Origin of the sequence: Vulcanisaeta distributa JCM 11216 (assembly GCF_001315985.1) — an archaeon.
GTDB lineage: Archaea > Thermoproteota > Thermoprotei > Thermoproteales > Thermocladiaceae > Vulcanisaeta > Vulcanisaeta distributa_E.
On the sequence record NZ_BBBI01000016.1, the window covers coordinates 1 to 48,545 of the forward strand.

Here is a 48,545-nt window from a genome sequence, read left to right on the forward strand (position 1 = left end):
AAGGATTTCATAGAGGCCGCCAATGAGGCGAAGAGGATTGTCGAGACTGTGACCAAGGAGGAGATCGAGCAGACAAAACAAAGAATAAAGCAATTAAGGTGATGAGGATGGCCGTGGCTAACCCCCCCACACTTAAGGAGGAATTACTTAAGTTTGAACCCACGGCATCGTTGTGCTACCAATGTGGTACATGCACCACGGTTTGCCCTATGACCGAGTTCGGGTTAAATACTAGGCTTGTTATGAAATTGGCGAACCTGGGTATCATAGATGATTGGTTGCGTAAGGTCGTGTGGCTCTGCACCGGCTGCGGCCTATGCCAGGAGAGTTGCCCAAATGAAATTAGGATACCAAACGTAATTAGGTTCGTCAGGCTGAAAATACTTGAGGGCAGGAAAGGTAAATAGTGTTTGGCTATATATTGAATAATTGTGTGGTTTATAATTAATTTCTTTTAAAAGTTGGCGTGCCAATTTATGTAGCCTGGGCCAGTATCGATTAAGTTTTATTGACTTCATGGTATTAATGATCATGCGTGATAGCCCGTTGCACATGAGGTTTTCTACAGCGGACTAATTTTGTTGTTATAAATCCCTAAAAATCTATAAAATTGTTTATAACCATGAGTAAAATGATAGTAATCACATGAATGGTGGGAATTACGAAATAGTATTCTTCGGTAGAGGAGGCCAGGGTGCAGTAACCGCCGCGCAGGTAATGGCATTAGCAGCTGTTAGTAGGGGTCTGTATGCGTTGGCTTACCCTGAATTTGGGCCAGAAAGGAGGGGGGCACCCGTCAGGTCCTACCTAGTCATATCTACGGAGCCCATTGAAGTTCGAGAGCCCATCGAGGAGCCGAACATATCCGTGGTCTTTGGCCCAGACTTACTAAGGGTTAACCCGGATATACCGGAGAGGACTAGGGATTACATAGTAATTAATTCAAGACGCTTCGAAACCATTGAACCCTACCTAAGGGGCTTTAGGGGCGGTGTTGTGCATATAGATGCATATGACTTATCAACTAAGCACTTGGGCAAGGCCATTGTGAACACGGCAATGCTTGGTGCCCTGTTGAAGGTCTTTGATGCCTTAACCGTGGACGACATTACCAATGCAGTATTGAAGACATTCGGTGGTAGATTGGGTAAGGTGAACGCTGAGTTGGTTAGGGTTGCCTATAACGAGGCACGGGTGATCAAATGAGCACGGGCGCCTGGACCCCCCCAAAGACTACTAAGTTAATGGGCTGGAGAGAACTACCGGCAATTGGAGGATACATAATGGAGCCAATGAGCACAACTAAAAACACCACTGGTTCTTGGAGGACTGAGAGGCCTGTTATTGATCAGGATGCGTGCATTAGGTGCAGGACCTGCTGGATGTATTGTCCAGAGCCGGCAATACTTGAGCTTGATAAGCCGTATGTCACGAAAGATGGTCGGAGGTATGACTTGACCTACGAGATTGATTATGACCACTGCAAGGGCTGCGGAATATGCGCCCACGAATGCCCAACCAAGGCAATAAAGATGGTACCCGAGGGTGCTGAGGAATGAGCCTAATAACCATTGAACCAAGGATTAAGAGGGGGGGTATCATTAGGGATAGGGTCGCCATCACGTCAAATTACGCCGCCGCATACGCCGCTAAGGATGTGGAGGTCGACGTCGTGGCTGCATACCCAATAACGCCTCAAACCCCAGCCGTTGAGAAGGTGGCCGAGTTCATAGCAAATGGCGAGTTAAGCGCTGAGTACATACCGGTGGAGTCTGAGCACAGTGCCTTATCGGCATTAATAGGTGCCTCGGCGGCCGGCGCTAGGACGTTCACGGCTACCTCAAGCCAAGGACTCTTCTACATGTTCGAACTACTCTACATAGCGTCTGGCTTAAGGCTTCCAATAGTCATGGCTTTGGCCACGAGGGCCGCCTCAGCACCCATATGCATACACGGCGATTACCAGGACTTGGCCGCGGTTAGGGATTCGGGGGGGTGGATAGTCATGATTGCTTCTTCGGCTCAGGAGGTTTATGATTCGATAATCATGGCGTATAGGATCGCGGAAGATAGCAGGGTTCTCCTGCCAGTCATGGTGTCCTACGACGGATTCCTAATGAGCCACACCACAGAACCAGTGGAGTTGTATGACCTGGATGCCATAAGGAGATTCGCACCAAAGAAGATAGATAGGCCAATACTGGATAGCAGGAGACCAATAACGATGGGCGTGATGGCAGTGCCTGATTGGTACTACGAAATTAAGTACCAAGTAATTGATGCAATGCATAACTCGATGGGTGTTATCAAGGAGGTTCACGATGAATTCAATAAGACCTTTGGTAGGAATTATAGGTTAATTGAGGAGTATAGAATCGATGATGCGGACTACGTGGTGATAACCTACGGCGGCATCTGGGGTAATACTAAGAGGGCTGTCGATATTGCTAGGAAGAATGGCATTAAGGCTGGTGCCCTGAAACTCAGGTTATTTAGGCCGTTTCCAACCGATGACCTGGTGAGGATTGTCGAGGGGGTTAGGGCAATAGCCGTTATTGATAGGGCGGTTAGCCAGGAGCACCAATAGAGGGGCCAGTGGCTACTGAGGTGGCCACTGCATTGAAGTCCAGGGGTGTGGATACGCCTGTTATCTCAGTAGTCCATGGACTTGGGCAGAGGACCGTGTTTTCGAGGGATATTAACGAGTTAATAAGGATATTAAGCACGGGTGAATTAACAAACTTAGCAAGGAACACGATATACATGGGGGGGGTGAGGGAGTACGGCAACCAAGGTTAAGCTTGCCAAGTCCTTCTTTGACATACCCAGGGAGGAGTACTTCGCTCCAGGGCATACCGCATGCCCAGCCTGTGGCGCCACCTTAGCCGCCAGGTTAATACTCAAGGCGTCGGGGGGGCCCGACGTGATCATAGTGAACCCAACGGGTTGCCTTGAGGTCACAACAACCATATACCCATACACGTCATGGGGAGTACCGTACATACACGTGGCCTTTGAGAACGCAGGTGCCGTTGCATCGGGTATAGAGGCCGCCATAAAGGCCCTTAATAAGAATGGCTTATTGAAGAGGAATACCAGGGTTATAGCCATTGCTGGTGATGGTGGTACTTATGATATTGGTTTGCAGGCCTTGAGTGGTATGCTTGAGCGTGGTCACGGCGTCCTATACGTACTCTACGATAATGAGGCGTACATGAACACAGGAATACAAAGAAGCGGAGGAACGCCTAAATTCGCGAAGACAACCACAATGCCCGCTGGAACGGTCATTAGAGGTAAGATTCAGAAGAAGAAGGATATAATGAGTATTGTGATGGCTCATCATATACCATACGCAGCCACAGCGAATGTTGCTTACCCCCCCATTGATTTAGTTAATAAAGTTAGGAAGGCGCTGTCGTATCTCGAGGAGGGGCCTGCCTTCATACACGTACTGGCACCATGCCCACCAGGCTGGGGGGGATTCCCTGACGAGAAAATGATTGAGATTGCGAGACTAGCCACAGAAACAGGGTACTTCCCACTGTACGAGTGGGACCGTGATAGATTAATCATAAATCCACCAAGCGATATGTACATGGATAAGAGATTACGTAAGCCATTGAGGGAGTTCGTTAAGGCTCAGTCCAGGTGGTCCCACGTGACTGATGAAGAGATTAAGGAACTTGAGAAGGATATCGAGGACTTCCTCAACTACCTATGGCGTTTATCAATAGGCTCTGGAGTACCCACGCCATATGCCTAACCATATCTACAGCGAGCTTGACCTTAGGTAAATGCGGGATCGCCCTTCCGCATTAAATCCTCTACGTGGTTCGGCATCCTTAGGTAATCTTATGTTCACCTTTATCCTAGCTAGGTTCTTAGCCATATCTTCCGCAAGCTGGAAGTCATGCAGCGCAGCCTTGCCATGTATATATCCTCCGGCTTCAGGTGAACCGGCGCCGTGGATCGACTCTACTAAGTAACCAGCACTTATGCCTGCGTTCTCGAGAAATTTAAGCATCTTGAGCCAGCCCTCAGCTGTAAACCTGGGCACGCCCTACAGGTACTTCTCTTAATACTCAGCATTTAGTAATTGATTGAGGAACCAATTAATGGTGAGCAGAGTCGTTATAAAAACACAGTAAGTAATTAATCGCCCTCTACTTTGCGAACCTAAGTAATACTGCCCATAGTCAAGTTGCGGCTGAGGTCGCGCCATAATATAAAACCTAGGTGTGAAATGATTGTGATTATTCATAACCTCTGTATTATGAGGTAAACCATATAAATACTATATATTGAAGAAAAACAATGGGCCTAACACTCACTGAGAAAATACTCAATAGAGCATCAGGCAAATCCGTAAGCCCTGGTGATGTAGTTGAGATTAACGTTGACCTGGCGGCATTTCATGACCTAACTGGTTATCACGTGGTTGAGGTAATGGAAAAAATGGGCACAATTAGGGTTTGGGATGTTAATAAATTCGTACTAGCCTTCGACCACCTATCTCCACCACCCACGGAGAGAGCTGCCGAGATACAGGTTGGACTTAGGAAGTTTGCAAAAATGGCAGGTGTTAAGTTCTTCCATGATGTTGGCGATGGCATATTACATCAATTACTCCTCGATCATTATGCACTCCCTGGGCAGGTTGTCATGGCTGCCGACAGCCACACGACGACGGTCGGCGCCGTGGGTGCCTTCGCACAGGGGGGGCTTGGAGCCAGTGATGTGGCTGCGATAGTGATTACTGGTAAGACGTGGCTTATGGTCCCTGAACCATTTAGGATTAGGATACTCGGTAAACCGGGCCCCCCCGGGGTTTATGGCAAGGACGTTGCATTGCACCTACTCAGCGTATTTAGGGCCGAGGGACTTAATGGAAAGTCCGCTGAGTTTGTCGTTGAGGAACCAGGGGGGGCATTCCCAATGGATTATAGGGCCACCGTGTCCAACATGGGCATAGAACTCGGCCTCGACGCAGCCATGTTCGCACCAGACAGCGAGACTGTAAGGCACATTAAGGAGAAGAGAGGCATTGAGATTAAGCCAGTAACACCGGATCCAAATGCCAAGTATGTCGATAGTTATGACGTGGAACTGAACAAACTCGAGCCCCCCCTCGTAGCCGCGCCACATAGTGTTGATAATGTTAAGTCAATTAGTGAGGTTGAGGGCTTAGACGTGGATTACGTGTTCATAGGCTCATGCACAAATGGTAGGCTTAGCGATATTGAGGTTGCGGCTAAGATACTGAGGAATGGCAAGGTGAGGAGCAGGTGCGTGGCAATACCCGCCTCGCGCGAGATCTACATAAGGGCTATGGAGCTAGGTTACATAGATACACTTGTGAGAGCTGGCTGCGTGGTGACGTATGGCACCTGCGGCCCATGCCTTGGCGGGCACTTCGGCCTAGTCGGCCCTGGGGGGGAGGTGGCCGTGTCCACGGGCAGTAGGAACTTTAGGGGGGGCAGGATGGGTTCGCCTGAGGGCAAAGTTTACCTGGCAAATGCGGCTGTAGCCGCTGCGGCTGCATTGAATGGTAAGTTCGTTGATCCTAGGAAGTACCTTACGTAAATTAGGATTTATTAACTATAAAATTTTAATAAGATAATGTGGGCAGCACTAGGGTTAGGGGGGGTAGGATTGGGCATATTTACATTATTAGGCGTAGAATTGGGCATATATGGGTGATTAACCGTGGCGATAAGAGTGAGGGTAAGGCTGAGGGTGAAGGAGCGAGAGGTGATCACAACAGCGCTCGTTAATACAGGCTTTGAGACTGAGAGACCTCAGGTACTGGTACCGCTTAATTTAGCTATGCGATATAACGGCATCACAGACAACATCGCGGGTCTCCTTATCGTCGGTTACCACGGTTATTTGCACTGAATTCGGTACAACGTACTCCCTGATAGGCCCACCGGCCGTGTCCAGTTCAATTAGGTACGCATTATCTGGTGGTGGCCATAATGATAAGGCCCTATTGAGGAGGAGGTGATAATTAACGATAAGTTATCGGAGGAGTTAGGTATTGTTATTCTAGCTGCGGGTAGTGGTAAGTGGAGGTTCGCGGATGATGATGCCGGTAAGGTTAGGTATTCAGAACCTCCTCAGTATTGGTGATTAATTAGGAATAATGGTAAAGTCGTAATCACAATCATCCTCATTCAACTCTTACACCCCCCCATTTTCCTCATTATCCTCATACCCATTAATAATCCCAACTCCATTACAACTCGTTATCGGTGGTCCCACTTAAGGTTTTATGGACCACTCAATTGATGTGATGCGCTTTACGGATTTAAACCCCCCCCTTGATGTACTACGTGACTTTATGTACTCAAGCAAGCCACCACTAATTAGTATTTCAAGGGCCATGCCCGTTATTGGCCTAGCCCTCAGCAACTTCTGCCCATTATTAATAATAACCTCGCCTGTACTCACGTTAACCCTCACGAAATCACCCTCATTCACCTCCTTACTGGCCCCCCCCGGCACCACTAGTACAGGTAGGCCATTGTTAATTGCGTTTCTGTAAAATATCCTGGCGAAGGACTCAGCCAATACAGCCTTAACGCCAGCCGCCTTTAAAGCAATTGCCGCCTGCTCACGGCTTGAACCCATACCAAAGCCTCTACCAGCGACGAGAATAACCCCCTTGCTAGCCTTCTCGAAGAAGTTCGGTATTAATGGCTCCATCGCGTGCCTGGCTAGTACTGATGGGTCGGTATATACGAGGTACTTGGCAGGTATTATCACGTCAGTATCGATATTATCACCAACCTTAATTACCGGGCCCTCAACAATAAATTCTCTGGACCCCCCCACAATTTAACTGTGCTTTAACGGGCCTATTTAAGCTTTATATCCCATGAATATTTATAATTAGAGCATTGTTAGGTAGACCGAAAAATAGATAATAAAATACTAATAATATGACTAGGGGGGGATGGGGCCTCGCATTATTAATGGCCCTGGCAGTAATAACCGCATCATCGCTGTTCCTCGGGGATAAATACATTAAAATAATAATAAATAACAAGTAAGTGGCTTACGCCTTAACCAGGTTTATCTAATAACCTAGCCATGTATGTGGTTCATCATGTAGTTAATGGAATAAATAATAATGGTATGCAATTAATGTTTATGCGAACTCACTGCGGTTTGGGCAAATAAACCCGCACTCTGCATTATGTACCTTTTATTTTCTTAATTAATTTCTATTTCTAATAATTAATCAATTAATGCGGTCTTAATATATTATTGTTATTGAGGTAATGCTTATATATACTTGATATAACCTGTGCTTAGTATGGGTGGTGAACAAATCCGCGAGGGTTGAGGTCCTGGATACAACGCTTAGGGATGGGGGGGCTCAAATGACGGGTATATCGTTCACCCTAAACGATAAGGTTAGGATTGCTTTAATGCTTGATGACCTCGGCGTTGACTATATAGAGGGTGGTTGGCCAGGTAGTAATCCTAAGGATGCCGAGTTCTTTAAGGTAATGAGGAATTACTCACTGAGTCATGCCAAATTGGCCGCCTTTGGTATGACGAGGAGGAAGGGCATTAACGCTAGGGATGACCCTAATCTAGCGGCTATACTGGATTCTGGTGTTGATGTTGCAGTTTTGGTCGGTAAGTCCTGGATACTTCATGTTAGGGAGGTCCTTAGGGTTAGTCCTGAGGATAACCTGGACATGGTCTATGATAGTATTCGTTACCTTAAGGATCACGGCTTAACCGTGATCTTTGACGCAGAGCACTTTTACCAGGGGGGGTTTAAGGAGGATGCAGACTACGCACTTAGGGTTGTTAAGACCGCTGAGGAAGCCGGAGCCAGCGTGGTTGTTCTCGCAGACACGAACGGCGCATGATGCCCCCCCACGAGATCTATGAAATAACGGGTAAGGTTGTGAAGGATTTGAGAGTTACGGTAGGCGTTCACATGCATAATGACTCAGGTTGTGCTGTGGCCAACACAATAATGGGAGTATTAGCTGGCGTTCGCCATGTTCAGGGAACCATTAATGGGCTCGGCGAGAGGACAGGTAATGCAGATTTAGTCCAAGTAATACCAAACCTAGTGCTTAAGCTAGGTTTTAAGGTGCTTAGAGACCTCAACGACCTTAGGAAGTTGAAGGCGATATCCAGGTTTGTTTATGAGGCAGCAGGTCTGAACCCAAACCCATATCAACCATACGTGGGTGACTACGCCTTCTCCCATAAAGCTGGTCTACATGTCGATGGCGTCTCTAAGGTAACGAAGGCCTACGAACATGTAGACCCGGAGCTTGTCGGTAACACGAGGAGGTTCGTAGTCTCTGAACTCGCTGGTTCATCGAACATACTAATGTACCTAAGGGAATTGGGATTTGACGTGGGTAAGGATGACCCAAGGCTTAGACAGGCATTGGAGAAGATAAAGGAACTAGAGAATAGGGGCTACAGCTTTGACTTAGCGCCGGCGTCGGCCATACTCATTGCCCTCAGGGAAATGGGGGGGCTTTTCAGGGATGTGCTGAGGGTTGATTATTGGAAGGTGATTAGTGATGATGACATGCACGTGGCCATGGTTAAGGTAAATGGCGAGTTAGGTGTTGCCGAGGGTGTTGGGCCTGTACATGCAATTGATAAGGCGTTGAGAAGCGTGGCTTCGAGGTTATTCCCTGAACTTAATAATGTGGTGCTCACGGACTATAGGGTCATACTCCCCGGCGAGGTTAAGAATACAGAGAGTGTGGTTAGGGTGCTTATGGAGTTTAGTGATGGTAAGGTTAAGTGGAGGACTGTGGGTGTTTCGACAAGCATAATCACAGCGAGCATTGAGGCGCTGGTTGATGGGCTTAATTACATTTTAATGATTAAGCATTATGTAAGGTAAATAATATATAATGAGTGAGGCTATTACTTAATATTCCCTGCTCTATATATTGTTGTTGCTATTTATACTATGGTAATTGGTATATACTATATCCGAGACAGTAAATTTTAAATATGTGTTATGTTCGTGCCTATATAGAGGTGACCCGATGGAAATGGAAACCCTGTATTAGAACAGGGGGGGATAAGGATTTCAAAGGTGGGTGGTTCCCTGTTAACGGGCGGTAATGTCCTCAGTGTAATAGGTAGGGTTGTTGGTAGGGACTACTCAGGTAATAAGTTAGTGCTTGTGGTTTCAGCAATGAAGGGGGTTACGGACTTATTAATAAGGGCCTTTGATAATCATGACCCTAACGCACTAGATGAGGCATTATCTATTTACATGAACGAGGCACTAAACCTAGGCTTCAATAAGCTTGTTTCTTCCCTGGAACTGATCCGTGAGGATTTGCGTAGGTTCATAAGCCTGGGTGATCCCTGGATTAGGGATTATGTGATTGTCCATGGAGAATTACTATCAACATTGCTTGTTGAGAGAGTGCTCAATGACTCACTTGGTTTTAAAGCCAAGGCCGTATATGAACCAGGCATAGTCACCGACGGTAACTGGGGGGGCTTTGCATCGGTGGATCACGAGTCAAGCAGTAAGAATGTGGTTGGGAAGTTGGGTAATATGCTTAGTAAGTATGATGTTATCGTGGTCCCAGGCTTCCTTGGTATCACCAATGACGGTAGGTACACATCCCTTGGTAGGGGGGGTGGTAGTGATTATACGGCATCGCTACTCGCGAGTTACCTAGGTGCGTCACGGTTAACCTTCTACACGGATAGCGGTGGTATACTCAGCGGTGATCCAAGGATCATAAATGACCCAGTACTCCTTAGGGAGGTTGGTTATGATGAGGCTTATACAGCATCGTTACTTGGCGCCAAGAAATTCCACCCAAGGACCTTCGAACCATTACTAAAAAGTAGGGTCTTAACCATCATAACGGATCCCTGGCGCGAGGATGGTACGTACGTAGTAAATAACTGCACGTTATCACCCAAATTAATAGCCCTTAATGAAGTCGGTAAGGGCATATTCAAGGTCTCTGTGATCGGTTGTAGAATTTCCCAAATAGATCACTTAAGAAGTGAGGCCTATAAGATAATCACGTCATATGATACGGAGGGTGTTAAGGATGAACAACACGCGGTGTCGGCGTTATTAAATAATTGGGATGATGCAGTTTCATTGGCGAGGGAACTCCATAGGTGGGTGAGGGCATGGATCGCGTGAGGGTATCGATACTTGGGGGGGCCACGGGACTCGTTGGCCAATGGATGGTTAAGCTATTGGCTAATCATCCATTTATAGAGGTTGTTGGTTTATCAGCGTCCCCCTGGGAAGGTTGGTCGAAAGTACGGCGAGGTAGTCCATTGGTTCATAGCCGGTGACGTGCCTGAATACGCCAGAGATATCACGTTAGTATCCACGGACCCTTCAGACCATAAGTCAGCGGATGTTGTTCTTTCGGCATTACCAAACGACATTGCTTGGTCTGTGGAGAGCAAGTTATTGGATGCTGGGTTGAATGTGGTATCCAATGCATCGCCTGAGAGGATGAACCCAAGGATACCGTTGATAAACCCTGAGGTTAATTGGGAGCACCTAAGTATTCTCAGGGAGGTTAAGGGAAATTGGGTGATTAAGAACCCCCCCAATTGTACAGCAGCCATAATATCTATGCCGGTAAAACCTCTCCAGGATCTCATTGATTCAATGCACATTGTAACACTTCAATCAGTCTCGGGTGCGGGTTATCTTGGGCTATCCTACCTAGCCATTGACGGTAATGTAATACCCTTCATAAAGGGTGAGGAGGAGAAAATCGATGCGGAATTGAACAAAATACTCGGAAAACAATTCCCAGATAGGTTTGAGCCCTGGGGTAAGCCCGTGTACGTAACCACTACCAGGGTACCCGTTAAGTACGGGCACATGGCCGTAATACACGCCGTGCTAAACAAGGACGTGGACACCGAATATGTAATCAACAGGTTAAGTAGGTTTAAGTCACTACCCCAGGAGAGGGAGTTACCCACAGCACCTAAGGAACCAATTAAGGTAATTAATAGGGTCGATGCGCCTCAACCGGCTAGGGATTTGGACCCAATGTCCGTAAGCGTGGGCAGAATATCGATTAAGAATAGGGTATTGAGACTCATAGCATTGGGCGATAACCTAGTCCGCGGTGCTGCCGGGATTACCATATTAACGGTAGAGACCATGAAGGCCCTAAACATACTTTAATTTAAAATACCGCACCATTATTAATTATGTACATTAGGTCCGTCAATACGGCTTGGGCAGTCTCTATTGGACCAGCCCCCCCAGGCCCTATTATCATTACATCACCCAGTGTGTCAGTGCTTATCCTCAGTGCATTTAGGTTCTCATTCACATGAGCCAGAATATCACTCCTTTCCAGTGGGATTGGTTTAACATAGGCGGTGTCCTTATCGGCATAGGCTATGAGCTTAACAACCTTATCCTTAAATGTCTCAATGTTTATGTCACGTATTCCCCCTGACCTCCATATTCTCAAGACTGTGTCTCCAACCAAACACCCTGGAGATGATTATGGACTTTAGAGCCGCGTCCCAACCATCAATGTCAAGCGACGGATCAGCCTCAGCGTAGCCCCTCTCCTGAGCCAGTCTCAAGGCATCATTGAAGCTCATGCCCTCGTACATCCTAGTGAGGATAAAGTTCGTGGTACCGTTTAGAATACCCATGAAGCGGCTAACCTTAATGCCAGGTAGTAAGTCAACTACGTTAAAGGACGGTGTGCCCGCCATTACCGTACCCTTAAACCTAACGATCTTATTAAACCTTCTACTAAGTTCCATTAACTCGTCGTAGTGAAAGGCCACTGGCCCTTGTTAGTTGTGATAACGTGTTTACCACTCTTAATTGCCGTCGATAAGTACGTAAATGCCGCTCGCCCCCTATCCCTAATGTTTAGGTCTGTGAATTCACAAACAATGTCGGCGCTGCTCTCCTCAATGAGCCTAGGAATTTCATCTACGCCTATTTTCCTGCCCAATAACTTACCACCACGTGCATCCTCCAAAACGCTGGGGCCAGGATTGATGATGTACCCACGTCTCCTATCAATTATCTCACTCACAGAAACATCAACACCAAGTAAGTCCCGCTTTAAATTCAGTAGCCTAAAGAACGCCTGGCCAACATTCCCAAAGCCAATTATCAATAACCTATACCTCCTCATACACCCATTGATGCCTTAATCTATAATTTATTTAAGAGCATTACCGAGGTTCATGCTCCTATTAATTTAATGGTAATGCTTAAATAACCTAAATAACAAAAATACCTGGGGATTGAAATGGAAACCCAAGCATGAACTTGAGTCTTCGTAAATACATCCTAAAGTGCCCAAGGTGTGGCTTTGAGACTGAGGCAAATCCATACGTAATGAGGTGTCCAAAATGTGGCGAGTTACTTGACACATTATTAATTACTGATAAGGTCAGGTTTAACTGGAATAATCTGCGGGGGGGTAGGGGGGGCGTATGGAGGTATAGGGAATTACTGCCTGAGGTGGGTAACGTGATTACCATGGGTGAGGGCGCAACACCATTAATTAAATTGAGGAGTTACAGCAATGCGTATGTCAAGTTTGAGGGTGCAAATCCAACGGGCTCATTTAAGGACAGAGGAATGACCGTCGGCGTCTCGCTGGCTCATCAATAGGCGTTAAGGGCATTATTGTGGCATCGACAGGCAATACGGCCGCGTCCGCAGCTGCCTATGCGGCTAAGGCAGGTCTTGAGTGCGTTGTGGTACTCCCCCCCAAGGGCGGTGTTGCCAGGGGGGGCAAGTTAGGGCAGGCGATGCTCCATGGTGCGAGGATTGCTGAGGTGCCTGGTACATTCGATGATGCTCTCGAGTACGTACTAGAGACCGTATTGGGCAGTGGGCGTGTTGAGAACGTTAATTACTACCCACTTAACTCAATAAATCCATGGAGACTGGAAGGTCAGAAGACAACCGCCTATGAGATTGTTGAGGAGATCGGCGTGCCTGATTACGTATTCGTACCCGTAGGCAATGGCGGTAATATATACGCTATTTGGAAGGGGGGGTTTAGGGAGTTAATGGAGCTTGGCGTGATCGATCATGTGCCGAGGATGATTGGAATCCAAGCCTCAGGGGGGCAGCACCGATGGTTAGGTATTGGAGGGGGGGCTTAGGTGAGGCAAAGATTGATAATCCAAGGACGATAGCCTCGGCAATAAGAATAGGCAAGCCCGTCAATTGGTTCAGGCTTATAGAGCCGTTAAGTACAGTAATGGCACGTTCATTGAGGTTAGTGATGATGAAATATTAATGGCCCAGAAAATACTTGGTAAGGAGGGCATCGGCGTCGAGCCGCCAGCGCAGCCTCATTGGCAGGTTACCTAAGGGCTCTAGGTGATGGATTGGTTGATGCTAAGGACAGGGTTGTGTTAATAGCCACGGGCCATGCACTTAAGGACCCCCCCGACATACTCCTAATGGGTAATAACGGTAATGTCATTAGTATATCATCAATGGATGAATTAAGGGCCTTAATCATTAGTGGAAACTTAAAGGATAATGCCAACTCAATTATCAATAAAAATTGATGCGGCAAATACGCGATAATCATGCTTAAGCAGTAACCTTAAGGCCTTTGGGGGGGTCTTAATTACGCATTAAATGATTTGATCATGCGTATTATCAATAATTAATACCCAGCTCAATACTCCTGTTGTAGCGTCAACCATTAAATTGAGGGGGTGCCTTGTCTTTCTCGTTAACACATTAATTTATATAGGATGATACCATAATATTTATAAGTTATTAACCTCATTAAAGGACGAATGCAATGGAGAAATGTATTGGCCCTTAATTTCTATGAGGAACCAAATGTGGGGGTTCAGGATTTATAGGCTTCATTTTAACGAGAATTTGTTCCTTCCACGTGAGTACTACGAGAAATTACTCAATGCACCTTTAGACCCTGACATGATTAGGTACTACACAGAACCGCTTAATCCCACATTTAACGAGGCACTGGCTAAATACCTTAATGTCAATGCTGACCATGTGTTTGCCGTGGCTGGCGGTGATGAAGGGCTGAGACTCCTCATGCAATTTGCACTACATGGATCTAAGAGAGCCCTCATTATAGAGCCCACTTACTCGATGCCTAGGATACTCGCAGAGTCCATGAGAATCGATGTTGACCAAGCCCTACTTAAGCCTGATACATATGATTTGGATATAGACAAGGTTGTGAAGATTGGGAATTCCTACGACGTCATTTACCTATGCAGCCCGAATAACCCAACGGGTAACTTATTCAGTAAGGAATCAATCGAGTACCTACTATCACGCGTTAGGTCTCTAGTGATAATTGACGAGGCTTATGCGGAATTCGCTAGATACAGCCTCATCGGTCTCGTTAGGGATTACGATAACCTGGCCATAGTGAGGACATTCTCCAAGGCATGGGGTCTCGCGGGCCTTAGGGTTGGTTACGTAGTTGCCTCGGACACGGTAATTAACGGGCTTAATAGACTATCGCTACCGCATAACATCCCATACCCATCAATGGCCCTGGTATTAAGGGCCCTGGAACTGAGGGATTATGTAGAGAGGAGTATTGACGAGATGATTAAGGTCAGGGAGTACATGATAAGGTCCCTAAGAGACCTGGACTTAAGGCCCTTATCCTCCGTAACTAATTTCGTGACCTTCCATGCCGGTAGTCCCAGCAGAACTGATAAGGTATATGATGGATTATTCAAGAGGGGGGGCTTCGTGATTAGGAACCTAGGTGGTAAGGTTCTTTGTGAAGATTGCCTTAGGGTCACGGTACCCCCAGCGCCTATCGCGGCAGAATTCATTAGGGCATTGGAAGAGACCCTCGATGGCTTGAGGGAGTAAGTAAGTTACGTAGATTAGTCAATAAACCATTTATTATTTTTAAGCCATGGTAATGCTTATATACCCTAAATATACACATTCCCTGATGTCACTGGAACATGCATAATGGCAATCCCGTCAAAGGGCCGTTTGGTACAGCCAACGATAAAGTTGCTTGAGGAGGTTGGTATCAAGTTGCAGGTTTATGATGATAGGGCGCTGATGATACCGACTAATTGGCCGGACTTAAACATAATTAGGGTTAGGCCTGAGGATATACCGTACATAGTCGAGTCCGGTGCCGCCGTGATGGGGATAACGGGGCTTGACTACGTTGTTGAGAGCCAATCCGGGGTTAAGATTATCGAGAGACTTGGCTTCGGTAGTGGCAAGATCGTGATCGCGGTGCCAAGGACGTCGAGCATAAACGGCATTGATGATATTAAGGACGGGATAAGGATCGCCACTAAGTACGTTAACCTAACGACAAGTTACTTTAGGAGAAATGGTAAGGATGTTAGGATAGTCAGGATATCGGGCAGTGCCGAAATAATGCCTCTCCTGGGAGTAGCCGATGCAATAGTCGATGTAATGTCCACGGGAATAACATTGAGGATTCACGGACTAAGGCCGGTTGGAGTGATCATGGAGACCGAGGCCGTGCTAATAACCAACAACTCAGGGCTTAAGGGCTGTAATGATGTTATGGAGAAGTTCCTCCTACTGCTCCGTGGCGTTAAATCCTCAACAAATAAGAAACTTATCCTGATGAATGTACCCACGGAATCCCTGGCTAAGGTACTATCCATATTACCGGCCATGGAGGGACCCACGGTTGCGGACATAGCAAACAAACCGTTTAAGGAGGTAATTAGTGTGGTTCCTGAAGATGAATTGCCGGGCCTACTCGTTAAACTGAGGAATGCGGGCGCCAAGGACATCCTAGTCATGGGCATCGAGAAGGTGATAACCTAGTGTTTATCATACCATCAATCGACATAAGCGGGGGGGGCTACGTGGTAAAGAGGGTCAGGGGGGGGATGAGAGGTACTGAGTTGGTTAGGCTTAGTATTGATGATGCCATTAAATTAACTAGGGACTTCGGCTTCGTCCACGTCGTGGACTTGGACGGCGCCGAGAGAGGTGAATTAGTGAATATTAATTCCATAGCTAGGATAGGCCGTGAATTCAATGGCAAATGTGAAGTCGGCGGTGGTATTAGGACCGTGAATGCAGGCAGGGAAGCCCTAAAGTTCTGCAGTAGAGTTGTACTGGGGGGGACCGCAGCCGTCGAGAGGCCCTGGATAATCCATGAATTCATTAGGCGGCTTGGTTATGAGGCTGTTGCCGTATCAATAGATGTATTGGGCAGGACCGTGATGAGTAGGGGGGGTTGGGCAAGGCCTGTGGGCGAGCTGCCCAGGGTAATAAGCATGCTGCCCAGGGTGCATACATTAATATACACGGCAATTGATGTGGAGGGTACCGGCACGGGCCCCCCCTAGTCAACCAGGAAATAATTAACCTGCTGAGGAGCAAGTCCGATGAGGTGCTTTACGCGGGTGGGATATCAACATGCGACCACATTAAGCAGTTAAAGGATCTGGGGCTTGATGGGGGTTATCGTAGGCTACGCACTCTACGTGAGGGGTGTTAATTGTGAGGAGTAGTGGGGTTAGGCAGGCCGAAGTTAGGCGCGAGTCTAGGGAGACCAAGATCTACGTTAGTCTCACGTTGATGCCGGGTAGTATAAAGGTTTCAACACCCGTTAAATTCCTCAACCACATGCTGGAGACACTAATATTCTACATGAATGCATCGGCAGAGGTCATCGCTGAGGACCTGAGAGGCTTTGATGATCACCACGTGGTTGAGGATGTTTTCATAGCCTTGGGGACGGCCATCGATAGGGCACTGGGTGATAGGGTTGGCATTAGGAGGTTTGGCTGGTCCATGGTACCCATGGACGATGCCCTGGCATTAACGGCTGTGGACCTCGGCGGCAGGGCTTACTGGGTGTTTAGGGGGGGCTCATTTATTGGGGGGGAGAGGATTGGCGACCTAACTACACAGATGATACCGCACATAATTAGAACACTGGCAATACACTCCAGGGCAACAATACACGCAGAAATTAGGTGGGGGGGTGAGAATGACCACCATATGGCCGAGGCATTATTCAAGTCCCTGGGGGGGATGTCGATGGCCATGGCCATGGAATACATAGACAACACGGTGAGGAGTCTCAAGGGGGGGACCATGCAATGAGGCCGCTGGGCATCGTCAGGAGAATCATACCTTGCCTCGACGTAGACGCTGACGTGGTGGTTAAGGGCGTTAACTTCGAGGGACTTAGGGTAATGGGCGATCCTGTGGAGTTGGCAAGTAGGTATGAGGAGGAGGGTGCTGACGAGGTTTTCCTCCTGGACATAACGGCTACTATTGAGGGCAGGAAGACGTTCCTAAAGACCGTCAAGAATGTGGCCGGCGCAATAAATATACCATTGGGTGTCGGCGGTGGCATAAGGAGCCTTGAGGATGCTGATGCGGCCTTCAAGGCAGGGGGGGCCGACAAGGTTAGCGTAAATACGGCGGCAGTTAAGAACCCAGAATTGGTAACCATCCTTTCCAGGGAGTACGGCGCCCAATCAGTCGTTGTGGCCATTGACGTTAGGAAACGGGGGGGTGATTCATGGAGGGTATACGTGGAAGGCGGCAAGAGGGAGGTGAGACTTGATGGTGTTGAGTGGGCGAGGAGGCTGAGGAACTTGGCGCCGGTGAGTTGTTGGTAACGAGTATCGACGCAGACGGTACAAGGGCGGGCTATGACGTAAATCTCTATATGGCCATTTCTGAGGTAGTTAACGTACCCATCATTGCCAGCGGTGGTGCTGGCAGGGTTGAGCACTTCGCAGAGGTACTGAGGTACGTGGATGCGGCCCTGGCTGCAAGTGTCTTCCATATGGGATTGATAAACATTCAGAGACTTAAGGCATACCTAATGGAGGCAGGTATTAAGGTGAGGATTTAAGTTCACCCTGTTTGTCGACCCATTAAAAATTAATGAAGCGTGTACTTATCCTATGGCGTTGGATTTTAACTCACATAACTCCTAATTAGTACGCCATAACCGTGAATGCATCCCTTGACGTTTATAAAGGGAAGTAATACCTCGGCTCAGAGCGATGGGGGGGATTTAAAATAGAGCCCAGCGCGGGTCTTCCTGATGACCCGGGATAGACAAAGGCAATTAATTAATGATTCAATCAATGAAATGATGAATGAGGCCTTCGACATAGTTCTATACGGCAAAATGGGCCTCATAAGCAAAAACGAGGCGTGCGATGCACTGTGGGAATTACTAACAAACATAAATTATGAAATAAGGAATTGTAACCGAGTAAGAATTAAGGCGTTAATGAATTAATCGCAGATAACTCTTTGAACTAAGAGAGCTTAGTTAAACATGATTAACTAGTTCTTTTTCGGAATAAATTAAGGACTTTTTAATATTCAATGAATAAGTCTTAAATAATTTCTATTTAGTTGTATATCGATGGTTTGGTTGTTGTTTTGGGTTGTTTGGGATAGGCCTGGTATTATTAATGAGTTGTCTTCGGTTATGCTTAGTTATGGTGTTAATGTTAGGAATATTATTGGTAATTCTAGGGCTTTGATGGTTGATGTTGATGGTGATGTGGGTTCGTTGATTCCGAGGCTTGGTTCTATTGGTGGTCTTGAGTTTCTCGGTGTTATTAATGGGCCTATCGTACCCCCCCTCACCTTCTCCCAGAGGCATTTCATAGCGGCCATTAAGAATGTGCTGGCTCAAATGGGTACTCAGCATGTGGAGAGGGTGCTGTACAGGCTTGGTTATGAGTACGCCAGGGTGTTGGCTAGTGAGATACCTCTTGGTGACCCACTAACCACGGTTAGGACATACCTAAGCACAGCCACAGCATACAACAGACTAACCTTCAAAAAACTGGAGGTTAAGGGTGAGGAGTTGATTGTGGAATTCGAAAACCCATTCGACGAAGAACTAAACACAGCACTAACACAGGGATACATACACGGACTAACAAACACAGCACTAGCGAAACTGCACACGGTCAGAATAAACAAAGTGAATAACGCGTACATAAGCATTGCAAGGCCCTATGATCAAGGCAATACCATAGTATAAGCCCTAGCCTATTCTTTGAATGCAATGTTCAGTACTTTATCGTTTATTTTGCAGGTTTTAATTTTTATTTTATCAATAATAATCAACCCTTCTTTGTTAACTCAATGGATTAATTTTTATTTAAAACTGAATGAGAAATAATAAAATGCCCACTCCAAAACCCATTGATGAACTACCCTACAAGATTAAGGTCTACATAAACAATCAAGTCCTAATACCAGCTAAACTCGTTAAAGCCTTAGGCCTTGAACAGGCTAAGTACGTAGATATAGTAATGAGATACGGTGAAAAAGGGATAATTGAACTAAGGAACGTTAGATTATTAAGGACCAAAAACACGGCATCAAGGCAATTTACCATACCTAGGGATATTAGAATAAAGTATGGAATAAAACCCCCTGGATCCAATTGAAATATTAACCATCATACCAAAACAAGTAAAAGAGGAATTAAAGTTAGGATATGAACATAAGGGCTAAGGTGGATTAAATATTGCGGAATTCGGTTGAGGCATCCTCAACCTCATTACGACGTAGGCGTAGGCTTGTTATGTCGCCTAGGTCGAAGCATGAGCGGGTACCCAAGTGGCATGCATTGCCAACCTGGTAAACGAGTAGGAGTACGGCATCTCCATCGCAGTCAACCCTGAAGTTCACCAAATATTGGTAATGGCCGCTGGTCTCACCCTTAAGCCAAAGCTTTTTCCTAGTCAGTGACCAGTAGTGAACCATGCCTGTAGTCAGTGTTTTTATGACCGCCTCCCTATTCATACTTGCGACCATGAGCACGTCCTTCGTCTCGTAGTCCTGGGTCACGGCTATCACGGTATTGTCAACGTGCCTATACCACAGGGAATCAGCAATCCTCCTGGCCTCCTCCTCACTGAGCCTAAGCACTTTAATGTTGTCCGGTGGATTAATCATCACTCTTACCGAGGCACCCTGACTATTTAGTTTTTCTGTATGGGGGGGCATAATTAATATAAAACATATATAGACTTAAGCAATGATGGTCTGCCAATTCCTGGATGAGCTGCAGAGTATAATCGATGATAGGATTAAGCATGGAGACTCCAGTAGCTACACCCGTAGGCTGGCCAGTGGTGGTGTGGACTTGATTAGTAAGAAGGTTGGTGAGGAGGCTGTGGAGGTCGTGGTAGCCGCCATGAGGGGTGATAAGGACTGGGTGGTTAGGGAAACGGCGGACCTAGTGTATCACTTACTTGTCCTCCTCAGGTTCATGGGTATTAAATTCGATGATGTGTGTGAGGAGTTAACCAATAGGCACATGGCGAGGGTTGGTTCCAATGGTTAGGGTTGGTATCATAAACTACGGCGTAGGTAACCTGGGCAGCCTAATCAATGCGTTTAGGAGAGTTGGTTCTGAGCTGTAATTGTTAATGAACCTGGCGAGATTATGAACGTGAACGCTATAGTGCTCCCGGGCGTTGGTTCCTTTGATGCTGCCATGTCTAGGCTTGATAGATTTAAGGATGCGCTGACGGGGGTTAGGGGGTTCAACTCCAATACTTGGTATTTGCCTTGGGCTTCAGGTAATGTTTGAGGCCAGTGACGAGGGCTCATTGGGTGGCTTATCATGGTATCCAGGACGGGTCAGTAGACTTAGGGGGGCCCTAGGGTACCGCACATTGGTTGGGACCTTGTGAAAGCAGTGAAACCCTGCGAATTACTTAACGATGATGGGTACTTCTACTTCATGCATAGTTACGCCGTAATTAACCCAAGCAATGAAGTACCGTACTCAGGAATCACGCATTACGGAGGCGATAACATACTCAGCGTGCTGTGCGATGAGGTGGCCTTGACGTTTGGTGTTCAATTCCACCCAGAAAAGAGTTCCAGGAATGGCCTGGGGGGGGTATTACGACGATTTATCGAGCTCACCCGTAAGTAGCCACTCCGTTATCGACTTAGCGTGATTACTAAAGCCCTCCCGTACCGCCAACGAGGCACCATGCCTAGCCAAGTCGCTTACCAAGTCCCTATTGATGGCTTTAACGTAGACCACGGGCTTAAGGAAATCATAAACCGAGAGGGCGCCCCTCCATCTGGCAGAGGATTCCGTGGGCAATACATGGCTTGGGCCGGCAATGTAATCAATCATTGCGGAGGGTGTCGAAATCGATACAGCACCCGCATTCCTAATGCCATTAACTAGGTTCTCTAAACCCCACAGCGTCACATGCTCAGGCGCCAACTCATTGATTAAGTCCACGCAATCCCCAGGCCCATCAACAAGTGTTGATAGGTAATTCAGGCCGCTGAGCCTTGACTCAATGGCATCTAGGTACTTCTCATCCCATGTGATTATCACGGCAATCGCCGAGCCATGCTCAAGCTGGGCCATGACATCCAGGGCAACGATGCCTGGGTCAACCGACGGATCAGCGCAGACCACAAGCTCGGTCGGGCCCTCAATACCGTCGATACCCACGTATTGCGAGACCAGGTATTTAGCTGCCTGCACATAGGCGTTGCCTGGGCCGACAATCTTGTCGACCTTTGGAATTGACCTCGTCCCAAAGGCCATGGCAGCAATGGCCTGTGGACCACCTACCCTGAACACCCTGGCATTTAGCTTAAGCGCCACGTAGGCTATCTCCGGGCTTACACTACCGTCCTTATTTGGCGGTGTTGTCACTACCAACTCCTCCACACCCGCCACCTTGGCTATGACACCCGTCATTATGAGCGTCGAGAAGTAACCCCCCCTAGGCACGTAAATCCCAACCCTCCTAATCGGCACCCACCTAACCCCCCCCTAATTAATCCACAACACTCCTCCTCGAAATCACTGGGCATTAACCTACGGTTAAAGTCCTCCACCGACCTGTAAGCCGCATCTATGGCCTTCGCAATATCCTTATCAACCCCCCCTAACGCAAACCCCCCCCTTAATTCATTTACGTCAACCTCGATGCCCGCAAGCATAACGCCATCGAACCTCTCAGTATACGCGATCACAGCCTCATCACCCTTGGCCTTAACGTCCTCCACAATGGCCTTAACGGCATCTATGTACCTATCCAAGGTTCTCATCTTCCTAAACTCACTGAGGAGCAACTCCCTACTTAACCTCAGGGGGGGAGACACCCATAAGCGCTTAAATACATGCTTTTAAGCATGTCAGTGGCCATGATAATCATCGACGTACCACTTCACATTACGAGTATTTGGTTGCCAATGTACAGGAATGACCCAATAAGTACGGGCTCGCTGGGCTGCGGCGTTGTCATAAGGCCTGGGTTGAGACTTACAGTTAAGCCAGCGGCCAGCCCTGTTAAGTATGGCATTAACCACGTGGATTTGGCGCTTAAGGAGTTGGGCGTTAATGCAGAGATTAATTACTCATCACCCGTACAGCTGGGCGTTGGTTATGGAATGAGCGCTGCACTTGCACTAGGCACAGCCCTGGGCGCTGCCGTGATTGCGCGTAAGCCGTTAATAAAGGCGGCCCAGGTTGCTCATGTAATTGAGGTGAGGCTTGGTACTGGGCTTGGTGACGTAATCGCTGAGTACTACGGAGGGGGCATTGAGCTTAGGCTAAGGCTGGCGCCCCCCCTGGTATTGGGGTCGTCGATAGGATCCCATACCCACAGGATTTAACTATTGTCACCGCCGACCTGGGTAAATACTCAACGAGTGAGATGCTTCGTGAATTGAGGGATAGATTGGCAATACTGGGTGATAAATACATAAGTGAATTAATCAACGAGCCGACTTATGAAAAGTTCATGGAAGTAAGCACGGCATTCTCTAGGGAGGTCGGCTTCCTAACTAGGGACCTTGAGGGTGGGGGGGTGAAGCCGTGCATGCGCTACGCCGATGCCTACTACGTTAAGAAGAGGGTTTTGGTATTCCTAACGCGTAAGGACGAGACTGAGACCTTAATTAATTGTTTAAGGACCGTTGGTTATGAGCCGAGGATTTTTGAGCCGTCGAATGAGGGCGTTAGGGTGGTAATCGATAAGGGTAATATGCCATAAAGATAATATTAAGTAGTGCAGTGAAGAAGTATACTGTTATTGACCTGTAATGATTAATGAGCTGCTGGTTTCGATGTTTGGATTAATAATTACTATAAGAGGTTTCAGTAGATTTATAAGAAGTTTGAGGAGGTCGATAGGAGGTTTGAGGAAATTGAGAAGAGAATCACAAACTTTGCTGGCTCCGTTAAGTCGGCCACCGTGGCCATGAACTCCATGGTCATCGAGTTCCTAGGCGTTAAGGGATTGGTAAGCCCTGGTGAGGTGTCATTCCTAGTGAACGAGGTTGCTAGGTTATCCCAGTCAATGAGGCCTAACCCAATCACTAAGGAGGAACTTGAGTACATAAGGTCTGTTTTCTCTAAGGGTGATATTGATAAGATAAGCGTTAAGGAGCTTGAGAGGGTTGCGGAGATTGCCAAGCGTTGATGGTGGGAGGACGGCTCGGAGGTAGCTATAAGATTTTTCTCTACACATGGATATTAAGGGCATTCAAACTATATGTGAAGAGGGTGGATGATGAGGTAGCGCTAAAACCTTCAATTACTCAGGTGGTATTTCCATATACGTTAGGGTTAGTGGTACCCCCCCTCCCTCCTTCTAATGTATGAGACTACCGTGAATATCGCTAGGCCTATTACGAATATTGCCGATGACTCGGCAAGCAACTGAAGTGGGTTACCAGTGATTGATAGGTAGTACTGTGATTGCGTTAGCCAGTAGTAGGCGAATATTGATAGGACAGCTAGGTATATAACGTCTAGGGCAACTAAGGCTCTCCTATCCACGTTCAATTTCGTGACGCCCCCCCTGGCATGCATTACCAATGCCAGCAGCATTGATGCCATGAAGGTGAACACCAACAGTACCAGTGCGTCTAGGTTTATTGCGTATAGTAGCGCCGTGCTTAACGGTGTTAGGACGAGTATGTACATTAGGGTCACGGTAATTACCAAGTCGACCAGGTGAGCCACGACTGGCGAGTGCGTCCTCAGGCTCACGTAGGAGAACGCCCTTGGGAGAACCCTATCCATGGAGAAGGCAAGTAGGTACCTCGATATTTGAATAATGACACCGGTCACAGGCGCTATGTACCAAAGGACTGATGAGTACGCCAATGCAATGGCTACTGGCGTGTGTATTAGGGCTAGGTCAGCGCCGGGGTTAACAAGTACGTAGCCGTTATCCACTCCGTAGGCATTCATATAGCTCGCACCAATGAAGAACCTCAAGCCAAAGCCCTTGAGAAATGCCGTAATGAATAACGCGAAGAATAAGCCACCAAGCGCGAACATGCCAATAACACCAAGAAGTGCTGTTAACCTATCTCTCTTAATCTCGCCACCTATGGTTACTGGGTAATTCACGTAGGCCCAGACTGCCGTGGTGAAGGCGGCCATACCGAGTAAACCGTATAGTCCACCAGTTACTGACACCTTATTAGCCTCATTCAGGGCCTTTAGATATTCAATACCAAGTGAACTCTCGATTATGCCCCGCGGTAGTAATAATACATAGACCGCAGATGCTACGAATGTTGCCAGGGCAGCCAGGGACATGACCGCGAACATTGTTAACCCAGCCCTAGCTGAAACTACATTAACCATAATTAATACAATGATTAGAATTACGGCCAGTATGAACTCATTCCTTGGGTTAAGTACAACATTTGCCAATGGGTTATTCAACGCCTGCATTACGGTGCCCAACTGAACTATGGCGAAGTATACAAGGACTGCGTCATAGAGCATTTCGCCCACGGTGAAGTTGAACCAAGCCGCAAAGCCAATGGGTGGGTTTAGCCTTGAGAAGTATACGTAGTCGCCGGCTGTCCTTGGGTACTGCCTAGTTATGTAGTACCATATCAATGCCCCAGGTATGAACATTAGCCATGAAACCACCAAGCTATGTAAGCTATGGCTCCTGCACCGTATAGGTAAAGCCCAGCAAGGTAGACGAACGGTATAGTGAGGAAGCCATTATAACCTATACTCATCAATAACAGCCTAAATGACCCAACCTCCCTGACAAGGCCTGTGCTTTCCCTAACGAAGACACTCATGCTTAACACCACTTAGGAATGCCTCTACTGCATCACCCACCCTAACCCTGTGGCCAAGCTCGTTTAAGGCCTTGACCAGTGCTATGATGGCATTCGCCATCATGTTTAAGGATGCCGTGTACCCCCCCATATGCCCAATCCTAAGCACCTTACCCTTCAGTGGCCCCCCCATGAGCCGGCTATGAAGACCCCCCCGTACTTCCTCGCCGTTTCTATAACCTTAATGTCACTTAAGCCGTTAGGTACGTAGAATGCCGTGACGGTTGGACTCGAGAAAACCTCCGACTCAGGGACCAACCTTAAGTTCATGGCCTCGACAGCCCTAACCACGCCTTGAGCCACGGCCCTATGCCTCATATAGACGTTGTTCAAGCCCTCCTCACGAATCATTATAAGCGACTCAAGCAAGCCATTGATCAACGGCTCACTGTGGGTGTATGGAAACTCCATCTTCTCCACCACATCCCTCCACAATCTAATGTTTAAGTAGAACCCCCCCCTGTAATTGACCCTCTCCATGGCTTCCCAAGCCTCATCACTAACGGCAAGTATTGTTAGGCCGGACGGCAGGTTAAGCACCTTCTGGCTACCGCCAATGAGTATATCCACGCCCCCCCATTTAACATCAATCTCCACACCGCCAATTGATGAAACCGCATCAACGATTAGGAGCTTACCCTCGGACTTAACGGCCCTCGCCAACTCCTTAAGGCCGTTCAACGTTCCACTCGGCGTCTCGCAGTGAACCATCGTGACAACCCTCGCATCCCTAGCCTCACCCCCCCTGAGGAATGATATGACCTTATCTGGATCAAGTATCTTTGTATACTCAACCCTATGTATTATAGGGGGGGTCCCGCCATATGCCGTGACCAAATCCGCAAAGGCATCGCCGAATATGCCATTACTCAGTACGGCGACCTTATCACCACTTCTCACTAGGTTTGCTATGGCTGCCTCGAGACCGCTCATCGCCTCGCCAACCCAAATAATAATATTGCTCCTTTTGGTGCCAAGCATTTCCGCAAGCATTGACCTAGCCTCGTCATAACGTCTAAAGAATTCTGGGTCTAGGTCGGGGTTCGTGGTTCGCCTAGCCATGGCGAGCAGTATTCGGTGAGGTATCTCCGTAGGTCCTGGCGTCACTATTAATGTGTCCGTTACGAGCATTATCTAGCCTTGCTTAGGGCAGATTATATACTTAATTAAACGTTTAATAGTCAATTGGCTCGGAGAGATTAGGAAAGGAGGAAGCCCCCCTGCATATTCACTAACTAGGTGTTTCCTAGACCTTATGGAACTCGAGCGTGATACCCTTATTGATCAATTCCGTGAGCCTATCCCTAATGAACATTAACGCTGCCCTTAGGTTTTCCTCGTTATTGAAGCCCTTAACAACGCTGATTAACTCATCCCTAGACATAGCCCTCATTTCCTCGGCGAATCTGACCATGTTTGGTATTGCCCTAACAACGTTGTCAACGATCGTTATGCTCGCAGCCCTGGAGGTCCTCGAGAGTGGGTTCAAGTCAATGGCTATTACCGTCTTCCCCATCCTCCTGAGGGCCTCCGTCCTATCACCATCCTCAAGCGGCACGAGGACCACATCCGCAGTGTATATGCCTCTGCAGGAAACCCTACGCCTCTCGCTGAATAGCTCAGGTATTACGCAGGACGCATCGTCACCAACACCGAGAACCTCCTCAGCCCACTCTCCTTGAGCACCCTAGCTATCAACTCCTCCCTCTCCCTAGTCCTATAGAACAGGTTGACCTCGAGCTTGGCATTAACAAGCCTAGCCAGCTCAACGATTTGCTTCGGCACGAGAGCTGCCGTATTCCCATTAACCGAAATAACTGGGTGCTTGGCCGTTAATAACGCGGCCACCGCGACCCTCTCCGCGGTAAGTGCTGGGGGGGATATTGATGATTCGCCAATTAGGTAATCAAAGCACTCACCACGGCCATGCGCGATCAAACCCTGGGCCGCCACGTAGCCCTCCTCAAATCCATCAACCAGTCTCTCCCTAATTAGTAGTGACTCCTTCCTCGGGTGGTTAGGCGGTATCCAAGATGTGTGGGAATCCCCAACCATTATCGCCCAGTATCATGCACACTCTTAAAACTTTAATTCAAGAATAAACAAGGCCTATTAATATGGAGAGGAGGAAGGTCACGGTACAAACAATAATGGGCATGAAGGGTAAGCAGAGAATCGCCATGATAACGGCCTATGACTACCCGATGGCGAGGCTAGTGGACCAGGCAGGCATTGACGGTATATTAGTCGGAGATTCCATGGGAATGGCCGTACTGGGTTTTGAAAATACTCTAAAGGTAACCCTCAGGGACATGCTCATACACGTGGCCGCCGTGGCCAGGGCAAAGCCCAAGGCCCTGCTAATAGCCGACATGCCCTTCATGACGTATGAAACCGGCGTCAGGGATGCCCTGAGGAATGCCTCGAGACTCATCAGGCAGGCGCCGAGCTGTAAAGCCTGAGGGTGGCCAGGAAATATTTGATGTCGTGAATAACCTGGTTAAGTTCGGGATACCTGTGATGGGGGGGCACATTGGGCTCAACCCGCAGAGGGTCCTCTCGCTCGGTGGGTTTAGAATGATTGGAAAGACTGAGGAGCAGGCGAAGAAATTGATTGAGGATGCAAAGGCGCTTCAGGAGGCTGGGGGGGCCTTCGCGATAGTCATAGAGATGGTCCCAGCTAGTGTGGCCAAGGCGGTGACGGAGAGTGTTAAGATACCGACAATATGCATTGGTGCTGGCCCTCACTGTGATGGGCAAATACTTGTTATTCACGATATCCTAGGTCTCACGGAGAGACCGCCAAGCTTTGCTAAGAAGTACGTGGACCTGGCCTCCATCATAAGGGATGCGGTGACTAAGTACGTGAGTGAGGTTAGGAATGGTGAATTCCCGAGCACCGAGTACTATAAAGATATCAAGTCCTGAAGCCATGTGTACTCATCAATGTCTTCAACATTTAAAATTAGCTAATCACGCCATGACCACTCACGTAGTATTACCCATACTCCTTAGCAATTCCTCATAATCACTAAGTATAACCCCCCCCTGCAACTGACTGATTGAGTAACCCCCCCTGGAGATTGCCGCAATGGACGCACCACCGGCGCCGACCCCCCCCTCCTTCACAAAGCCACCCTCATAAGCCTTTAAGCCCTCATAGGGCATGTTGCCGAAGTCCAGGTTCGCGGAGGCCACGGGCACATGCGCAATCTCCCTAACAAGGCCTATTAGGTCCGCAGTCCTATCATTAACTAACCACTTGGTTGTCCCAATGGCCACATTGCTGAGCACATCCTTATACATGTGCTTTATGAACGCGAGGACAGCAGCCATTTGGGTACCACCGGCCAGGAGAACCTTGGCGCCTTGCTTTGTAGCGCCAATAGTTATCGCACCAATAGCCAAAATCACTGGGTCGCCAATCCTGGACACGGCCTCCAACGGGTCCTCTAACGGCCTATTAATGCCTGCGTTCTTCAAAGCTTCCCTAACAACGGTTATCTTCAAGTCCCTCGGGTTAATAGGCGATGCGCTGGACATCCTATTCCACGCGTCGTATCCCATGGCCACTAGGAATGCCATTGCCGTGGTAGTCCCCCCCGCGGGTATTGACTCACCAATAACAATTGCCTTGCTTATCCTGGCCAGGTTCTCGCCTAGGATCGTGCCATTTTCGAAAACCCTATCAACAACACTGCGATTAATGGCTAGCCCAGTCCTAATGTCCCTACCAGGCTCACCCTGCAGGTCAATAATGGGTATGTTCGGCCTAACCCTAGCCCCAGCATTGACAACGAGAACGCCCGCGCCCGTTAGTTTGATTGCGGCTCTGGTGATCAATGCCGGTGTTGGCTTGCCATCGGGGGGGGTCATGGGTACTGTGGGTATTACACGGCACCTACCAAGCAATAGGTATTCGGCATCGGCCGCCGGCGTGTAGTGGGTTAGCTCGGGTTTGGCCCCCGGCGATGGTTATTCCCGGTATTAGGCTCGTGTCTGTGGTACCTATGACTAGGGTGAAGAGGAAGCCCCTACTTAACTGCTGCATGTGCTGCGAAATATCGCCTAGATGAACTGTCACAGGGTCCATAACGAGTTAGGATAAGAATCCTACTTATAAGAACTAACCTCCAACGCCTTAACCAACAACCAAAGCACGTAATTAACAGGAGTATTAACACCAACCTCCCTACCCTTAATCACTATGGCTCCGTTTATGTAGTCAACCTCAGTCCTCCGGCGATTCAGCACGTCCTGCAACATGGATGATTTATTATCCCTAGTAGTCTCAGCAACCCTTAAGGTCTCGGCCAATGGATCACTGGGCAGCCTAATGCCCAGTCTATTAACGACTTCAATGCCCTCCCTAACCACGGCCTCCGCCAGCGCCCTCGCATTGGGATCCTCGAGAATTACACCATTCCTAGCCCTCAGAATGGCCGTTACTGGGTTAATGGCTGCGTTAACGATCACCTTCAACCACCTGTAGGCTCAATATCATTAACCACCCTGACATTAGCGCCCCCGGCCTTTAGGGTATCGGCAACCTCACCCACTGAGCTCGGCAGTATTACCTCACCAACGCCCCTGACCTCAACCGTCCCTTCACTCCTCGTAACACCATACGTGATAACTGCGCCATAACCAACACCAAGCCTATCCCTGATCAATTCAACGCCACCAATTCCGTTTTGAAATACCACGGGGGTATTAACCACCTTATCGATTATGGACTCCGTATCGTAAGCCTTAACGGCAATTAGGGTATACTTAACATCACTGGGTAATTTATCGACAAGCCTCACCCTGATCTCATACTCCCCCCCACCGAATTTAATAAGGTAACGACCATAGCGGGTCCTCGTCACGACATACGGCACATAACCAGCATTGTTGAGGAAGTGGGCGAGGAGCATCCCCCCCACACCGCCAAGTCCAATTATTCCAAACATCACTAATTCGCGGTTAACCCTTAAAAATAAACGTTATACACGCGATAGTTCGTGAGGGTTATCGAGATATTTAGGTCCTGGCAGGGCGAGGGTCCCAACGCGGGTAAGGAGGCCGTCTTCCTAAGACTGGCCCTTTGCAACCTAAGGTGTTCGTGGTGTGACACTAAATATTCGTGGCTTGGCGGAACCGAAATGAGTATTCACGACGTATATGATGCCCTAATGAAGACCGCCGGTAATGTAAGGCACTTGGTGGTGACAGGTGGTGAACCGCTTTTATGGCGTCGAGAATTACTCCCACTGTTGAGCCTTGTTAAGGCCCGAGACTTCTTTGTGGAGATCGAGACGAATGGCACGCTTAGGCCTGGTGAGCTCGTTAAATACGTCGACGAGTTCAACGTATCGCCCAAGCTATCTAACTCAGGCGTTTCAGTAAGGCTTAGGTTAATGAGTTGGCCATTAGGGATTTCGTGACCAGCGGCAAGGCTATCTTTAAGTTCGTTGTTGATAAGCCTGGGGATATCGATGAGGTCCTTTGGTTTATTAATAAATTCGATATACCACGTGATAAGGTTTACTTAATGAGTCAGTGTACGACCCGTGAGGAGTGCATTACCAAGGATGAGGGTATTACCAAGCCCATGGCTATGAAGCTCGGCGTTAATTACACACCGAGACTCCACATTTTAGCGGGGTTTAGGTGAAGGGTTCTGATACATAAATGTAATCAAAAACTGACAAAAGCAACTAAGGCTTAAATATACATGCAGAGCCCAGGTCAGGATGTGCACCATCGGTGGGGGGTGCTAATCTTTGGCGATGAGTTAGATAGGGATAGGGCTAGTAGGATTGAGGAGGTTTTGAGGATGATCATTGTTAAGGGCGAGGAGAGGGGGGGTCGTGATAGCTTCGGTATTGTTGCCTTGGATAAAAACGGCGAATTAAGCGTGTTCAAGAGCAGGGATAGACCGAGCATTGCCGTGAATAAAATGCCCAGCATCATTAATGAGAATACCGTAGCTGCAATATTCAACAACAGGGCCGAGCCAACGACGGAGTATGTAAAGGCCAAGGTGGAGGATGACATACAGCCGATGATTGGTGAACACGTGGTAGTGGCGCATAACGGTACGATAGCCAACGACAAGGACTTGGAGACTAGGTTCAACCTAATCCGTAGGTCTAGGATCGATACGGCAATACTACCGCCATTACTTGAGAGGTTTTGGAATGGATCACTGAATGGGCTTAGGGATGTGTTGATTAACTACGTCATTGGCAGTTACGCATTGGCGATAATGGATACCCGTAGGCCCGGCAAGGTTTGGCTCGCCACAAACTTCAAGCCGCTTTACATGGCCTGGTACAGCGACTTGAAGGCTCTATTCTTCGCGAGCCTAGATGACTACTTGATTGATAGCCAAAGCAGGCCCATTTGGGACATGCCGGTCATAAGGCGTGTCGAGCCTTATACGGCTATGGAGATTGGGGGGGTTGATGGTACCTGGTCCACGGTATCGCTGAGGAGGGAGGAGCAGGGTAGGAAAAGGAGGGTTCTTGTGATAGCCAGTGGGGGCCTTGACTCAACCACGGCGGCGACGCACCTGCTTAGGCAGGGCTACGATGTTGCATTACTGCACTTTAACTATGGGCATAGGGCTGAGACCCAGGAGGACAGAGCCATTAAGAGGATTGCGGAGTTCCTTGGCGTTCCATTGCTCGAGGTGAACATGGACTTCTTCAAGGTGGTTAGGCACTCGCCACTCCTTGGTGATGGAGAGATTAATAGGGTTGATGAGGGCAGGGAGGGCGCGGAATTCGCGCATGAGTGGGTTCCCGCCAGGAACTTCGTGTTTATAGCCCTAGCAACAGCCATTGCGGAGGCCTACGGTTATGACTACATAGCCACGGGCATTAACCTAGAGGAGGCCGGCGCCTATCCTGACAATGAGATGGAGTTCATAAGGCTTCTCAATAAGGTGATGCCCTATGCCGTTGGCCCCCCCAATAAGCACGTGGAGCTGTTAATGCCCGTGGGGCACTTGGTTAAGCATGAAATCGTTAAGCTAGGTCTCGAGGTTGGCGCACCGCTTCATCTGACCTGGAGTTGCTATGACAATGGGGAAAGGCACTGCGGCAGGTGTGGGCCGTGCTACATGAGGAGGTGGGCGTTCAGGATAAATGGTGTTAGGGACCCCCCCGTGGAGTACGACCTACCGAGCGAGGTTGAGGAGGAATTCTGGAGGGGGGGCACGAAGCCGTACGAAATCCCTAAAAGACCAAGTGATTAGTGCGTTGTGACTAGTTTTAAACCCAATGCTGGAGAATTAAGATAATGAGTGTTAAGGTTGGTAGGATTAAGTATGGGAGTTTTGCCTATATTGGTAGGATAAGGGTGAGGCTGGGTGGTCGTGAGGTTGAGGATAAGGATAAGGGTAGGGAGTAAGGCGGTGGAGGAGGTGGCGCTACTCAATAGCGGTTTTGAGGCGCCCACGCCACAATTACTAATACCAATAAGTACTGCGAGGACCCTTGGTCTCTAGCCACCCACTGAGAATGCAGGGAGGTTAGGGGTTAACACGGCTGGCAGGCCATTAAACGTGTGGTTTTACCGAGAATAGCAACCGTCAAGGTGATCGCAGGCAACGCTGAATCTAGGGAGGTATTAGTCGACGTCTTAGTTTCGTCATTAGCCGATGAGCCATTAAATGAACGACTTACTTGCTGATGAGTTAGAGATAGTCGTTGAATCCTTCGGTAGGGGATTGTGGAGGTCAGAAGCGATCCATCGGGTAAGTTAAGGTCCTCGGAAATAAGGCGGTAATTTCACCAGCGCCTTTTCATAGCCATGGCCGTGACTAACCATATCATTGATTACATGACTCATCACCCTTGCCCATAAATATGGAAATTAACCAGGTATGGCGTGGCGACAAGCTCCATATTCCTAGGCGCAGTTACATTGGTGAATTGATGGAGTATTTTTAACATTATTAATACAATAATAAATATTATTGTATTAATAACGATTCTATTACATTTTACGCGGAGTCCCATGGTGGCACGTATTTATCTATTTCATTACCATACACAATACCCAGCACCTCATTGATCCTTTTCCTCAACTCGCTGATGTTATCGGCCACTATGTTTACGTGACCCATCTTACGCCTCGGCCTAACCCCCCCGGCTTTACCATACCACCAGACGCTGGTTCCGGGTACCGCCAGTACCCTTTTGACAATCTCCTCACTATAAGGTACGCCTAGCATGTTTACTATGCCTGATGGCTTTAGCAGCGTAGTGGGTCCCAGCGGCATTTCCAGGACGGCCCTCACGTGATTCTCGAATTGACTCACCGCCGCGCCCATTAATGTCCAATGCCCTGAGTTATGGACACGGGGTGCTAATTCGTTAATCAACACCTCCCCCCCACCCCCCCTCGTTATGAAGAACTCAACTGTAAGAACCCCCCCAACGTGATTTAAGGCTTCGGCGAGCTTTACGGCTATTTCCCTAATCCTACTTGCAACCTCCTCATTTATCTCCGCAGGGGCTATGCTATATAGGAGGATCCCATTATAGTGGTAATTCTCGGTTACGGGGTATGCGAGGGCCTCACCGTCGCTAGATCTGACAAGCACTATCGAAACCTCTTTATGAATATCCACAAACTCCTCGGCCAATAATGGGAACTTCCTGGGCACTTTACTTAAGTCATCCCTACCCATCACGTAGTACTGACCCTTTCCATCATAGGCACCCTGGGGGGGTTCCTTGAAAACTACCCTCCCAAACTGCTCAAAGGCCCTATCCACGTCCTCAGGGCTATTAATTATCATGAAATGGGGGGGCACTGGGAATCCGTGATCCCTAAGGAATGTCTTCTCGCGAATCTTGTCCTGCTTTAGCCATATCGTTAGCGAATTAGGCCTTAACTTGCCGAGCGATTCAGCAGTACTTACCGCGAGGGGGGGTTCACGTGCTCGAATTCGAAGGTGACCACGTCGGATTTCTCCACTAGCTCCTTCCATGAACCACCGAAGTACTTACCATCAGCCACGCCTAGTGCAGGTGCCTCCGGGTTTTCGTCATGTACGAGGAATTTAATGCCTAATTTCTTACTCTCTAAAATCATCATCAAGCCCAGTTGTCCACCACCTAGGATACCTAATACCCTACTCATAGATTAAGCACCGTGTTCAACACATCATTCTTCATGGATTCCATTAATTCAACCACCCTGGCCCTGACACTTGGGTATTTAATACCAAGTATCCTCGCGGCCAGCAATGCGGCGTTCTTGGCATTACCTATGGCAACGGTAGCCACTGGAGTTCCAAAGGGCATCTGTACTATTGATAGTAATGAGTCAAGCCCATTCAAGTGCTTGCTTGGTATTGGTACGCCAATTACGGGCAAGGGCGTCAGTGATGCAGTCATACCCGGTAAGTGAGCCGCGCCGCCGGCGCCGGCTATTATTACCTCTAAGCCTCTGTCTGGTGCCGTCTTTGCGTATTCGAACATGAGTTCCGGCGTTCTATGGGCCGAGACCACCCTGGCCTCATTGGGTATGCCTAATTGATCGAGCAATTCCACGGCCTCCCTCATCACATCCCAGTCATTTTTACTGCCCATTATCACCCCCCCAACCAGCGGTTTTGTGTTCATTATGATTAATTGTTTAAAGAAAATTTTAAAAGTCTTTTTTCATTATTAACCTAGTATGTCCGTGTATTGTTTAAATAAAAAATTAAATGGTGACCGACACCATGCCCCTTAACGATAATGAGAAGTCAATAATTAGGAGGTTCCTAGGGAGAGAGCCAACTCAGGCTGAGTGGCTTGTGTTTGAGGCTGAGTGGAGCGAGCATTGCTCATACAAAAGCAGTAGGAGGTTCCTCAAGTTACTGCCCAGTAAGGCACCGCATGTGATTAGAGGGCCTGGGCTTGACGCGCCGCTAATTCGCGTGGGAAACCTAGTGGTTAGTTTCAAGATAGAGAGCCATAACCACCCATCCGCCGTGGACCCCTACGACGGCGCTGCAACGGGCGTTGGCGGCATTGTGAGAGATATACTAACCACGGGCTTAAGGCCTATAGCATTAATGGACAACCTACACTTCGGCCCATTGAATGATCCCCCACTCCCAGTGGTTAATGAGGAATGTTGTTAGGGGGGGCATCTCAGATTATGGGAATAGGATTGGGGGGGTACCCGTGGTCGCCGGTGAGGCGTGGTTTGACGAGTCGTTCACCACGAACCCGATAGTCCTAGTAACGTGTGTTGGCGTGGGCAGACTGGAGGACGCGATACTCGGTGAGGCAAGCCCCCGGCGACTTAGTCCTGGTCATAGGCAATGACGTGGGTAGGGATGGGATGCTTGGCAGCTCTTTTGCATCTAAGGTCCTGGACAGGGATAGAGATGAAATAGGCGCTGTGCAGGTAGGTAACCCATTGCTTGAGAAGCTGCTGATCGATGTTGTGATTGAGTTAAGAAGCCGTAGGTTAATTAAGGCGGTAAAGGATGTGGGCGGTGGAGGATTAGCCACAGCACTCAGTGAGCTAGCTGATCAATTCGGACTTGGTATTGAGATTCACCTGGATAGAATTAGGACTAGGGAGACCATGATGCCCGAGGAGATCCTGGTCTCAGAGTCCCAGGAGAGGTTGGTGATTGTGGTAAGTAGAGATGTCCTTAATGAGGTCGAAGAAGTATTGAGGAGGTACGGTGTCGGTTACGACATAGTAGGTACGTTGACGGACAATGACGGGTTTACGGCCTATTACGGTAATGATAAAATCATCGACTTACCCATCAAGCTCATCACCCATGCACCAGAGACTAATTATGACGCAAAGGAGCCACAGTACCTAAGCAAATTAAGGATAATGCCAGAGTTACCCGAGACGCCACTTGATAAGGCACTAACTAAGATACTAAGTAGCCCAAACATTGCGTCTAAGGAGCCCATATTCAGCCTTTACGACTACGAGGTCGGCGTTAGGACCGTGATTAAGCCAGGCAGGGCCGGCGCGGCGGTGCTTAGGTTCCTTGATATTGATGGGGGGGGTGATGGTAAGTTGGGGGGGATTGCGGTGAAGGCCGACGCTAACCCAAGGTATTCACTCCTTGACCCGTTCATTGGGGGGCCGCCAATTCCCTGGCCAAGGCCTATAGGAACGTGGTGGCCGTCGGTGCGGAACCCCCCCTGGCCGCCGTCGATTCAATAAACGTAGGCAATCCTGAGAAACCTGATAGGTACTGGTACTTCGTGAACTCAGTACTGGGGGCTTTCCTGGATGGCGCGGGAACTGAGCGTGCCGATAGTTGGTGGTAAGGTCAGCTTCTATAACGAGGACGTTAATGGAAACGTGATTAAGCCCGTGGTAGCCGTTGCCGTGTTGGGCCAGGTGAATGATGTTAACAAGGTTGTCGATGGCGGGCTCATCGGTGGTGAGTCAATAATAATCATAGGTAATACATCGGCCGAGGTGGGAGGGTCTGAGTACCTATATGCAGTTCACGGCATAGTCAGGGGGGGCATACCACCAAGCCAAGGCCGAGAGATGAGGTTAAAAACTCGAGGGCAGTCCTTAAACTAATCCAAGAAGGCTTGGTGAATGCCTCAATGGATGTTGGCGTTGGTGGATTATTAACCACATTAAGTAAGATGGCCCTAATTAACGGGGTTGGCTTCAACATCGACCTATCCAGGGTACCAACCGATGAATGCGGCATTGACCCAACGGTGCTGGCGTTCTCCGAGACCAACGCGAGGTATATCGTTGAGGTTAGAAATGAGGATATTGATAAGGCAACGAGCATTCTCACCAACCTAGGCGTGCCATTTTCAGTAATAGGCAGTTCAGGCGATGACTACGTAATAGTCCGCTGGGGGGCGACCATAAATTAATGACCCTAAAATTGGATGACTTGAAGGCCGCGTATAACTCATTATGGGGGGGTGCGTCATGATGTGCGGCATATGGGCATTCCTAGGCCTAATGCGGGTAGTTACGTGGTTAAGGTATCGCCATGGCTAATTCATAGGGGGGGTCAGGAGGGGGGGTGTCATTCGTATGCCGTATAAATGGATCGCTTATTAAGCTAAGTAATCCCTTAACAACAGATTCAACACTATGCCTTGGACACGCCAGGTATAGTACGAGCGGTCCCTATGGTGTTGAGCTTCAACCTATCGTGCTTGGTAATGACTTTGCCCTGGTATTTAATGGCACAATAAGTAACTACATCGAATTAATCAATAGACTGAGGGATCTCGGTGTCGATGTTAGGACGAATTATGACGCCTTGGTTTTGGCCCATTACATGAGGGAATTACTTACTAGGCGGGGTATTGATGGCGGTGTTAATGAGCTTTTCCACACATTACGTGGTGGCTACTCCATAATAGCTATTTGGAAGGATTCCCTAATAGTGGTTAGGGATCCCTGGGGCATTAGGCCTCTTGCCATTGGTAGTGATGGCAATGGCATAGCCATAGCTTCGGAGACGGCGGCGCTCGAGGCATTGGGTATGAGCTGGCGTGAGGTGGAGCCTGGGAAGGCCCTTGTGCTACGTGGGTCTGGTAGGGAGTACTGGATTGAGGGTCCTAGGGTTAGGAGAGCCCATTGCGCGCTTGAGTATATTTACTTCCTAAGGCCTGACTCCTACTTCAACGGTATTAACGTCTATGAGGCTAGGCGTAGACTCGGCATGGCGTTGGCCCGTAAGGAGACCACTCACGACGTAGACTTCGTATCACCAATACCCGAGACCGCTAGAGTTGCGGCGGAGGCCTACGCGAGTGGTATTGGTAAGCCGGTTCACGATGTCGTAATTAAGAATAGGTACGTTGGGCGTGGCTTCATTAAGCCGCCTAGGGAAAGGTCTGCGGACATGTATAGCGTGGTTAAGGATGCGGCCAGGGGGGGTGCATCCATAGCCTTGGTTGACGACTCGATCATAAGGGGGGGTGATACCCTTAGGAAGGTACTGCCCAAGCTCAGGCTTCAGGTGCGAGGGCTATTCACGTTAGGGTCTCCTCACCGCCAATTAGGTACCCATGCTTCATGGGTATGGACTTCCCAACCAGGCGTGAGTTGGTGGCTCACGGTAGGTCAATAGACGAGGTTAGGAAGTACCTTGGTGCAGACTCCCTGGTTTACCTAACGGTTGGCGAATTAATAAACGCCATTGGAACCACCGAGCTATGTACTGCCTGCTTCACGGGTAATTATCCATTCACGATAAATATTGACGAGACCGAGGTGGCATTCACAAGTGATAGGTTATGGGAGCCGTAGGGATGGTTGGTGTGATGTCTTTCCACGATGGTTGGGATGTGAGTGAATTACTGAAATACGCAGTACCGGTGCTTAGACATAGGGGGGGTGATGATGGCTGGGCCGCAATATTCAGTAAAGGTAGTGGACTAACCACGTTTCAGGTTAAGGAGGGAAACAACGCCTTAAGCGGCGAGGCCGGCCTATTGTGCCTTAGCACAAACAGTAATTCCAGAGGTGTGGTAAGGTGTGGTGATGTAGATGTTGCGTATTGTCTCGAAGGCCTCGTAATAAGGCCTGAGGACGTGTGTAGGCTGATTGGTGGCGAGATCAAGGCCCTTCCATACACGTCATTGATTGCCCTAACGAGTAACGGTGAATTACTCGCGCACAGACCCATCACTGGGTTAAGGAACTTGGTTCTCGGCGCGTACGGCTTCGACCTGGCCATGATAACCAACGAGAGCTCAGCCATAGGTGCACTGGGCGGTGATGTGAGGACGTTCATAAGGCCTGGATCAACCATTAGAGTCAATAGGTTGAGTCTCTCGATAATAGAGAGTCTCAATAATTCCAGGGGGGGTAAGCTATGTGCCGTGGAGTTCATATACTATCAAGGCTGATTCGGAGGTTGATGGTTACTCCGTCTATGAATTCAGGAGGGTATTAGCGAGTAAGTTGGCTAGGAGACTAATGGATGGAATGAACAATTTCGATGTTGTTATTGGCATGCCGGAGACGGGCGTGATCTACGGCCTTAAGGTTGCCGAGGCGTTAAGAAAGCCCTTTGAGTACGCCCTCATGAACATCGAGAGGCGCAGGTCAGCCTTGAGGAAGGACCTTATTGATAAGTTATCTTCTATTCATCTAAAGCTCAGCCCAGTCACCAGCGCGGTTAGGGGGGGTAGGAGGGTCCTTTTAATCGATGATTCGCTACTTACTGGACTATCCATTAAGGAGGCATCCCAAGTCCTTAGGCATAGGGCGGGCGTGAGTGAGGTCCATGTGGCCATAGCCAGTCCAAGGATGGTTAGGTCATGTCCCTACGGCATCGACATGCCACCTAACAATCAATTACTTACCAATACTTTCAATGACGAGGATGCCCAGAAGGTGCTTGAGGTCGATTCATTAACGTGGTTAAGTCTCGAGGACCTATACGAGGCGGCTGACGAGGTGGGTATCGGCAGAGGTGGCATATGCACATACTGCATGGGTGGTGAGCGTGGGCTGGACCTATGAAAAGGCTGGGGTAAGCTTAGCCAGGCATTGGGAGATGCACTCGATAGCCCGTGAAGTAATTCATGAACTTGCCGATGAACTTGGCGTCAGGCTGATGGAGGGTGGTTTTACGAGGTCTATAAACCTGGGTAATTACGAAATAACACTGCACACGGATGGTGTTGGTACCAAGTCGATGATTGCCTGGTCCACGGGCAGGCTCGAGGTGATTGGCTGGGATTGCGTTGTTGGTAACGTTAACGATATAGCATGCGATGGCTTCGTACCGATTGCAGCCACGGACTACATAGCCATATCTAATAATGATGCCGATGCCGTGGGTAAGGTCCTTAAGGGCATTAAGGACGCGGCCGCCAGGGCTGGCGCAGTGTTGCTGGGTGGTGAGACGGCTATAATGCCTGACCTGGTCAATGGTATTGACGTCTCCTGTACCGTACTTGGGATTAGAAAAGTCAGGGCAGTGGGTAAGGCTGAGGTTGGTGATGTGGCCATAGGCATTGAGTCCAGCGGTCTTCACATGAATGGTTACACCCTAGCCCGTAAAGCCCTGTTAGGTAGGTATGGCTTAAATGCCGAGGTCTGCGGTGATGAATTAGCCAATTGGTTGTTGAAACCAACGGCTTACTACGGGGGACTTATTGATTGAGCTTTATAGCCGTGGGTTAATCAAGGCTGCAGTCCACGTGACAGGTGGGGGGATTTACTAAGTTGAGGCGCGTTATTGGTGATTTAGGCGCTGAGCTCGAGGTCCCTGAACCGCCATGCATCTTTAAAGTAATTAAGGACTCAGGCAATATTGAGTGGAGTGAAATGTATAGAGTATTTAACATGGGCGTTGGACTCGTGGTTTTTACGAGTGAGGAATACGCGAAGGAAGTTGCCAGGATGATTGAGACGCTGGGCCTTAACCATTGGGTCCTTGGTAGGGTCATTAATGGTGGTGGTATTGATATTTTAATACCGGGCGGCCCTAGGATAAGGCTTTAGGGTATGCCGAGTAGCCTATTCATCTCCTCATAGGCTCTAACCAGGTCTAGGGCTGAGGCGCCCCCCCTCCTAAATAATTCCTTATCCAAGTGCCTGCCGTTGATTAGTATCCTCATGGTATCACCGCTCATCTCATCAGCGAGAACCAATTTACCTGATTTATCAAAGCCAAACTCCAGTTTAAAATCTACGAGTGTTAATCCCCCCCTACTCACCATGTAGTCGCTCAAAATCTCATTAACCCTTAACGCAATGCCCATTATCTCATTCAACTGCTCCTGCCTCGCTAGGCCAGCCTCTATTATATCGTCAGTGGTTATTAATGGGTCGTGAAGCTCGTCACTCTTCAGGTGAAACTCAACGAGGGGGCTTGCTGAACCTCGTCATTGGCTTCATAGGGGCATTCTCTTTAGGAATGAACCGTATGCGTAATTCCTTACAATAACCTCTATTGGTATCATCCTAAGGCCCCCCCTCACCAGTATTTTCCTATCGCCATCCCAATCAACCAGGTGATTCCTAATACCGTACTTACCCAGTAATCTCATGAGGAATACTGTCTGGGCCGCGGCTAACCTACCCTTACCAGGCGCTCGCTCCTTCCTGGCACCGTCGAATGCCGTGACTTCATCCTTAAATTCCATGATGAGAAGCTCATCATTAACCCTGTAAACCCTCTTTGCCTTACCCTCATATATCAACTCCCCCCCAACCCAATTACCAACCATACATAATCCAAATCTGGCACCGGTTATTTAAGGTTTACTTAATTGATTAAATAAATACCTAGGCAATACCGTGATTAATCCCCTTTATTGTTTAACTAATTATTTTAACAATATGTTTAATTATTTGATTAAACAATTTAAGAATAACAATTATTAAGGGGGGGTACGCAATTAATTTAATTAATTATGATAAGGAGCAAGGTCCTAATCGTGGGTGATGGCGCGAGGGAACATGCCCTGGCCGCAAGACTTAGTTCGAGCGTTCACGAGCCTAGGATAAGCGCGTTGGTAATGCATGAAAATCCTGGAATCAGAAGGATCGTGGAAAAAACGGGCGGTGAGTTAATTAAGTCTAGGCTAGAACCAAGTGGCTTGATCGATGCCGTTAATAGGATTAATCCCGACATCGTGGTTATAGGGCCCGAGGAACCGCAGTTCGCCGGCGTTGCCGATAAGGCTATCGAGCTTGGTATACCCACCTTCGGGGGGGTTCCCAAGCTGTTGGCCATGATAGAACAGAACAAGGCCTTCGCGAGGAACCTAATGTGGAAGTATAGGATACCGGGTAGGATAGCATTTAGGGCGTTTAGGGACATTAACGAGGCAATGCAGTACGTATCCAGTGCAGGTTCTGTCGCGATAAAGCCGGCCAGACAAAGCGGTGGTAAGGGCGTTAGGGTATTCTGGGATAGGCAGGCCTACCTTAGGGACGGCCTTAATAAGGCCAAGACCGCCCAGGTGATCGCAGCGTCAAGTGACGTTAAGGCATACGGCGACATCGATGATTTAATAGTCATCGAAGAGGCGGTGACTGGAGTTGAGTACACGGTCCAAGTGATCACCGACGGTAAATCCATCATAGCCCTACCACCAATCCAGGATCACCCGCATGTGTTTGACCATGACATAGGCCCCCCCGAGTGTGGTGGGATGGGGGCCATAGTCGGTCCAGGACCACACTGCCATTTTTAACCCAGGAAGAGTATGGGGGGGAGAGCATCGAAATAGTGAGGAGAACTTTGGACGCATTACAACGTGAGGTTGGCCTTAGGTACACTGGCGTATTGAGTGGCCAATTCATGCTCACGACGTACGGACCAACACTCATCGAGTACTACAGTAGGTTTGGTGACCCGGAGGTCCTCAATGCATTGGCAATGCTTAACGGCGACTTACTTGAAATCATCGAGGCTGCGGTGGATGGTAGGTTATCAAGCGTCAAGTACTCATTTAGGGAGGGTGTTGTCGTGATCTCGAAGGCCGTGGTGCCCCCTGGGCTACCCGCACAGTAGGGAATTGGCACGTGGAAGAACAATAACCATGGACATGGATAAAATAAGGAAATTGAGTTGTGAGGTTTACTTTGGCTCAGTGGTTGAGGAGGGTGGGCGTTATAAAACCCTGGGTTCCAGGGCTGTCGAGGTACTCGTCGTGGGCAGAACGTATGAGGAGGCCTATGAAAGAGTCGAGAATTGCATAGGCAGTATCAAGTCACCTGATTGGCAATTAATACATAGGCGGGATATAGGGAGTAGGGAATTAATTGAGAAGAGAATCAGGGATGCTGAGCGCGTTAGGGCAGTCTATAGATGGAGAAGAGAACGTGGGCTGGGCAGGGTAAGGATTGATTGGGTACCTGGTGGTGAAATCACTATATACGACTATGCATAAGTGCACTGTTGAATAGAGCCATGCCGCAGTACGTTAAGCACCGTGTGGAGGTGTAATAGGCAAACCATCGGGCTGAACAACAAGTAGGTGCCAAGCCCCCCCACACCTGACCGGCAACAAACCATCATAAACACTTATTCACATAATTCTGCACAACTGTTTTACCCACAATAATTTATCCTCAGGCCCTAGCCCCCCCTCGTTTCGAGCATCAAGGCTAAGGTTAGCACGGCGCCTATCACCGAAGCATACCAAGGAATAGGTAGACCGTGTATGAACCAATAACGAAGAACGTTGGGAATATAAAAGTCGTTACTAGGACGCCGGTCCTACCACCAATTACATTAATTACCGGCCCAATACCTCTAATTTTTGTTGGGAGAGAACCAAAGGTATATCGTTAAAGCTCTCAGGGGGGGTCTCTTAAAATAATGAATATTAGTTTTAACCTTCAAAATATCCGAATATCTAATTTACCCTTTATCTAACCTTAATTAGTGACGCCGCCAACCTAGCCTTCTCCCTGGCCTCCTGCACTGTACTTCCTGTGGCTAGCACGATGCCCATCCTCCTATGCCTATACGTGAAGGGCTTCCCAAATAACCTAACCTGGACTCCAGGTATCCTCAGTGCCTCCTCAAGCCCTACGACCCTAGGTGCCCAGGTCTCGGTATCCGCGAGCACTACGTGAGCCGCAGCCGGTGTTACTAACTTAACCTCAGGCGTTGGTAGCCCAAGGGCGCTTCTCACGTGTATCTGAAACTCGTTTATATCCGTGCTGACCAACGTGACGAGGCCGGTGTCGTGAGGTCTAGGCGCCGCCTCGCTGAATAGTACCCTGCCATCCCTAGTTATGAGTATTTCCACACCGTATATTCCAAGCCCTCCCAACTCATTGACGAGCCTAATGGCGTAATCCCTAGCCTCCTCATTATTTCCTCACTCACCGTGGCTGGGTGCCAGGACTCAACGTAGTAATAAACACCCTCAGGCCTCTGATGCTCTATAGGTAATACCGTGTTAGTCACCACATTATTGCCCAGCAAGTACCTATAGGTTAGTACTGTTAACTCTCTGTCAATCTTCACGTATTCCTCAACCACAACCCTATTACTACCACCCCCCCTCGCATGGGCAAGGGCCTCCTTGAAACCTCGCTCGGCATCGTCATACTTATTGATGAGTACGTGCCCATGCCCGCTGGAACTCATTTCTGGCTTTAGTAGGCATGGGAAGCCCAAGTCCTTGCACGCCCTCTTCACATCCTCAGCACTCTCCGCAAAGAAATACCTAGTGGTTGGTAATTGAAGCTTCTCCGCAGCCAGTCTCCTCAGCTCAATCCTATTCATGCAGATCTTAACGGCCCTGGCGTTGGGCACGACTCTAAAGCCCTCCTCCTCCAGCTCCACAAGGGCGTCAGTGTTTACTGCCTCTATCTCGGCAATAATCGCATCGGGGGGGCCCTCCCTATGCACCAACGCCTTAATGGCGTTTTTATCGAGCATATTAATCACGTACCTCCTATGGGCAACATGCATTGCCGGGGCCATGTCATACCTATCGACAGCTATAACCTCGACACCCATTCGCTGCGCCTCAATGGCCATCTCCTTGCCCAACTCACCGCTACCCAACAGCATTATCTTCTTGGAACCCACAAGTAGTGGTGAACCAATCTCCATCACCAACCACCCACGAGGCTATCCCTAAGACTAAGCCAAAGCTTTAGCCCACCAGGCACGAAACCCCCCCTTGGGGTTAGTACGGCTTCCGCCGACCTCTCTGGGTGCGGCATGAGACCGAGGACGTTGCCCTCGTAATTAACCACACCGGCTATCGAGGCCACTGAGCCGTTTGGGTTCTCGCCATAGTACGTGAAAGCCACCCTGACCTCGTCAACGCCGTCTATGAAGTATCTACCTTCGCCGTGGGCTATGGGCATTGAAACCACCTCATCAAGTGAATATAACTTAGTAAAGGGCGTCTTGATGTCGTTAACCTTGACCCAAACCCACTTGGCTATGAACCTGGGCGGATCGTTGGGTAGTAATGCCCCCCCAGGTAGCAATCCGGCCTCGACGAGTGTTTGAAAGCCATTACATATGCCAAGTACGGGTACACCACCCTCCGCATCCATGATTATTTCCTTCATTGCCCTTGACCTGGCAGCGATTGCGCCAGCCCTTAGCCAATCCCCCCCATAACTAAAGCCCCCCCCGGGTACTATAACGGCATCATATATGCCGTGCCTAAAGTCCTCATGCCAAACCAGCTCAGCGTTGATGCGAACCACGTTCTTAAGAACGTGAATTACGTCTAGGTCACCATTAGTACCTGGAAACCTAATAACAGCCGCCCTAGGCATTCTCAACACCAAGTATTAGCAATCTATGGATCGTTGGGTTAAATATCCTAGCCTTCTCACAAACTTCCCTAACGTAGCTTACGGCCTCTGCATCATCCTTTGCGTCAACGATGAAGCCGAGGTACTTACCGCTGATGACCTTATTAACATTACCAAAACCACTAATTGAAACAAGGTCCTTAAGTATAGTCTCGCCCTCAGGGTCACGAACACCCTTAAGTACAATAGCCGTATGGACCAGGTACTTATTCAATACGTTACCCATTGATTAATTAAATGATTAAAAAATATTTAAAGGTTTCCCTTGAAGAATACCGGTTATTGTTTAATTAATTATTTAAACAATAATTGAGAGCTGATGCACCATTAAATTTATCAAAAACATAATTACTAATGAAATTGAAAATTTAGACGATGACGCTTTAATTTATTACACCGACTCAATGCTTACCCAACGCCAATTCGAGTAAGTACTTATGCATCACCGTTGTCGTTAGTTCTGGGTGGAAGCTGTCGCCAGCATGTGGTCTTCCTTAGCCGCAGCAATGACACCACCCAGCCTTGGGTGCTTAATGCTAGCCAACGCCCTTGCATTTCCCCCCCAAACCCTCACTATGGCTGGCGCCCTAATGAAGACGGCCCTTACCGCGCCAATACCTTCAATAGTTACGTCCGCCTCAAAGGAGTCCCTCTGCCTACCGAAGGCGTTCCTAACCACGGCTATATCCATGACACCGAGTATTGGCTGGCCAGTCTCGCCAACCACGGAGTCCCTGACCTCCCTGGCCATGAATACGGCGCCGGCGCACGTACCCAGCGTCGGTAGTCCATTGATTATTGAGTCCCTAAGCCTATCAAGAAGGCCGTTACGCCTGGCCAATGAGCCTATCGTGGTTGACTCACCGCCTGGTATTACTATGGCATTCAAGCCGCTTAAGTGCTCGGGCTTCTTAACCCTAACGACATCAACGCTGATCTTCAACTCATCCGCCGCCCTCCTAATGGCATACTCGTGCTCCTCAACATCACCCTGCAATGCGAGCACGCCGACCTTCACGCCTAAACACCCCTTACCTGAAGTAATTCCTCAGGCTTCAGGGACTTAACGTCTATACCCATCATTGACGCCTTCTCACTAACCATCCTCTGAGCCTCAACCACCACCTCCGGGTCGTCCCAATACGCAGTAGCTATTACTATGGCCTCAGCCCTCTCCCTCGGGTCCTGGCTCTTAAAGATACCGGAACCTACGAAGACCCCCCCGTCGTTTATTAAGTTTTTATCCAAATATATGTTCTGTCCATCTAGATCAAACCCAGTTATTGATGCTGTAACTGATTGAGGATTTGGTTTATTTATTGTGATAGCGAGCGAGTGTTGTTCGCTCTCTGCATTATTTAATTTGATTTTTGCGTTATAATATATGTGAAGCGATGATAGAGAGTTAGATGTGAGGAGCGGTATTTCGCCAGTCTTTACCTTGCGGATTATGTCAGTAAGGATATCGCTTAATTGAGGAATCCATGTTTTACTAAATTCGTAAAGCTCACCGTACATTGTACGTAGTATGAGTGTTGATGGTATTGCCAATGGCGAATTAACAAACATTAAATTTCTTATGGTGTGTTCGATATGAGAGAGTTGGTCTTGTATTGTATCTAATGATAACAATGATATTCTGTTAACTAGTTCGTTGAATGTTGAATAAAGATAATACTTTATTTCGCTTATCCTCGTCTCTTAAGTCCTCGATTGGGATACACCTCTGACCACGACCTGGGCACTTTGCAACGCAGATTTTTACGTTCATCATTAATAATTTATCCAAATAGATTTATAAACACGTCAGAACCGTCTTACACAATCATTGGAAAAGTAAATAATGCGCCTATTGGGATTTTTGATCAGGGCTTTCCGTTGGGGTTTTGGGTCTTGATCTTAATTGTTTTTCATTGTTAGCATTAGCTTGGTTATGTTTTCCTTGGCTTGGCTCTTGTCGGCTTTAACTTGCGTATTCGGTCCATACCGCCTTTTTAGCGTGTTTGTTCCCAGCCTTCTCGTTGGAGTGCCGTAGCCACGTCGCTGACGCCACCGAACTCAATGGCTGGAGGCTAACCATGGCTAGCTCTCATGAATTCCTAAACAACTCGACAATGAACCTCATGGTTTTGCTTAATGTTACCTCTTGTTCATCAACCTCATCACCGCATGCGTACCTAACCTTGACGGTTTTTGGACTTTCGCTCACTACTACGTAAGTGAGTTTGTACCTCGGCTTAAGGATGCCACTGCTCATTGCCTTTACCTGCTTTATTACCTTGACCTCCTTGTCCATGACTTCCATGTGGTAGTCTCCATGGCACTCCATGTTTATTACCGCGGCGTATATCGGCTGTAGTAGTTTAGAGTATTCTCTGTGTAGGATTACGGCTGCTATGTGGGTGCATATCTCGCTTTTCCTCCTCATTCCCCCAACTGGTCTCGAAGCATGAGCAATAATACCTACCATCCTAAAGCGAACGACGTAGCTTGGGTACTCATCACCAAGCCTCGGGTCTCCACTCACCACCCAAGTGCTCTCGTTAATTTGCCTAACCGAGCCACTCTTAAACCTCCTCAAAGCCCTCCTGACCCACGAGCTCGACTTACCGGGAAACTTAGACCTCAACCTCTCAATCGCCAACTCCTCAATGCCCCCCCTCTCGATCTTCACTGCCAATCACCCTAGACCTAATGATCTGAACCCACGGATTATCCTCAATGCCAATTAGGGAATCGTTGATTAACTCCTCGTGAGCCTCCTTGATCGAGTCCTTAATGGACTCGGTTTTAGCAACCTCATTGTTTAGGTTGGCGTTGGCGATTGATTGGCTCATGCATTGCTTGAGTAATTCCCTGATTTCGTTCATTGCCATGTACGTAGTTAGTAATTGGCGTATTAGGTCGCTCATTGTTGCGTTGCTGACCTCGGATAGCCTCCTCAAAGCCTCATAAACATCCTCCCTAACGCTTATGCACCTAAACCTCATCCAACGATTAGAGAAATCAACTTAAAAGGCGTGAGGCAACGAACCAATGCATTACGGTTAACGACCCAATGCATTATGAAGACTACGGAAGCCACGGTCGAGAGGCACGAACAATGCATTACGGG

Annotated in this window: 55 protein-coding genes and 15 pseudogenes; 44 read left to right on the forward strand and 26 right to left on the reverse strand. The window is 48.4% G+C overall.

Translation table 11 applies throughout. The annotated features are described in order from the left end of the window. Positions 1–98 precede the first annotated feature (98 nt). The 5 genes and pseudogenes from JCM11216_RS11095 to JCM11216_RS11115 all read left to right on the forward strand — a co-directional run bounded on the left by JCM11216_RS11095 (position 99) and on the right by JCM11216_RS11115 (position 3,766). Entirely contained in the window at positions 99–407 is a 309-nt protein-coding gene (locus JCM11216_RS11095) for a 4Fe-4S dicluster domain-containing protein (RefSeq protein ID WP_243676123.1), read from the forward strand. A 238-nt stretch (positions 408–645) separates the two neighbouring features. Next, on the forward strand, positions 646–1,206 hold the full coding sequence (locus tag JCM11216_RS11100; RefSeq protein ID WP_054854237.1) for a 2-oxoacid:acceptor oxidoreductase family protein: 561 nt from the start codon (positions 646–648) through the stop codon (positions 1,204–1,206). Continuing rightward, positions 1,203–1,559: a 4Fe-4S binding protein gene (locus tag JCM11216_RS11105; RefSeq protein WP_054854238.1), complete on the forward strand. Its 357-nt coding sequence runs from the start codon at positions 1,203–1,205 to the stop codon at positions 1,557–1,559. Before JCM11216_RS11100 ends, JCM11216_RS11105 begins: the two co-directional genes overlap by 4 nt. After that, a pseudogene (locus JCM11216_RS11110) lies at positions 1,556–2,799 on the forward strand (ferredoxin oxidoreductase). Before JCM11216_RS11105 ends, JCM11216_RS11110 begins: the two are co-directional and overlap by 4 nt. A 22-nt stretch (positions 2,800–2,821) precedes the next feature. Further along, positions 2,822–3,766, forward strand: a complete 945-nt coding sequence (locus JCM11216_RS11115; RefSeq protein WP_054854239.1) for a thiamine pyrophosphate-dependent enzyme — start codon at positions 2,822–2,824, stop codon at positions 3,764–3,766. 6 nt (positions 3,767–3,772) lie between these two features. On the opposite strand, the gene JCM11216_RS11120 is transcribed toward JCM11216_RS11115, so the two are convergent. Beyond that, positions 3,773–4,060 (reverse strand): hypothetical protein, encoded by a 288-nt coding sequence (locus JCM11216_RS11120; RefSeq protein WP_054854240.1) that lies wholly within the window; start codon positions 4,058–4,060, stop codon positions 3,773–3,775. A 257-nt stretch (positions 4,061–4,317) separates the two neighbouring features. Between JCM11216_RS11120 and JCM11216_RS11125 the strand changes: the two genes are divergently transcribed. The 3 genes from JCM11216_RS11125 to JCM11216_RS19275 are packed head-to-tail and all read left to right on the forward strand — an operon-like array spanning position 4,318 to position 5,901. After that, positions 4,318–5,586 carry a 3-isopropylmalate dehydratase large subunit gene (locus JCM11216_RS11125; protein WP_054854241.1) on the forward strand — a complete coding sequence of 423 codons (1,269 nt, stop codon included), beginning with the start codon at positions 4,318–4,320 and terminating at the stop codon, positions 5,584–5,586. 38 nt (positions 5,587–5,624) lie between these two features. Then, a complete protein-coding gene (locus tag JCM11216_RS19270) occupies positions 5,625–5,777 on the forward strand; it encodes a hypothetical protein (protein ID WP_243676124.1) in 153 nt (50 codons plus the stop codon). Next, entirely contained in the window at positions 5,740–5,901 is a 162-nt protein-coding gene (locus JCM11216_RS19275; protein ID WP_243676125.1) for a hypothetical protein, read from the forward strand. Before JCM11216_RS19270 ends, JCM11216_RS19275 begins: the two co-directional genes overlap by 38 nt. A gap of 366 nt (positions 5,902–6,267) precedes the next feature. Here JCM11216_RS19275 and JCM11216_RS11130 read toward each other — a convergent pair whose 3' ends face one another. Further along, positions 6,268–6,840: a 3-isopropylmalate dehydratase small subunit gene (locus JCM11216_RS11130; RefSeq protein WP_243676126.1), complete on the reverse strand. Its 573-nt coding sequence runs from the start codon at positions 6,838–6,840 to the stop codon at positions 6,268–6,270. Between the two features lie 551 nt (positions 6,841–7,391). Between JCM11216_RS11130 and cimA the strand changes: the two are divergent. The 3 genes and pseudogenes from cimA to asd all read left to right on the forward strand — a co-directional run bounded on the left by cimA (position 7,392) and on the right by asd (position 11,194). Then, positions 7,392–8,899: pseudogene (cimA, locus tag JCM11216_RS11135) on the forward strand (citramalate synthase). Positions 8,900–9,097: 198 nt separating this feature from the next. Further along, complete coding sequence (locus JCM11216_RS11140; protein ID WP_243676127.1) at positions 9,098–10,180, forward strand: aspartate kinase; 1,083 nt, start codon at positions 9,098–9,100, stop codon at positions 10,178–10,180. Between the two features lie 44 nt (positions 10,181–10,224). Then, positions 10,225–11,194: pseudogene (asd, locus tag JCM11216_RS11145) on the forward strand (aspartate-semialdehyde dehydrogenase). 1 nt (position 11,195) lies between these two features. Here asd and JCM11216_RS19280 read toward each other — a convergent pair. Both JCM11216_RS19280 and JCM11216_RS19285 read right to left on the reverse strand, forming a co-directional pair. Then, positions 11,196–11,679: pseudogene (locus tag JCM11216_RS19280) on the reverse strand (hypothetical protein). A gap of 113 nt (positions 11,680–11,792) precedes the next feature. Further along, on the reverse strand, positions 11,793–12,176 hold the full coding sequence (locus tag JCM11216_RS19285) for a hypothetical protein (protein WP_243676128.1): 384 nt from the start codon (positions 12,174–12,176) through the stop codon (positions 11,793–11,795). A gap of 131 nt (positions 12,177–12,307) precedes the next feature. Between JCM11216_RS19285 and thrC the strand changes: the two are divergent. The 9 genes and pseudogenes from thrC (at position 12,308) to JCM11216_RS11195 (ending at position 19,525) form a co-directional block, all read left to right on the forward strand. After that, positions 12,308–13,575: pseudogene (gene thrC, locus JCM11216_RS11155) on the forward strand (threonine synthase). Between the two features lie 271 nt (positions 13,576–13,846). After that, on the forward strand, positions 13,847–14,881 hold the full coding sequence (locus tag JCM11216_RS11160; protein WP_243676129.1) for a histidinol-phosphate transaminase: 1,035 nt from the start codon (positions 13,847–13,849) through the stop codon (positions 14,879–14,881). A 105-nt stretch (positions 14,882–14,986) separates the two neighbouring features. Continuing rightward, complete coding sequence (gene hisG, locus JCM11216_RS11165) at positions 14,987–15,835, forward strand: ATP phosphoribosyltransferase (protein WP_054854243.1); 849 nt, start codon at positions 14,987–14,989, stop codon at positions 15,833–15,835. Then, positions 15,835–16,365, forward strand: a complete 531-nt coding sequence (locus tag JCM11216_RS11170; protein ID WP_243676130.1) for a HisA/HisF-related TIM barrel protein — start codon at positions 15,835–15,837, stop codon at positions 16,363–16,365. Before hisG ends, JCM11216_RS11170 begins: the two co-directional genes overlap by 1 nt. 154 nt (positions 16,366–16,519) lie before the next feature. Beyond that, positions 16,520–17,128, forward strand: a complete 609-nt coding sequence (hisB, locus tag JCM11216_RS11175; RefSeq protein WP_243676131.1) for an imidazoleglycerol-phosphate dehydratase — start codon at positions 16,520–16,522, stop codon at positions 17,126–17,128. Next, positions 17,125–17,891 (forward strand): annotated as a pseudogene (gene hisF, locus JCM11216_RS11180) (imidazole glycerol phosphate synthase subunit HisF). The gene hisB and the pseudogene hisF overlap by 4 nt, the downstream one beginning before the upstream one ends. A 195-nt stretch (positions 17,892–18,086) precedes the next feature. Further along, on the forward strand, positions 18,087–18,287 hold the full coding sequence (locus tag JCM11216_RS11185) for a hypothetical protein (RefSeq protein ID WP_054854245.1): 201 nt from the start codon (positions 18,087–18,089) through the stop codon (positions 18,285–18,287). A 129-nt stretch (positions 18,288–18,416) separates the two neighbouring features. After that, positions 18,417–19,046 (forward strand): hypothetical protein, encoded by a 630-nt coding sequence (locus JCM11216_RS11190; RefSeq protein WP_054854246.1) that lies wholly within the window; start codon positions 18,417–18,419, stop codon positions 19,044–19,046. Positions 19,047–19,191: 145 nt separating this feature from the next. Further along, positions 19,192–19,525: pseudogene (locus tag JCM11216_RS11195) on the forward strand (AbrB/MazE/SpoVT family DNA-binding domain-containing protein). A gap of 6 nt (positions 19,526–19,531) precedes the next feature. On the opposite strand, the gene hisI reads toward JCM11216_RS11195, so the two are convergent. Then, entirely contained in the window at positions 19,532–19,969 is a 438-nt protein-coding gene (hisI, locus tag JCM11216_RS11200; RefSeq protein WP_054854257.1) for a phosphoribosyl-AMP cyclohydrolase, read from the reverse strand. 85 nt (positions 19,970–20,054) lie between these two features. Here hisI and hisE point away from each other — a divergent pair, with 85 nt between their 5' ends. The 3 genes from hisE to JCM11216_RS19295 all read left to right on the forward strand — a co-directional run bounded on the left by hisE (position 20,055) and on the right by JCM11216_RS19295 (position 20,960). Then, positions 20,055–20,360, forward strand: coding sequence for a phosphoribosyl-ATP diphosphatase (hisE, locus tag JCM11216_RS11205; RefSeq protein ID WP_054854258.1), 306 nt, complete (start codon positions 20,055–20,057; stop codon positions 20,358–20,360). 102 nt (positions 20,361–20,462) lie between these two features. Further along, a complete protein-coding gene (locus JCM11216_RS19290) occupies positions 20,463–20,609 on the forward strand; it encodes a hypothetical protein (RefSeq protein ID WP_243676132.1) in 147 nt (48 codons plus the stop codon). Positions 20,610–20,693: 84 nt separating this feature from the next. Next, the gene (locus tag JCM11216_RS19295; RefSeq protein ID WP_243676158.1) at positions 20,694–20,960 is read left to right on the forward strand and encodes a hypothetical protein; all 267 of its coding nucleotides are present in this window, start codon (positions 20,694–20,696) and stop codon (positions 20,958–20,960) included. Here the strand turns inward: JCM11216_RS19295 and hisD are convergent. Then, positions 20,928–22,105: pseudogene (hisD, locus tag JCM11216_RS11215) on the reverse strand (histidinol dehydrogenase). The gene JCM11216_RS19295 and the pseudogene hisD overlap by 33 nt on opposite strands. A gap of 84 nt (positions 22,106–22,189) precedes the next feature. Here hisD and JCM11216_RS19300 point away from each other — a divergent pair. The 3 genes from JCM11216_RS19300 (at position 22,190) to JCM11216_RS11225 (ending at position 23,481) form a co-directional block, all read left to right on the forward strand. After that, entirely contained in the window at positions 22,190–22,672 is a 483-nt protein-coding gene (locus JCM11216_RS19300) for a hypothetical protein (protein WP_243676133.1), read from the forward strand. Between the two features lie 41 nt (positions 22,673–22,713). Next, on the forward strand, positions 22,714–23,052 hold the full coding sequence (locus tag JCM11216_RS19305; RefSeq protein ID WP_243676134.1) for a hypothetical protein: 339 nt from the start codon (positions 22,714–22,716) through the stop codon (positions 23,050–23,052). Positions 23,053–23,259: 207 nt separating this feature from the next. Beyond that, positions 23,260–23,481 carry a hypothetical protein gene (locus JCM11216_RS11225; RefSeq protein WP_243676135.1) on the forward strand — a complete coding sequence of 74 codons (222 nt, stop codon included), beginning with the start codon at positions 23,260–23,262 and terminating at the stop codon, positions 23,479–23,481. Positions 23,482–23,627: 146 nt separating this feature from the next. Here JCM11216_RS11225 and JCM11216_RS11230 read toward each other — a convergent pair whose 3' ends face one another. From JCM11216_RS11230 to JCM11216_RS11245, 5 genes and pseudogenes are all read right to left on the reverse strand, one after another. After that, a complete protein-coding gene (locus JCM11216_RS11230; RefSeq protein WP_054854247.1) occupies positions 23,628–24,938 on the reverse strand; it encodes a hypothetical protein in 1,311 nt (436 codons plus the stop codon). Further along, a complete protein-coding gene (locus tag JCM11216_RS19310; protein ID WP_243676136.1) occupies positions 24,938–25,114 on the reverse strand; it encodes a hypothetical protein in 177 nt (58 codons plus the stop codon). Before JCM11216_RS19310 ends, JCM11216_RS11230 begins: the two co-directional genes overlap by 1 nt. After that, positions 25,098–25,286 (reverse strand): hypothetical protein, encoded by a 189-nt coding sequence (locus JCM11216_RS11235; RefSeq protein ID WP_054854248.1) that lies wholly within the window; start codon positions 25,284–25,286, stop codon positions 25,098–25,100. Before JCM11216_RS11235 ends, JCM11216_RS19310 begins: the two co-directional genes overlap by 17 nt. After that, entirely contained in the window at positions 25,271–26,284 is a 1,014-nt protein-coding gene (locus JCM11216_RS11240; RefSeq protein ID WP_054854249.1) for an alanine--glyoxylate aminotransferase family protein, read from the reverse strand. Before JCM11216_RS11240 ends, JCM11216_RS11235 begins: the two co-directional genes overlap by 16 nt. Before the next feature lie 115 nt (positions 26,285–26,399). Beyond that, positions 26,400–27,208: pseudogene (locus JCM11216_RS11245) on the reverse strand (phosphopantothenate/pantothenate synthetase). A gap of 95 nt (positions 27,209–27,303) precedes the next feature. Here JCM11216_RS11245 and panB point away from each other — a divergent pair. Next, positions 27,304–28,081 (forward strand): annotated as a pseudogene (gene panB / locus JCM11216_RS11250) (3-methyl-2-oxobutanoate hydroxymethyltransferase). Between the two features lie 60 nt (positions 28,082–28,141). On the opposite strand, the gene JCM11216_RS11255 reads toward panB, so the two are convergent. The 3 genes and pseudogenes from JCM11216_RS11255 to JCM11216_RS11260 form a co-directional block, all read right to left on the reverse strand. Continuing rightward, entirely contained in the window at positions 28,142–29,065 is a 924-nt protein-coding gene (locus JCM11216_RS11255; RefSeq protein WP_243676137.1) for a TIGR00303 family protein, read from the reverse strand. After that, positions 29,055–29,246, reverse strand: coding sequence for a hypothetical protein (locus tag JCM11216_RS19315; protein WP_243676138.1), 192 nt, complete (start codon positions 29,244–29,246; stop codon positions 29,055–29,057). The genes JCM11216_RS11255 and JCM11216_RS19315 overlap by 11 nt, the downstream gene beginning before the upstream one ends. A 20-nt stretch (positions 29,247–29,266) precedes the next feature. After that, positions 29,267–30,108: pseudogene (locus JCM11216_RS11260) on the reverse strand (2-dehydropantoate 2-reductase). A gap of 51 nt (positions 30,109–30,159) precedes the next feature. Between JCM11216_RS11260 and JCM11216_RS19320 the strand changes: the two are divergent. The 4 genes from JCM11216_RS19320 to JCM11216_RS19330 all read left to right on the forward strand — a co-directional run bounded on the left by JCM11216_RS19320 (position 30,160) and on the right by JCM11216_RS19330 (position 32,651). Beyond that, the gene (locus tag JCM11216_RS19320) at positions 30,160–30,582 is read left to right on the forward strand and encodes a 7-carboxy-7-deazaguanine synthase QueE (RefSeq protein WP_243676139.1); all 423 of its coding nucleotides are present in this window, start codon (positions 30,160–30,162) and stop codon (positions 30,580–30,582) included. After that, positions 30,561–30,812 (forward strand): hypothetical protein, encoded by a 252-nt coding sequence (locus JCM11216_RS19325; protein ID WP_243676140.1) that lies wholly within the window; start codon positions 30,561–30,563, stop codon positions 30,810–30,812. Before JCM11216_RS19320 ends, JCM11216_RS19325 begins: the two co-directional genes overlap by 22 nt. Positions 30,813–30,872: 60 nt before the next feature. Further along, complete coding sequence (gene queC, locus JCM11216_RS11270; protein WP_054854250.1) at positions 30,873–32,399, forward strand: 7-cyano-7-deazaguanine synthase QueC; 1,527 nt, start codon at positions 30,873–30,875, stop codon at positions 32,397–32,399. A 114-nt stretch (positions 32,400–32,513) separates the two neighbouring features. Then, complete coding sequence (locus JCM11216_RS19330) at positions 32,514–32,651, forward strand: hypothetical protein (protein WP_243676141.1); 138 nt, start codon at positions 32,514–32,516, stop codon at positions 32,649–32,651. A 498-nt stretch (positions 32,652–33,149) separates the two neighbouring features. On the opposite strand, the gene JCM11216_RS11275 is transcribed toward JCM11216_RS19330, so the two are convergent. Genes JCM11216_RS11275 through purE form a run of 3 tightly spaced genes read right to left on the reverse strand, consistent with a single transcriptional unit; the run spans position 33,150 to position 34,779 of the window. Beyond that, complete coding sequence (locus JCM11216_RS11275) at positions 33,150–34,142, reverse strand: ATP-grasp domain-containing protein (RefSeq protein WP_243676142.1); 993 nt, start codon at positions 34,140–34,142, stop codon at positions 33,150–33,152. Beyond that, complete coding sequence (locus tag JCM11216_RS19335; protein ID WP_243676143.1) at positions 34,070–34,294, reverse strand: hypothetical protein; 225 nt, start codon at positions 34,292–34,294, stop codon at positions 34,070–34,072. Before JCM11216_RS19335 ends, JCM11216_RS11275 begins: the two co-directional genes overlap by 73 nt. Continuing rightward, positions 34,291–34,779 carry a 5-(carboxyamino)imidazole ribonucleotide mutase gene (purE, locus tag JCM11216_RS11280; protein WP_054854251.1) on the reverse strand — a complete coding sequence of 163 codons (489 nt, stop codon included), beginning with the start codon at positions 34,777–34,779 and terminating at the stop codon, positions 34,291–34,293. Before purE ends, JCM11216_RS19335 begins: the two co-directional genes overlap by 4 nt. 101 nt (positions 34,780–34,880) lie before the next feature. On the opposite strand from purE, the gene JCM11216_RS19340 reads away from it, so the two are divergent. The 11 genes from JCM11216_RS19340 to JCM11216_RS19380 all read left to right on the forward strand — a co-directional run bounded on the left by JCM11216_RS19340 (position 34,881) and on the right by JCM11216_RS19380 (position 40,627). Continuing rightward, positions 34,881–35,285 (forward strand): AIR synthase related protein, encoded by a 405-nt coding sequence (locus JCM11216_RS19340; protein WP_243676144.1) that lies wholly within the window; start codon positions 34,881–34,883, stop codon positions 35,283–35,285. After that, positions 35,269–35,472, forward strand: coding sequence for a hypothetical protein (locus tag JCM11216_RS19345; RefSeq protein WP_243676145.1), 204 nt, complete (start codon positions 35,269–35,271; stop codon positions 35,470–35,472). The genes JCM11216_RS19340 and JCM11216_RS19345 overlap by 17 nt, the downstream gene beginning before the upstream one ends. After that, positions 35,429–36,343, forward strand: coding sequence for an AIR synthase-related protein (locus tag JCM11216_RS19350; RefSeq protein WP_243676146.1), 915 nt, complete (start codon positions 35,429–35,431; stop codon positions 36,341–36,343). Before JCM11216_RS19345 ends, JCM11216_RS19350 begins: the two co-directional genes overlap by 44 nt. A gap of 69 nt (positions 36,344–36,412) precedes the next feature. Beyond that, complete coding sequence (locus JCM11216_RS19355) at positions 36,413–36,715, forward strand: hypothetical protein (protein ID WP_243676147.1); 303 nt, start codon at positions 36,413–36,415, stop codon at positions 36,713–36,715. An 11-nt stretch (positions 36,716–36,726) separates the two neighbouring features. Next, positions 36,727–37,026: an AIR synthase-related protein gene (locus tag JCM11216_RS19360; RefSeq protein ID WP_243676148.1), complete on the forward strand. Its 300-nt coding sequence runs from the start codon at positions 36,727–36,729 to the stop codon at positions 37,024–37,026. Positions 37,027–37,181: 155 nt separating this feature from the next. After that, positions 37,182–38,240 (forward strand): amidophosphoribosyltransferase, encoded by a 1,059-nt coding sequence (locus JCM11216_RS11290; protein WP_243676149.1) that lies wholly within the window; start codon positions 37,182–37,184, stop codon positions 38,238–38,240. Then, positions 38,219–38,419 (forward strand): hypothetical protein, encoded by a 201-nt coding sequence (locus JCM11216_RS19365; RefSeq protein ID WP_243676150.1) that lies wholly within the window; start codon positions 38,219–38,221, stop codon positions 38,417–38,419. Before JCM11216_RS11290 ends, JCM11216_RS19365 begins: the two co-directional genes overlap by 22 nt. Continuing rightward, positions 38,407–39,021: a hypothetical protein gene (locus JCM11216_RS19370; protein WP_243676151.1), complete on the forward strand. Its 615-nt coding sequence runs from the start codon at positions 38,407–38,409 to the stop codon at positions 39,019–39,021. The genes JCM11216_RS19365 and JCM11216_RS19370 overlap by 13 nt, the downstream gene beginning before the upstream one ends. Next, entirely contained in the window at positions 38,990–39,640 is a 651-nt protein-coding gene (locus JCM11216_RS19375; protein WP_243676152.1) for a phosphoribosyltransferase family protein, read from the forward strand. Before JCM11216_RS19370 ends, JCM11216_RS19375 begins: the two co-directional genes overlap by 32 nt. Then, entirely contained in the window at positions 39,618–40,286 is a 669-nt protein-coding gene (locus JCM11216_RS11300) for an AIR synthase related protein (RefSeq protein ID WP_243676153.1), read from the forward strand. Before JCM11216_RS19375 ends, JCM11216_RS11300 begins: the two co-directional genes overlap by 23 nt. A 62-nt stretch (positions 40,287–40,348) precedes the next feature. Further along, positions 40,349–40,627, forward strand: coding sequence for an AIR synthase-related protein (locus tag JCM11216_RS19380; protein ID WP_243676154.1), 279 nt, complete (start codon positions 40,349–40,351; stop codon positions 40,625–40,627). Here JCM11216_RS19380 and JCM11216_RS11305 read toward each other — a convergent pair. Further along, positions 40,624–41,271: pseudogene (locus tag JCM11216_RS11305) on the reverse strand (phosphoribosylaminoimidazolesuccinocarboxamide synthase). The gene JCM11216_RS19380 and the pseudogene JCM11216_RS11305 overlap by 4 nt on opposite strands. A gap of 270 nt (positions 41,272–41,541) precedes the next feature. Between JCM11216_RS11305 and JCM11216_RS11310 the strand changes: the two are divergent. Both JCM11216_RS11310 and JCM11216_RS19385 read left to right on the forward strand, forming a co-directional pair. Then, positions 41,542–42,647: pseudogene (locus JCM11216_RS11310) on the forward strand (phosphoribosylamine--glycine ligase). Between the two features lie 4 nt (positions 42,648–42,651). Further along, complete coding sequence (locus tag JCM11216_RS19385) at positions 42,652–43,026, forward strand: phosphoribosylglycinamide synthetase C domain-containing protein (protein WP_243676155.1); 375 nt, start codon at positions 42,652–42,654, stop codon at positions 43,024–43,026. 480 nt (positions 43,027–43,506) lie between these two features. Here JCM11216_RS19385 and JCM11216_RS19390 read toward each other — a convergent pair whose 3' ends face one another. The 8 genes and pseudogenes from JCM11216_RS19390 to JCM11216_RS11345 form a co-directional block, all read right to left on the reverse strand. Continuing rightward, complete coding sequence (locus JCM11216_RS19390; RefSeq protein WP_243676156.1) at positions 43,507–43,917, reverse strand: ATP-grasp domain-containing protein; 411 nt, start codon at positions 43,915–43,917, stop codon at positions 43,507–43,509. Continuing rightward, entirely contained in the window at positions 43,878–44,708 is an 831-nt protein-coding gene (locus tag JCM11216_RS11315) for an ATP-grasp domain-containing protein (protein ID WP_243676159.1), read from the reverse strand. The genes JCM11216_RS19390 and JCM11216_RS11315 overlap by 40 nt, the downstream gene beginning before the upstream one ends. Further along, the gene (gene purQ, locus JCM11216_RS11320; protein ID WP_054854252.1) at positions 44,708–45,391 is read right to left on the reverse strand and encodes a phosphoribosylformylglycinamidine synthase subunit PurQ; all 684 of its coding nucleotides are present in this window, start codon (positions 45,389–45,391) and stop codon (positions 44,708–44,710) included. The genes JCM11216_RS11315 and purQ overlap by 1 nt, the downstream gene beginning before the upstream one ends. After that, positions 45,384–45,656, reverse strand: a complete 273-nt coding sequence (gene purS / locus JCM11216_RS11325; protein ID WP_054854253.1) for a phosphoribosylformylglycinamidine synthase subunit PurS — start codon at positions 45,654–45,656, stop codon at positions 45,384–45,386. The genes purQ and purS overlap by 8 nt, the downstream gene beginning before the upstream one ends. Before the next feature lie 175 nt (positions 45,657–45,831). Continuing rightward, positions 45,832–46,448 (reverse strand): annotated as a pseudogene (gene pdxT, locus JCM11216_RS11330) (pyridoxal 5'-phosphate synthase glutaminase subunit PdxT). A gap of 2 nt (positions 46,449–46,450) precedes the next feature. After that, positions 46,451–46,651, reverse strand: a pseudogene (locus tag JCM11216_RS19395) (pyridoxal 5'-phosphate synthase lyase subunit PdxS); the annotation flags it as partial. Between the two features lie 868 nt (positions 46,652–47,519). Then, positions 47,520–48,104 (reverse strand): hypothetical protein, encoded by a 585-nt coding sequence (locus JCM11216_RS11340; protein ID WP_243676157.1) that lies wholly within the window; start codon positions 48,102–48,104, stop codon positions 47,520–47,522. After that, positions 48,079–48,420 carry a ribbon-helix-helix protein, CopG family gene (locus JCM11216_RS11345; protein ID WP_054854255.1) on the reverse strand — a complete coding sequence of 114 codons (342 nt, stop codon included), beginning with the start codon at positions 48,418–48,420 and terminating at the stop codon, positions 48,079–48,081. Before JCM11216_RS11345 ends, JCM11216_RS11340 begins: the two co-directional genes overlap by 26 nt. Between the last annotated feature and the right edge of the window lie 125 nt (positions 48,421–48,545).

Excerpts from the sequence above, each read along its gene's own strand:
- JCM11216_RS11100 (WP_054854237.1), top strand. The coding sequence starts at position 646 with ATGAATGGTGGGAATTACGAAATAGTATTCTTCGGTAGAGGAGGCCAG.
- JCM11216_RS11105 (WP_054854238.1), top strand. The coding sequence starts at position 1,203 with ATGAGCACGGGCGCCTGGACCCCCCCAAAGACTACTAAGTTAATGGGC.
- JCM11216_RS11125 (WP_054854241.1), top strand. The coding sequence starts at position 4,318 with ATGGGCCTAACACTCACTGAGAAAATACTCAATAGAGCATCAGGCAAA.
- JCM11216_RS19285 (WP_243676128.1), bottom strand. The coding sequence starts at position 12,176 with ATGAGGAGGTATAGGTTATTGATAATTGGCTTTGGGAATGTTGGCCAG.
- JCM11216_RS11160 (WP_243676129.1), top strand. The coding sequence starts at position 13,847 with ATGAGGAACCAAATGTGGGGGTTCAGGATTTATAGGCTTCATTTTAAC.
- hisG (WP_054854243.1), top strand. The coding sequence starts at position 14,987 with ATGGCAATCCCGTCAAAGGGCCGTTTGGTACAGCCAACGATAAAGTTG.
- JCM11216_RS11185 (WP_054854245.1), top strand. The coding sequence starts at position 18,087 with ATGACCCGGGATAGACAAAGGCAATTAATTAATGATTCAATCAATGAA.
- JCM11216_RS11190 (WP_054854246.1), top strand. The coding sequence starts at position 18,417 with ATGGTTTGGTTGTTGTTTTGGGTTGTTTGGGATAGGCCTGGTATTATT.
- hisI (WP_054854257.1), bottom strand. The coding sequence starts at position 19,969 with ATGATTAATCCACCGGACAACATTAAAGTGCTTAGGCTCAGTGAGGAG.
- hisE (WP_054854258.1), top strand. The coding sequence starts at position 20,055 with ATGGTCTGCCAATTCCTGGATGAGCTGCAGAGTATAATCGATGATAGG.
- JCM11216_RS19290 (WP_243676132.1), top strand. The coding sequence starts at position 20,463 with ATGAACGTGAACGCTATAGTGCTCCCGGGCGTTGGTTCCTTTGATGCT.
- JCM11216_RS19300 (WP_243676133.1), top strand. The coding sequence starts at position 22,190 with ATGTCAGTGGCCATGATAATCATCGACGTACCACTTCACATTACGAGT.
- JCM11216_RS19305 (WP_243676134.1), top strand. The coding sequence starts at position 22,714 with ATGCTTCGTGAATTGAGGGATAGATTGGCAATACTGGGTGATAAATAC.
- JCM11216_RS11225 (WP_243676135.1), top strand. The coding sequence starts at position 23,260 with ATGAACTCCATGGTCATCGAGTTCCTAGGCGTTAAGGGATTGGTAAGC.
- JCM11216_RS11230 (WP_054854247.1), bottom strand. The coding sequence starts at position 24,938 with ATGTTCATACCTGGGGCATTGATATGGTACTACATAACTAGGCAGTAC.
- JCM11216_RS19310 (WP_243676136.1), bottom strand. The coding sequence starts at position 25,114 with ATGAGTGTCTTCGTTAGGGAAAGCACAGGCCTTGTCAGGGAGGTTGGG.
- JCM11216_RS11235 (WP_054854248.1), bottom strand. The coding sequence starts at position 25,286 with ATGGGGGGGCCACTGAAGGGTAAGGTGCTTAGGATTGGGCATATGGGG.
- JCM11216_RS11240 (WP_054854249.1), bottom strand. The coding sequence starts at position 26,284 with ATGCTCGTAACGGACACATTAATAGTGACGCCAGGACCTACGGAGATA.
- JCM11216_RS19315 (WP_243676138.1), bottom strand. The coding sequence starts at position 29,246 with ATGGACCCTGTGACAGTTCATCTAGGCGATATTTCGCAGCACATGCAG.
- queC (WP_054854250.1), top strand. The coding sequence starts at position 30,873 with ATGCAGAGCCCAGGTCAGGATGTGCACCATCGGTGGGGGGTGCTAATC.
- JCM11216_RS11275 (WP_243676142.1), bottom strand. The coding sequence starts at position 34,142 with ATGGAAGGAGCTAGTGGAGAAATCCGACGTGGTCACCTTCGAATTCGA.
- JCM11216_RS19335 (WP_243676143.1), bottom strand. The coding sequence starts at position 34,294 with ATGAGTAGGGTATTAGGTATCCTAGGTGGTGGACAACTGGGCTTGATG.
- purE (WP_054854251.1), bottom strand. The coding sequence starts at position 34,779 with ATGAACACAAAACCGCTGGTTGGGGGGGTGATAATGGGCAGTAAAAAT.
- JCM11216_RS19340 (WP_243676144.1), top strand. The coding sequence starts at position 34,881 with ATGCCCCTTAACGATAATGAGAAGTCAATAATTAGGAGGTTCCTAGGG.
- JCM11216_RS19345 (WP_243676145.1), top strand. The coding sequence starts at position 35,269 with ATGAGGAATGTTGTTAGGGGGGGCATCTCAGATTATGGGAATAGGATT.
- JCM11216_RS19355 (WP_243676147.1), top strand. The coding sequence starts at position 36,413 with ATGGCGCGGGAACTGAGCGTGCCGATAGTTGGTGGTAAGGTCAGCTTC.
- JCM11216_RS19370 (WP_243676151.1), top strand. The coding sequence starts at position 38,407 with ATGGGAGCCGTAGGGATGGTTGGTGTGATGTCTTTCCACGATGGTTGG.
- JCM11216_RS11315 (WP_243676159.1), bottom strand. The coding sequence starts at position 44,708 with ATGGAGATTGGTTCACCACTACTTGTGGGTTCCAAGAAGATAATGCTG.
- purQ (WP_054854252.1), bottom strand. The coding sequence starts at position 45,391 with ATGCCTAGGGCGGCTGTTATTAGGTTTCCAGGTACTAATGGTGACCTA.
- purS (WP_054854253.1), bottom strand. The coding sequence starts at position 45,656 with ATGGGTAACGTATTGAATAAGTACCTGGTCCATACGGCTATTGTACTT.
- JCM11216_RS11345 (WP_054854255.1), bottom strand. The coding sequence starts at position 48,420 with ATGAGGTTTAGGTGCATAAGCGTTAGGGAGGATGTTTATGAGGCTTTG.